Annotated in this window: 57 protein-coding genes and 1 pseudogene (1 of these 58 running past the window's edge); 30 read left to right on the top strand and 28 right to left on the bottom strand. The window is 58.3% G+C overall.

Going from position 1 to position 56807, the window contains the following annotated elements; genetic code table 11:
• On the bottom strand, positions 1-356 hold the 5' end (the start) of the coding sequence (gene rsmG, locus DXY29_RS01255) for a 16S rRNA (guanine(527)-N(7))-methyltransferase RsmG (RefSeq protein ID WP_115022217.1). It extends 376 nt beyond the left edge of the window; the window shows 356 of its 732 coding nt (coding positions 1-356); it begins with the start codon at positions 354-356; its stop codon lies beyond the left edge, outside the window.
• Between the two features lie 25 nt (positions 357-381).
• On the opposite strand from rsmG, the gene DXY29_RS01250 reads away from it, so the two are divergent.
• Together DXY29_RS01250 and DXY29_RS01245 are read left to right on the top strand one after the other, a co-directional pair.
• Positions 382-921, top strand: coding sequence for a J domain-containing protein (locus tag DXY29_RS01250; protein ID WP_115022215.1), 540 nt, complete (start codon positions 382-384; stop codon positions 919-921).
• Positions 863-1135, top strand: coding sequence for a DUF3143 domain-containing protein (locus tag DXY29_RS01245; protein WP_226409668.1), 273 nt, complete (start codon positions 863-865; stop codon positions 1133-1135). The genes DXY29_RS01250 and DXY29_RS01245 overlap by 59 nt, the downstream gene beginning before the upstream one ends.
• 12 nt (positions 1136-1147) lie before the next feature.
• Here the strand turns inward: DXY29_RS01245 and bioA are convergent, their stop codons facing one another.
• Positions 1148-2446 (bottom strand): adenosylmethionine--8-amino-7-oxononanoate transaminase, encoded by a 1299-nt coding sequence (bioA, locus tag DXY29_RS01240; RefSeq protein WP_115022213.1) that lies wholly within the window; start codon positions 2444-2446, stop codon positions 1148-1150.
• On the opposite strand from bioA, the gene DXY29_RS01235 reads away from it, so the two are divergent.
• Positions 2421-2753, top strand: coding sequence for a hypothetical protein (locus DXY29_RS01235; RefSeq protein ID WP_170952077.1), 333 nt, complete (start codon positions 2421-2423; stop codon positions 2751-2753). The two genes, bioA and DXY29_RS01235, sit on opposite strands and share 26 nt — an antisense overlap.
• 4 nt (positions 2754-2757) lie before the next feature.
• Here DXY29_RS01235 and DXY29_RS13265 read toward each other — a convergent pair whose 3' ends face one another.
• From DXY29_RS13265 to DXY29_RS01215, 5 genes are read right to left on the bottom strand one after another with little or no spacing between them, the layout of a single operon-like run.
• Positions 2758-2913, bottom strand: coding sequence for a hypothetical protein (locus DXY29_RS13265; RefSeq protein WP_170951106.1), 156 nt, complete (start codon positions 2911-2913; stop codon positions 2758-2760).
• The gene (bioD, locus tag DXY29_RS01230; protein WP_115022212.1) at positions 2910-3569 is read right to left on the bottom strand and encodes a dethiobiotin synthase; all 660 of its coding nucleotides are present in this window, start codon (positions 3567-3569) and stop codon (positions 2910-2912) included. Before bioD ends, DXY29_RS13265 begins: the two co-directional genes overlap by 4 nt.
• The gene (locus tag DXY29_RS01225; RefSeq protein WP_244279272.1) at positions 3566-4378 is read right to left on the bottom strand and encodes a methyltransferase domain-containing protein; all 813 of its coding nucleotides are present in this window, start codon (positions 4376-4378) and stop codon (positions 3566-3568) included. The genes bioD and DXY29_RS01225 overlap by 4 nt, the downstream gene beginning before the upstream one ends.
• Positions 4312-5028: a serine aminopeptidase domain-containing protein gene (locus DXY29_RS01220; RefSeq protein ID WP_244279271.1), complete on the bottom strand. Its 717-nt coding sequence runs from the start codon at positions 5026-5028 to the stop codon at positions 4312-4314. The genes DXY29_RS01225 and DXY29_RS01220 overlap by 67 nt, the downstream gene beginning before the upstream one ends.
• Positions 5028-6167 (bottom strand): 8-amino-7-oxononanoate synthase, encoded by a 1140-nt coding sequence (locus DXY29_RS01215; RefSeq protein ID WP_115022207.1) that lies wholly within the window; start codon positions 6165-6167, stop codon positions 5028-5030. Before DXY29_RS01215 ends, DXY29_RS01220 begins: the two co-directional genes overlap by 1 nt.
• Before the next feature lie 54 nt (positions 6168-6221).
• On the opposite strand from DXY29_RS01215, the gene DXY29_RS01210 reads away from it, so the two are divergent.
• Entirely contained in the window at positions 6222-7163 is a 942-nt protein-coding gene (locus DXY29_RS01210; protein ID WP_115022603.1) for a bile acid:sodium symporter family protein, read from the top strand.
• Here DXY29_RS01210 and DXY29_RS01205 read toward each other — a convergent pair.
• A complete protein-coding gene (locus tag DXY29_RS01205; protein WP_115022205.1) occupies positions 7160-7390 on the bottom strand; it encodes a hypothetical protein in 231 nt (76 codons plus the stop codon). The genes DXY29_RS01210 and DXY29_RS01205 overlap by 4 nt on opposite strands.
• Positions 7391-7635: 245 nt before the next feature.
• On the opposite strand from DXY29_RS01205, the gene DXY29_RS01200 reads away from it, so the two are divergent.
• Positions 7636-10410: an RNA helicase gene (locus tag DXY29_RS01200; protein WP_115022203.1), complete on the top strand. Its 2775-nt coding sequence runs from the start codon at positions 7636-7638 to the stop codon at positions 10408-10410.
• A gap of 2 nt (positions 10411-10412) precedes the next feature.
• Here DXY29_RS01200 and DXY29_RS01195 read toward each other — a convergent pair whose 3' ends face one another.
• On the bottom strand, positions 10413-11846 hold the full coding sequence (locus DXY29_RS01195; protein ID WP_115022201.1) for a class II fumarate hydratase: 1434 nt from the start codon (positions 11844-11846) through the stop codon (positions 10413-10415).
• 60 nt (positions 11847-11906) lie between these two features.
• Here DXY29_RS01195 and DXY29_RS01190 point away from each other — a divergent pair, with 60 nt between their 5' ends.
• The 4 genes from DXY29_RS01190 to DXY29_RS01175 all read left to right on the top strand — a co-directional run bounded on the left by DXY29_RS01190 (position 11907) and on the right by DXY29_RS01175 (position 15377).
• Positions 11907-12422, top strand: coding sequence for a DUF1997 domain-containing protein (locus DXY29_RS01190; RefSeq protein WP_115022199.1), 516 nt, complete (start codon positions 11907-11909; stop codon positions 12420-12422).
• Positions 12406-13275: a hypothetical protein gene (locus DXY29_RS01185; RefSeq protein ID WP_136987698.1), complete on the top strand. Its 870-nt coding sequence runs from the start codon at positions 12406-12408 to the stop codon at positions 13273-13275. The genes DXY29_RS01190 and DXY29_RS01185 overlap by 17 nt, the downstream gene beginning before the upstream one ends.
• A gap of 15 nt (positions 13276-13290) precedes the next feature.
• On the top strand, positions 13291-14124 hold the full coding sequence (locus DXY29_RS01180) for an ABC transporter permease (protein ID WP_115022195.1): 834 nt from the start codon (positions 13291-13293) through the stop codon (positions 14122-14124).
• Positions 14125-14441: 317 nt separating this feature from the next.
• Entirely contained in the window at positions 14442-15377 is a 936-nt protein-coding gene (locus DXY29_RS01175; protein ID WP_244279270.1) for a sugar ABC transporter, read from the top strand.
• Positions 15378-15404: 27 nt separating this feature from the next.
• On the opposite strand, the gene DXY29_RS01170 is transcribed toward DXY29_RS01175, so the two are convergent.
• From DXY29_RS01170 to dusB, 7 genes are read right to left on the bottom strand one after another with little or no spacing between them, the layout of a single operon-like run.
• Complete coding sequence (locus tag DXY29_RS01170; RefSeq protein WP_115022192.1) at positions 15405-18896, bottom strand: rhamnan synthesis F family protein; 3492 nt, start codon at positions 18894-18896, stop codon at positions 15405-15407.
• A 33-nt stretch (positions 18897-18929) separates the two neighbouring features.
• Entirely contained in the window at positions 18930-20066 is a 1137-nt protein-coding gene (gene rfbB / locus DXY29_RS01165) for a dTDP-glucose 4,6-dehydratase (protein ID WP_115022190.1), read from the bottom strand.
• Positions 20067-20125: 59 nt separating this feature from the next.
• Positions 20126-21010, bottom strand: a complete 885-nt coding sequence (gene rfbD, locus DXY29_RS01160; RefSeq protein WP_115022189.1) for a dTDP-4-dehydrorhamnose reductase — start codon at positions 21008-21010, stop codon at positions 20126-20128.
• The gene (rfbC, locus tag DXY29_RS01155; protein WP_115022187.1) at positions 21007-21597 is read right to left on the bottom strand and encodes a dTDP-4-dehydrorhamnose 3,5-epimerase; all 591 of its coding nucleotides are present in this window, start codon (positions 21595-21597) and stop codon (positions 21007-21009) included. The genes rfbD and rfbC overlap by 4 nt, the downstream gene beginning before the upstream one ends.
• A complete protein-coding gene (rfbA, locus tag DXY29_RS01150; RefSeq protein WP_115022601.1) occupies positions 21587-22525 on the bottom strand; it encodes a glucose-1-phosphate thymidylyltransferase RfbA in 939 nt (312 codons plus the stop codon). Before rfbA ends, rfbC begins: the two co-directional genes overlap by 11 nt.
• An 8-nt stretch (positions 22526-22533) precedes the next feature.
• Entirely contained in the window at positions 22534-25536 is a 3003-nt protein-coding gene (locus DXY29_RS01145; RefSeq protein ID WP_115022185.1) for a rhamnan synthesis F family protein, read from the bottom strand.
• Complete coding sequence (gene dusB / locus DXY29_RS01140; RefSeq protein WP_115022184.1) at positions 25533-26534, bottom strand: tRNA dihydrouridine synthase DusB; 1002 nt, start codon at positions 26532-26534, stop codon at positions 25533-25535. The genes DXY29_RS01145 and dusB overlap by 4 nt, the downstream gene beginning before the upstream one ends.
• A 6-nt stretch (positions 26535-26540) precedes the next feature.
• Between dusB and DXY29_RS01135 the strand changes: the two genes are divergently transcribed.
• Positions 26541-27008, top strand: a complete 468-nt coding sequence (locus DXY29_RS01135; RefSeq protein ID WP_115022182.1) for a DUF1823 family protein — start codon at positions 26541-26543, stop codon at positions 27006-27008.
• A 1-nt stretch (position 27009) separates the two neighbouring features.
• Here DXY29_RS01135 and DXY29_RS01130 read toward each other — a convergent pair whose 3' ends face one another.
• Positions 27010-27393 (bottom strand): L,D-transpeptidase, encoded by a 384-nt coding sequence (locus DXY29_RS01130; protein ID WP_115022181.1) that lies wholly within the window; start codon positions 27391-27393, stop codon positions 27010-27012.
• Between the two features lie 150 nt (positions 27394-27543).
• On the opposite strand from DXY29_RS01130, the gene der reads away from it, so the two are divergent.
• From der to proC, 6 genes are all read left to right on the top strand, one after another.
• Positions 27544-28911 (top strand): ribosome biogenesis GTPase Der, encoded by a 1368-nt coding sequence (gene der, locus DXY29_RS01125; protein ID WP_115022600.1) that lies wholly within the window; start codon positions 27544-27546, stop codon positions 28909-28911.
• A gap of 3 nt (positions 28912-28914) precedes the next feature.
• A complete protein-coding gene (locus DXY29_RS01120) occupies positions 28915-29823 on the top strand; it encodes an energy-coupling factor transporter transmembrane protein EcfT (protein WP_115022179.1) in 909 nt (302 codons plus the stop codon).
• A gap of 24 nt (positions 29824-29847) precedes the next feature.
• Positions 29848-30114: a PipX family protein gene (locus DXY29_RS01115; protein ID WP_115022177.1), complete on the top strand. Its 267-nt coding sequence runs from the start codon at positions 29848-29850 to the stop codon at positions 30112-30114.
• Between the two features lie 4 nt (positions 30115-30118).
• Positions 30119-30781, top strand: a complete 663-nt coding sequence (locus tag DXY29_RS01110) for a YggS family pyridoxal phosphate-dependent enzyme (RefSeq protein ID WP_115022175.1) — start codon at positions 30119-30121, stop codon at positions 30779-30781.
• A gap of 75 nt (positions 30782-30856) precedes the next feature.
• Positions 30857-31423 (top strand): cell division protein SepF, encoded by a 567-nt coding sequence (locus DXY29_RS01105; protein WP_115022174.1) that lies wholly within the window; start codon positions 30857-30859, stop codon positions 31421-31423.
• 44 nt (positions 31424-31467) lie between these two features.
• On the top strand, positions 31468-32244 hold the full coding sequence (proC, locus tag DXY29_RS01100) for a pyrroline-5-carboxylate reductase (RefSeq protein ID WP_371411060.1): 777 nt from the start codon (positions 31468-31470) through the stop codon (positions 32242-32244).
• Here the strand turns inward: proC and cobI are convergent.
• The gene (gene cobI / locus DXY29_RS01095; protein WP_244279269.1) at positions 32241-32972 is read right to left on the bottom strand and encodes a precorrin-2 C(20)-methyltransferase; all 732 of its coding nucleotides are present in this window, start codon (positions 32970-32972) and stop codon (positions 32241-32243) included. The two genes, proC and cobI, sit on opposite strands and share 4 nt — an antisense overlap.
• A gap of 47 nt (positions 32973-33019) precedes the next feature.
• On the opposite strand from cobI, the gene DXY29_RS01090 reads away from it, so the two are divergent.
• From DXY29_RS01090 to DXY29_RS01075, 4 genes are all read left to right on the top strand, one after another.
• Positions 33020-33580 (top strand): acireductone dioxygenase, encoded by a 561-nt coding sequence (locus DXY29_RS01090; protein ID WP_115022172.1) that lies wholly within the window; start codon positions 33020-33022, stop codon positions 33578-33580.
• A gap of 21 nt (positions 33581-33601) precedes the next feature.
• The gene (locus DXY29_RS01085) at positions 33602-34003 is read left to right on the top strand and encodes a hypothetical protein (RefSeq protein WP_115022171.1); all 402 of its coding nucleotides are present in this window, start codon (positions 33602-33604) and stop codon (positions 34001-34003) included.
• A gap of 106 nt (positions 34004-34109) precedes the next feature.
• Complete coding sequence (locus DXY29_RS01080) at positions 34110-34664, top strand: L,D-transpeptidase (protein WP_371411056.1); 555 nt, start codon at positions 34110-34112, stop codon at positions 34662-34664.
• Positions 34665-35183, top strand: coding sequence for an isoprenylcysteine carboxylmethyltransferase family protein (locus tag DXY29_RS01075; RefSeq protein WP_115022167.1), 519 nt, complete (start codon positions 34665-34667; stop codon positions 35181-35183).
• Between the two features lie 9 nt (positions 35184-35192).
• Here the strand turns inward: DXY29_RS01075 and DXY29_RS01070 are convergent, their stop codons facing one another.
• Genes DXY29_RS01070 through hpf form a run of 5 tightly spaced genes read right to left on the bottom strand, consistent with a single transcriptional unit; the run spans position 35193 to position 39858 of the window.
• Positions 35193-36362 (bottom strand): glycosyltransferase family 4 protein, encoded by a 1170-nt coding sequence (locus tag DXY29_RS01070; RefSeq protein ID WP_115022165.1) that lies wholly within the window; start codon positions 36360-36362, stop codon positions 35193-35195.
• Positions 36363-36393: 31 nt separating this feature from the next.
• Positions 36394-37773: an MFS transporter gene (locus tag DXY29_RS01065; protein ID WP_115022164.1), complete on the bottom strand. Its 1380-nt coding sequence runs from the start codon at positions 37771-37773 to the stop codon at positions 36394-36396.
• A gap of 28 nt (positions 37774-37801) precedes the next feature.
• Positions 37802-38575, bottom strand: coding sequence for a DNA repair protein RecO (gene recO, locus DXY29_RS01060; RefSeq protein WP_115022162.1), 774 nt, complete (start codon positions 38573-38575; stop codon positions 37802-37804).
• Positions 38576-39256, bottom strand: a complete 681-nt coding sequence (locus tag DXY29_RS01055; RefSeq protein WP_115022161.1) for a 2-deoxyribose-5-phosphate aldolase — start codon at positions 39254-39256, stop codon at positions 38576-38578.
• A 14-nt stretch (positions 39257-39270) separates the two neighbouring features.
• Positions 39271-39858 (bottom strand): ribosome hibernation-promoting factor, HPF/YfiA family, encoded by a 588-nt coding sequence (hpf, locus tag DXY29_RS01050; RefSeq protein ID WP_115022159.1) that lies wholly within the window; start codon positions 39856-39858, stop codon positions 39271-39273.
• 11 nt (positions 39859-39869) lie between these two features.
• On the opposite strand from hpf, the gene lipB reads away from it, so the two are divergent.
• From lipB to queA, 10 genes are all read left to right on the top strand, one after another.
• Positions 39870-40568, top strand: a complete 699-nt coding sequence (lipB, locus tag DXY29_RS01045) for a lipoyl(octanoyl) transferase LipB (protein ID WP_115022158.1) — start codon at positions 39870-39872, stop codon at positions 40566-40568.
• A gap of 28 nt (positions 40569-40596) precedes the next feature.
• A complete protein-coding gene (locus DXY29_RS01040) occupies positions 40597-42510 on the top strand; it encodes an AMP-binding protein (protein ID WP_115022156.1) in 1914 nt (637 codons plus the stop codon).
• A 92-nt stretch (positions 42511-42602) separates the two neighbouring features.
• Complete coding sequence (locus tag DXY29_RS01035; RefSeq protein ID WP_115022154.1) at positions 42603-43046, top strand: YlqD family protein; 444 nt, start codon at positions 42603-42605, stop codon at positions 43044-43046.
• A 205-nt stretch (positions 43047-43251) separates the two neighbouring features.
• Positions 43252-44709 (top strand): hypothetical protein, encoded by a 1458-nt coding sequence (locus tag DXY29_RS01030; RefSeq protein WP_115022152.1) that lies wholly within the window; start codon positions 43252-43254, stop codon positions 44707-44709.
• Between the two features lie 377 nt (positions 44710-45086).
• Positions 45087-45695 carry a recombinase family protein gene (locus tag DXY29_RS01025; RefSeq protein ID WP_115022151.1) on the top strand — a complete coding sequence of 203 codons (609 nt, stop codon included), beginning with the start codon at positions 45087-45089 and terminating at the stop codon, positions 45693-45695.
• A 787-nt stretch (positions 45696-46482) separates the two neighbouring features.
• Positions 46483-46680: a hypothetical protein gene (locus tag DXY29_RS01015; protein ID WP_115022148.1), complete on the top strand. Its 198-nt coding sequence runs from the start codon at positions 46483-46485 to the stop codon at positions 46678-46680.
• A gap of 572 nt (positions 46681-47252) precedes the next feature.
• Positions 47253-47987, top strand: a complete 735-nt coding sequence (locus tag DXY29_RS01010; RefSeq protein ID WP_371411055.1) for a Druantia anti-phage system protein DruA — start codon at positions 47253-47255, stop codon at positions 47985-47987.
• 111 nt (positions 47988-48098) lie between these two features.
• On the top strand, positions 48099-48863 hold the full coding sequence (locus tag DXY29_RS01005; protein ID WP_136987696.1) for a sulfotransferase family 2 domain-containing protein: 765 nt from the start codon (positions 48099-48101) through the stop codon (positions 48861-48863).
• A gap of 215 nt (positions 48864-49078) precedes the next feature.
• Entirely contained in the window at positions 49079-50404 is a 1326-nt protein-coding gene (locus DXY29_RS01000; RefSeq protein WP_115022142.1) for a dihydrolipoamide acetyltransferase family protein, read from the top strand.
• Positions 50405-50416: 12 nt separating this feature from the next.
• Positions 50417-51526 (top strand): tRNA preQ1(34) S-adenosylmethionine ribosyltransferase-isomerase QueA, encoded by a 1110-nt coding sequence (gene queA, locus DXY29_RS00995; RefSeq protein ID WP_115022141.1) that lies wholly within the window; start codon positions 50417-50419, stop codon positions 51524-51526.
• Between the two features lie 47 nt (positions 51527-51573).
• Here the strand turns inward: queA and cysK are convergent, their stop codons facing one another.
• The 5 genes and pseudogenes from cysK to DXY29_RS13910 all read right to left on the bottom strand — a co-directional run.
• Positions 51574-52560: a cysteine synthase A gene (cysK, locus tag DXY29_RS00990; RefSeq protein ID WP_115022595.1), complete on the bottom strand. Its 987-nt coding sequence runs from the start codon at positions 52558-52560 to the stop codon at positions 51574-51576.
• 100 nt (positions 52561-52660) lie between these two features.
• A complete protein-coding gene (locus DXY29_RS00985) occupies positions 52661-54115 on the bottom strand; it encodes a PLP-dependent transferase (protein WP_115022139.1) in 1455 nt (484 codons plus the stop codon).
• On the bottom strand, positions 54112-55254 hold the full coding sequence (locus DXY29_RS00980) for a PLP-dependent aspartate aminotransferase family protein (protein ID WP_115022138.1): 1143 nt from the start codon (positions 55252-55254) through the stop codon (positions 54112-54114). Before DXY29_RS00980 ends, DXY29_RS00985 begins: the two co-directional genes overlap by 4 nt.
• Positions 55255-55364: 110 nt before the next feature.
• Complete coding sequence (gene psbC / locus DXY29_RS00975) at positions 55365-56753, bottom strand: photosystem II reaction center protein CP43 (RefSeq protein ID WP_115022594.1); 1389 nt, start codon at positions 56751-56753, stop codon at positions 55365-55367.
• Positions 56737-56807, bottom strand: a pseudogene (locus DXY29_RS13910) (photosystem II protein D2); the annotation flags it as partial. The pseudogene DXY29_RS13910 and the gene psbC, both read right to left, overlap by 17 nt.

The raw sequence follows: 56807 nt of genomic DNA, 5'->3' as shown, positions 1-56807 counted from the left end.
AGGGTGTTGGCCATGGCTTCAACGGCGGCTGTCTTGCGCCCAACTGAATCCAGAAGGGTCACCCGTGCCTTGGGCAGGGCAATGGCGATGGCCAGCCCGGGGAATCCACCCCCGGTGCCCACATCAATCCAGTGCAACGGCTGTTCCGGTGATTGCAGTTCTCCCTTCAGCGGCCAGAGGCTGTCAAAGACCTGACCCACCCAGAAATCATCACCATCAACCAGGCGCGTGAGGTTGACCTTTTGATTCCAGCTCTGTAGCTGGCCCTGAAGGGCGACCAGCTGGTCGCGCTGCGCTTGCGATGGCTGCCATCCCAGTGCGTCCCAGTACGCCGGTTCAGGCGCGGTGGCGGCCATGGCTGGAGCAACAACTCTTCTTAGGATGAAGGACCGGCCGTCCCCTGTGTCCGAAGCCCGCCTCAGCCATCACGAACGGCTTGGCGTGCGCCCAGGGGTCGACGCTGAAACCCTGCGTCAGGCCTTTCGACGTCAATCCAAGGCCCTGCATCCCGACACGACGCAACTGCCGCCAGATCAGGCCAGCATTGCGTTCCAGCAGCTCAAGGAGTCCTACGACGCGTTGCTGCGCCAGAGTCAATCAACCCTCAACCTGGACTCATCAGCAGTGCCAACGGCACCGCCTCTGGAGAACCAACCCCGCCCCGATGCCTGGCAGGGCATCGGTCAACGTCGACCTCTGTCTGGCGGTGAATGGTTTTCCTTGTTGTTGTTGAGCATTGCGCTGTTGCTCAGCCTGGTGCTGGGGTTGGGGGTAGCTCTTGCACAGGGGCGCGACTGGCAGGTGTCACCCAGCTGGTTGGCGGATGAGCAGACTCAAAGAACAACCGTGCGTTCGCTGACTGATGGCCGCCCTGCCCCCGGAGAGCACCCCGCTGAATCAGCACTCTCTCCGGGCGCTTGAGGCCTGGCTTCAGCAGATGGGTGCGATTCGCATGGATGACAACCCCTGCCAGTGGATGCTTGAGCGTTCTGAATGGAGGGCCCTGCTGCTGCTTGAGCGGGAGGATCTCAAAGTGATTTGGCACCCCGGTTCGCTGGAAGCGATGGTGCAGTGTTCTCTGCCTTACGGCCTCTCCCGAGCCGATGTCGAAGCGGCGATTCAGGCGGGTCCTTGAGGCCAAAAGAGCTCAGAGCTGATCAAGGGCCATCGCGATGACCGCGTAGCACCGTTCCAGCTGGGCATCACTGATGCAGAGCGGTGGCAGCAGATAGACCACCTGGCCCAGGGGTCTCAGGAAGACTCCGTTTTCCATGGCCAGTCGCTTCAATTTCGGACCCGCCGGGTTGAGGTAGCCGGAGGTCCCATCCACGACAAGATCGAAGCCGGCGACAGTCCCCGTCAATCGAGGGCGCTGCACCCGCGGATGCCGTGCCAGCTGCTCTAGGTGCGGTCGATGCCGTTCTTCGAACTGTTGAAATGCAGCGGGGTTGCGCTCCAGCAGGTCGAGGCTGGCGTTGGCCGCGGCGCATCCCAGTGGATTGGCGGTGAAGCTGTGGCCGTGCCAGAGGGTCAAGCAGGGGTCTTCACCGACGAAGGCTTCGAACACCTCTTCACTGGCCATGGTGACGCCCATCGGCAGGCATCCACCCGTCAACCCTTTGGAAAGGGCCATCAGATCTGGCCGGATGCCCGCCCGCCGGCTTGCGAACCAGTCGCCACAGCGTCCGAAGCCGGTCAGCACTTCGTCGGCAATCAGCAGCGATCCTGCCTGGCGGGTTCGTGCTTCCACCTGCCGCAGAAATTCAGGCCGCACCATGGCCATTCCGCCGGCTCCCTGAAGCAGAGGCTCGAGAATCACTGCCGCTGTCGGCGTCTCCAGCACGCGTTCGAGCACCTCCAGCGCCGCCGATTCCTTGGCCTCCACGTCGTCGTCGTCCCACCAGGTGGCTGGCCAGGGAACACGGGCGACGGGAAAGAGCTTGTCTTCGAAGGGCGCGCTGAACAGGTTGCGTTCACCAACGGCCATCGCTCCGAAGGTGTCTCCGTGGTATGCCCCGTCGAAGGCGACGATTTGATGGCGAGGTTGTCCTCGGTTGGCCCACCACTGGCAAGCGATCTTGAGGGCCACTTCCACCGCGGTTGACCCGTTGTCGGAAAAAAACAGGCGTTGCAGACCGCAGATTCCGCTCAGTCGCACCGCTAGTTGCTCCGCGGGCTTGTGGGTGAAGTCGGCAAAGATCACCTGCTCGAGGCAGGCGGCCTGATCGGCGATCGCTTTGGCCAACACCGGATGGGCATGGCCATGCAGGGTGACCCACCAGCTGCTGATGGCATCGATCAGGGGCTCTCCTTCCTCGCGGATCAGCAGGGCACCGTCCCCAGAGACCACCCGTTGAGAGCTGGCTGCTTTAGCCATCTGCGTGAAGGGGGGCCAAAGATTTGGATGTCGTATTTGCCCCATGGCAGCAACTGCAGCTTTTGCCATATTGGATCTGGAGCTGTTACTGATGCCCTGGATGGCTGCCACTCGCACCCGTCGTCAGTCCAAGCGTTTTGCCGTCCCAAGCAGGCCTGAGGGGTCTGCAGTGCGTCCCCCTATGACGCGACGCCTTGTCCTTCCGGAGGGCGACTGGCAATCGATCCGCAGTGATCTTGAGCTGCGGGGCTGGTCGTCTTCCCAGCTGGAGGTCATTCAGGCGGAACTCCGTCAGGGCTGGCCCCTGCGGATCGCAGTACGCCATGCAGCGATGCGGTTAGGTACCTGCCCCACGGGTTCAAAATCCCTGGGCTGATCCCTCAACGGCAAACGTCACTGTTCTTTTCTGCCTCTGTGGCGATGGCGCTGCAGTTCACCCAGCGCACGAGCTGCACTTCGATATCGGTGAACAGCACCAGAATGCCCACGCAGAGTGCTGAAACAGCCAGAGTCGCCAGGGTTTGACGTGAAGTCACAGGGAAGTTTGGTTCAGCACCTGTTGAAATTTAGTGCTGAGATCCTGCTCATGCCAAAGCCGCTCCAGAACTGTTGCTGAGAGTGAGGCTTGCGGTGGGAGTTGCGCTAGCACCGGAACATCACCGAACTGTTCGAGGGTGCCGGGGTTGTCCTGATGCAGAGGGCCGTTCAGGATCAGTCCCAGCACCTTGAGATTGCGTTTTCGCAATGCTTCCAGGCTGAGCAGGGTGTGATTAAGGGTTCCAAGCCCACTCCGGGCGACCAGCACGATCGGCAACTGCCACTGCACCAGTTGATCGATCTGGAGCCAGCTGCGGGTGAGGGGGACCATCAGACCTCCAGCGGTCTCTACCACCAGGGCCCCCCGATGGTTAGGAATCTGGAGTTGGGCCGGGTCGAGAACAGTTGCGTCCAGTTCGGCGGCCCAGTGGGGGGAGACCGGCTCCTGGAAGGCATAGGCCTCGGGCAGCATCCGTTCCGGAGGGAGGTCCAAGAGCTGGCGCACCCGTTCCCGGTCACCACCGCCTTCAAGACCGCTCTGTACCGGTTTCCAGTAGCTGGCTTCAAGTCCCTGTACCAGCCATGCACTCACCACGGTTTTGCCCACGTCCGTGTCCGTTCCGCAAACCACCAGTCGACTGAAGCTGCTGTTCATCGCTTCACCATCAGGATCAACATCTTCCAGGTCAGGGCGAACCGTGGCGACTGATCGGATTGGGGCCAAGCCCGGAAGACGGCCTTCCACTGACCTGGGGACAGTTGACCAGCGTTGGTTACCGAAGCGCCAACGTTGCTCATGGGTCGCAGCAGTTTCAGCGGATTGGCGGCGTGCTGGGTGAAGCTCAGGCACTGTTCCAGTTGCACCACGCCATCGGGGAGGGCCGCCATCAGTTGATCCCGCACTGGCATGGTCAAGGCGGTGCAGTTCTGACTGGCCTTTTGGGCGGCCTGCTGCCATTGCGGAAAACTGCCATCAATTGGCACCGCTAGGGCCAGCCAGCCTTCGTCCGCTAGCGCATCCACCCAGGTCCGAAGTTGCTGCGCCGGATCCGGCAACCAATGAAGAACAAAGCTGGAGGCCAGCAGTTGAGGTGGCACTGGCAAGTCCGGCAGTCCGCTGCTCAGGTCATGCCGCAGGATCTGCACCCCGCTGGGATGGCTTCTCAGCATGGCGGCACTCCCATCGATTCGCATCACCTCCTGCCCGGGGTGAGAGGCCTCCAGGGCCGCGGCGAGATGACCGGTACCGCTGCCTAGATCAGCCCAAAGGCCGCGCGGGATCGCGCAGCGTCGGCTGAGTTGGGCGAGACGCCAGGCCATTGCCCGTTGCAGCAGGGCATCGGTTGCGTAGGTCGGTGCTGCGCGACTGAACCGCTCCAGAACTTGGTCGGAGCGAATCACAGGCCCTCCAGCCATCGCTGTACCACCACGAAGACCCTTGGTGTGATCAGCGCGTGACCCCATGTCGGGTCGCGATGGAGGGTCAGCGGTTGATGCCCCAGTGCATCGATGAGCTGTTGCGCTGACTCTGCAGGCACGACTGCATCCCGTTCGCCCTGCACCACCAGAACAGGAACGGTGTCTGGCCACCCCGTCGGCAGAGTCCGGCAGTCCGCCAGCAGGTCCAGATCCTGCTGGAGACGCTGGCGCCCCAGGGTCGTCAGGCCCTGCAGCAGGGGGTTGGGGGGCAGGGCGCTGAGGGCATGAGGTGAAGCTGCTTTGTCGAGGAAGCGTTCCAGCATCGGCAGTTCCTGGTCAGTGCCCAGGGCTGCCTGCATTCCCTGTAGAGCGGCCCCGATAGAGCGCCCTGCTCGCCCATCCGGTACAAATCTGGTGAAGCTGCCAAGCAGCACCACTGCCGATGCCTTCTCCAGGACGGATGCTGGCAGCAGATGGAGCCCCAGGGAGTGGGCGATCAGCACGTTTCGTTCCGGGCCGTTTCGTTTTGGGCCGTTTCGTTTTGGGGAGGTGGTCCATGCCGGTGGAATGGGCTTCTTAATGCCATAGCCCCGTTCGGCGACGTTCCAGGTGGCCCCCCCCTGCTCGAAGTGCTTTCGCCAGTGGGACCAAGCGCCGGCGTGGCCTGCCCAACCATGCATTGCCAGGATCTGCATCATCGTGCGCAGAGGGCTGCGAGCAGTTGCTCCAATGTGCCCTCCGGCAGGTCCCGCCGCAGCACCAGGCGCAACCGGGAGGTGCCCTCAGGCACTGTGGGTGGTCGGATCGCGACCGAAAGCAGACCGGCCTGCTCCAGCTCTTGCTGAAGGTCGAGAGCGTCTTGGTCCCCACCGACCAGCAAGGGGAGAACTGGTCCGCTCCCTGGGGGGCGCGGCCAGCCCTGGTTCATGAGTGCTGTTCTCCAGAATTCAGAGCGTTGGCACAGCTCGGATCCCCAGGTCGGGTTGGACTGGATCAAGTTCAGGGCGGCTTGGGCCCCAGCCACCAGCGGTGGCGCCAGGGCCGTGGTGTAACGGAAGGCGCCACTGGTCTGAAGCAGCCGTTCCATCGTGGTGTGATCCCCTGCGAGAAAGGCGCCTCCGCTGCCGAAAGCTTTCCCAAAGGTGCCGCTGACCAAAGCCACTGGCTGTCGGAGTCCATGGCAAAGCCCGCGGCCTTCTGGACCCAGCACGCCTAGGCCATGGGCTTCGTCGACCAGCAGATGTGCACCGTGGTGGGCACACAGGTCGGCCATGCCTTTCAGGTCGGGACTGGTGCCTTCCATGCTGAAGAGGCTTTCGGTCACCACCAGAGGTGTTGTCGTTGCGTGCTTCAGCCGCTGCAGACGCTGGTCGAGATCCTGAAGATCGTTGTGGGCAAATCGTTGCAGCCGTGCCCCACTCGTGCGGATGCCTGCCAGCAGCGAGTGGTGAATCAGCCGGTCCACCAACACGGTGGTGTGCCGTTCACTCAGGGCTGTTACGGCGGCGATATTGGCTTGAAATCCACTGGGGAATAGCAGCACCCGCTTCCGATCCAACCAAGTAGCGAGAGCCGACTCCAGCTCCAGATGACGTGGTCGGGTGCCTGTGATGAGTCGAGAGCCACCGGCCCCGACCCCATCGGAGGCCATGGCTTCCATCGCCGCCGCGACGACAGTGGGATGCCGGCTGAGGCCGAGGTAGTCGTTGCTGGCCAGATCGAGAAGTTGGCGCGTTCCAGACGGATCTCGCAGTTGCCAGGGTTCCTGGCCGGAGTCCCAGCTCCGCAGGCGACGGCGGCGCGCCGGGTGAATGGGAGAAGCCTGGTCCCGCATCACAACAGTTTGGAACCCGCCCTGATCAAGGATGGCCGCAGTCCTCTGATCGTCATGACCTGGGAGCGTTTTACTCTGCTTTTTCCGCTTTGGACGTTGCTGGGAGCTGTTCTGGCCCTGGTGCATCCACCCCTCTTTGTCTGGTTCAGGGGGCCACTGATTGCCCTTGGACTGGGCGTGATCATGTTGGGCATGGGCGTGGGGCTGACGCCGGCAGACTTCCTGCGCGTTGGTCGCAGGCCGCGCGCCATGCTGCTCGGGGTGCTGGCGCAGTTCCTGGTGATGCCGGCCCTCGCAGCAGCCATTGCGGCGGCCCTGCACCTGCCCGCACCTCTGGCAGTGGGTTTGATTCTTGTCGGCTGTTGCCCGGGGGGGACCGCCAGCAATGTGGTGGCACTGATCGGCCGCGGTGATGTGGCGCTTTCAGTGGTCATGACAACCATCAGCACCCTGGCTGCTGTTGTGCTGACTCCACGTCTCACGCAGGTTCTCGCCAGTCAGTACGTGCCGGTCGACGGTTGGGCTCTGTTCTTGACTGTGCTTCAGGTGGTGCTGCTGCCCGTCACCGTCGGGGTCGTGCTCAAGCGTGGTCTTCCTGGTGTGGCCCAGCGGATTGAGCCGGTGATGCCCCCTCTGGCAGTGATGTCCATCGTGATGATCGTCTCCAGCATCGTCGGCAGTCAGACAGCGGTGCTGCGTCAACAGGGCCCCGTGTTGATCCTGGCTTGCCTCCTATTGCATGGCGGCGGGTTTTTGCTGGGTTGGCTGATTCCGCGGCTGATGGGCCAAACCGTGCAGGCCCAGCGCACCATCAGCATTGAGGTGGGGATGCAGAACTCGGGATTGGCAGTCGTGCTCGCTCGAAGTGGAGGGTTCGCTAGTCCCCTCACGGCGTTACCGGGCGCCATTTCCGCTGTCATTCACTGTTTGATCGGCAGCGCTCTTGCCGCCCTCTGGAGGCGGCGGCCAACTCCTTCGCTTCGTCAGTCGTCTTAAGTCAAGCCCCCACCGTGGAGTTCGAACAGCAGACGGGCGGCGAGCCCGCGGGAGATGCGTCGTGCCACGAGCAGATCACAGATCCAGGTGAACAGCGGTGGGGCATCGGTGCTGGAGGCCAGGCGCTGTTCGAGGGCCTTCAGCTCCTTGACGTCGCGGCAGCCCCGCAGTGCATCAATCAGGGTGTCTTCAGCCGGACGCGGCTTGGTGAGCTGGGTGGTGGTCACAGCAGGGTGCGTTTCATTCCCTCTGTCATGGCACCGGCGGTGTGCCTCTGTCACCCTTTTGAAGCTGGGTTTCATGGCACAAAAAAAGCCCCGGTGGGCTCACCAAGGCTCGAAGCATTCTCCCTATCATTTTCACGGTCAAGGTCTCTTCCGTCAAAGGATGTCGGCACATCTAATTGATGGCATTGGCCTGGCTTATCGCTTAGTTGAAGGGAAGGCTCAGCAGGCCTCCTTAGGATTGTTCGATGAACCAATCGACACCGGCCACGCCTTCATCAGAGCCCGATGTCGATCGCAGTGCAGCACTGAATCCCTCCGAAATCTTTCCATTCCCGCTGGATGATTTCCAGCTTGAGGCCATGGATGCCCTCAATCAGGGGCACTCGGTTGTGGTGAGTGCCCCCACAGGATCTGGCAAGACGCTGATCGGGGAATACGCCATCCATCGCGCCCTGGCCCACGGCCAGAAGGTCTTTTACACCACACCACTGAAGGCCCTGTCCAATCAGAAATTGAGAGATTTCCGTGCTCAGTTCGGCGTTGAGAACGTGGGGCTGATGACCGGTGACCTCAGCATGAATCGCGAGGCATCCATCGTGGTGATGACCACGGAGATCTTCCGCAACATGCTCTACGCCGAGGCGGATGAGCACGATGATCCCCTGGCTGATGTGGAAGCTGTGGTGCTGGATGAGTGCCACTACATGAATGACTCCCAGCGCGGCACGGTCTGGGAGGAGTCGATCATTCACTGCCCCCCGCCGGTGCAACTCGTGGCGCTCTCCGCCACTGTGGCGAATGCAGGCCAGCTGACCGACTGGATCGACAAGGTTCATGGTCCGACCACCTTGGTGATGAGTGATCACCGACCGGTGCCTCTTCAGTTCAGTTTCTGCAGCGCCAAGGGTTTGCACCCATTGCTGAATGATGCTGGAACCGGACTGCATCCCAACTGCAAGGTCTGGCGCGCGCCCAAGGGGCAAAAGCGCAAGGGACGCTCCCAGAGACCGCCTCAACCGGAACCACCACCAATCAGTTTTGTTGTGGCCCAGATGGCCGAGCGGCAGATGCTCCCGGCGATCTATTTCATCTTCAGTCGACGTGGATGTGACAAGGCGGTTCGGGATCTTGGTGCGCAGTGTCTGGTCACCAAGGAGGAGCAGGCGCGGATCAAGGCTCGCTTGACGGCCTACAGCGACGACAACCCTGAGGCTGTCCGAGATGGAATCCATGCCGATGCCCTGTTACGGGGCATCGCGGCACACCACGCCGGTGTTCTTCCCGCCTGGAAGGAGTTGATTGAGGAGCTGTTTCAGCAAGGGCTGGTGAAAGTGGTCTTCGCGACGGAGACCTTGGCCGCCGGCATCAACATGCCCGCCCGCAGCACGGTGATCGCTGCGATGTCCAAGCGAACCGAACGGGGGCATCGCCCACTGATGGGCAGTGAGTTTCTGCAGATGGCCGGTCGTGCCGGACGGCGTGGTCTCGATTCCCAGGGTTACGTCGTAACGGTTCAGAGCCGCTTTGAGGGCGTGCGTGAGGCCGGACAACTCGCGACGAGTCCTGCCGACCCTTTGGTGAGCCAGTTCACCCCCAGCTACGGGATGGTTCTCAACCTGCTGCAGCGCCATGACCTGGCCAAGGCCAGGGAGCTGGTGGAACGCAGTTTTGGCCGCTACCTGGCGGGGCTCGACCTCGTGGAGGACGAAGACAATCTCTCGCAACTGCGGCTGCAACTCAGCCAGCTTGAGGGAGTTGCCGGCGATATCCCCTGGGAAGACTTCGAGGACTACGAGAAAATGCGTGGGCGGCTCCGAGAAGAGCGGCGCTTGCTTCGCATTCTCCAGCAACAGGCTGAGGAAACGCTGGCCAACGAGCTGACGATGGCCCTTCAGTTCGCCAGCACCGGCACCTTGGTCAGCTTGAAGTCGCCACAGCTACGAGGGCGCGTCGCACCAGCGGTGATTGTCGAGAAGGTGAAGGGTCCCGGTCAGTTTCCGCTGCTGCTCTGTCTGACCGACGACAACGTTTGGATCCTGCTTCCCTGTCAGGCCGTGGTGAGCATCCATGCAGAGCTCAGTTGTCTTCAGGTGGATGGGCTGGCGTTACCAGAGTTGACCCGCTCGGGAGAGTTGCGTCATGGCGATCAGGCCAGTGGTGGTTTGGCCTTGGCGGTAGCCCATATGGCCCGGCGTCACGACATGACCACCCCGCAATACGACTTGGCCGGGGAAGTGTTGACCCAAGCCCGGCTGGTCCGAGATCTCGAACAGGAGCAGGAGCAGCATCCGGCCCATCGCTGGGGGGATCGCAAGCAGCTCAAGAAGCACCGCCGCCGCATGGAGGATCTGGAATTCGAGATCGCTGAACGTCAGCGGGTGCTGCATCAACGGGCCAACCGTCACTGGGAGACCTTCCTGGCCTTGATGGACATCCTTCAACAGTTTGGATGTCTCGACGAGCTGGATCCCACGGAGATTGGCCGCACCGTTGCCGCGTTGCGGGGCGACAACGAGCTGTGGCTGGGGCTGGCTCTGATGAGTGGTCATCTCGATGACCTCTCACCCCCTGACCTGGCGGCGGTGTTTGAGGCGATCAGCACGGAGGTCAATCGCCCTGACCTTTGGAGTGGCTTTCCGCCGCCTGCTGCGGCAGAGGAGGCCCTTCAGGATTTATCTGGCTTACGTCGCGAGCTGCTGAGGGCCCAGGAACGCGCAGGAGTGGTGGTGCCAGCTTGGTGGGAGCCCGAGTTGATGGGCTTGGTGGATGCCTGGGCCAGGGGAACAACCTGGAGCGATTTGATTGCCAATACGTCGTTAGACGAGGGCGATGTGGTGCGCATCATGCGCCGCACCGTGGATCTGCTTGCCCAGGTTCCCTATTGCGAGGCCATCAGCGAGCAGCTACGCAGCCATGCCCGGCAGGCTCTGAAAGCCATCAATCGCTTCCCGGTGGCCGAGGCTGAGGATCTGGTGCCATCCTCCGCTGCTCTCAACCCGGCAACAGAGCGGGCGGCCTGAGCTCAGGCGTCAGGAGCGGCCATGGCGCTGGGATCCACCTGTTGATCGAAGTCCGCTTCCGTGATGTGACCGAGCTCCAGTGCCGCCTGTTTCAGCGTCAGCCCTTGATGGTGGGCATGTTGAGCGATAGCGCTTGCCTTCTCATAACCGATGCTGGGGGTCAAAGCGGTGACCAGCATCAAGGAGCGATCGACGAACCTTTGAATCTGCTCCAGATCCGGCTCCAATCCCTCCACCAGGTTCTGGCGGAAGCTGGTGATGGCGTCTTTGAGCATCCGAATCGACTGCAATAGGTTGAAGCCGATCAAGGGTTTGTAGACATTCATCTGCAGATGGCCACCTGCGCCGGCGGCCGCTACGGCGCCGTCGAGTCCGATCACCTGGGTGCAGACCATCGCCATGGCCTCGCATTGGGTGGGATTGATTTTTCCCGGCATGATTGAACTGCCCGGTTCATTGGCGGGGAGCTGCAGCTCGCCCAGACCGGCCCTGGGGCCGCATCCGAGCAGACGGATGTCGTTGGCGATGCGCAGTAGGGCCACGGATAGAAGGCGAAGCTGCCCCATCGCATGGACGAGGGCGTCATGGCCGGCCATGACCGCGAACAGATTTTCCGCAGGACGGACATCAACTCCAGCGACCCTGTTTAGCTCGTCCGCGACGGCATGGCGGAAGCCCGGGGGGGTGTTTAACCCCGTGCCAACCGCGGTGCCCCCAAGGGGGAGGTCGCCAAGGCTGACCAGGCAGTCCTCAATCCAGCCCTGGGATTGTTTGAGTTGATCCCGCCATGCGGCGACTTCATCGCCAAGGCGCAAGGGCACCGCATCCTGCAGGTGGGTTCGGCCGATCTTGACGATCGGCATCCAGGCCTGGGCTTTGGCATCGAAGGCATGCACCAGGGCATCGAGTGCTGGCAGCAGCCCATCTTTCAGCTGCTTGGCCGCGGCGACATGGATGGCAGCGGGAAACACGTCATTGGTGGATTGCGATCGATTGACGTGGTCATTGGGATGCACCGGACAGTGACTGCCGAGGGCGGTGCCTGACGCCTTGGACGCCAGATTGCTGATTACCTCGTTGATGTTCATGTTCGTCTGGGTCCCACTTCCGGTCTGCCAGACCCGAAGTGGGAACTGATCGTTGTGCTGGCCGGCGGCAATGGCATCCGCTGCCGTGCAGATCAGCTCTACCTGTTGAAGGCTCAGAAGCTCATGCTGGCCGTTCACCGTGGCGCAGGAGCGCTTGATCCAGGCCAGGGCCTGGATGATTTCGAGGGGGATCCGTTCATTGCTGATGGCGAAGTTCTGAAGCGACCGCTGGGTCTGGGCCCCCCAGAGCGCCTCAGATTCCACCTCAATGCCACCCAGGCTGTCGGTTTCAATCCTGAACGGCTGCGTCATCGGGGCCTCGGCGCGATCGAGCGTTGAATCGATCATCCGTGATCACCTTCCGTCAGACGTGCCATCGTTCCGCATCAACCGTTTCCTTGTTGTCCGGTGCAGGTTCACCGTTCCCATGGCATCGCTCTTCAGCTGCCCGATGCATCCCTGGCCCAGCTGCAGGGATACCTCTCGCAGCCTGGCCGTCCGATGAAGGCACTGTTGAACCGCAAAAGAGTGGAGCGGCTGCAGAACGGCCGTTTCCTCTATGCGTCTCGGCCCTATCAGCTGCTGAATTTCCAGCTGCAGCCCGAGGTGATGTTTCGCTCTAGTTGGGATGGTGATCGACTCTCGATCGTCTTTGAATATTGCACGATTCATGGGCTCGGCCGGTTGCAGGATCTGGTTCAGTTCCAGTGCCAGGCATGGATCCGTCCAGAGCCGGAACGCCTGATGGCAAAGGCTGATCTCAGTCTTGATCTCTCACCGAGTGGAGCCGCGGCACTTTTGCCGCAGCCGCTGATGAGACGCACTGGGTATCTCGCTCTGGATTTGGTGACGGATCGCTTGGAGAAGCGTTGTCGTACCGGACTGATCAAAGGTGCTCTTGATTGGGTTGCAAGCCACTCCTGAATTTGCTTCATTTCACGGTGGTATCGTCACGGTCTTGGGACGTTCTTCGGCTGTTGTGGTGGTGGATGCGACGGGTTCAGCCACGCCGGTGTTGACGTTCCGGAACCTCTCACTTCGCTGCGATAAATCGAACCCTCAAATTACGTTTCAGACTCCTTGGAATTGGGAGCTTCTGCAGGCAAAGAGAGTTGCTGTGATTACAAACAGTTCATTTTTGCGATACCAGTTGACTGCCGCTCTTGCTGGTCTCGTTCCTCCAGTATCCGGTGAAATCGTTAGTGATGGGGTAATTGGCTGGCCTGTTGGCGCGGAAGGCGGGTTGGATAGCAAGTTGCGGATCTCCCACGCGCTCTGCTTTCTCTCTACTGTCTATAGCGACTGTCTTGAAAAATCTCGCGTTGGTTTGGATGAGTTTTGGGGCCTGTTGTCAGGGAAGGAGATATACCCCAGCTTAATCATCAAAGAGCTTTCGAAAGACCAAAAAGACTTCTTCTTTTTGGCGTTATCTGTTCTCTTCTCGTTTGACTGCTATTTAATATCAAATACAAGGTTTTTAATGACTAGGCCTGCGAAGCCGCTACGATCACTTTTGTTAAAGCAGCTTGAGGGAAAGACCCTTTTTGCCACTGCGAACAACAATCGCTTTCGAAGCGAATTTTGTACCGAGGGCCTTGTTCTGGGCTCCTCAGGCCAGATTCTTTTTTCAGGTGGGCTTTCAGAGTCGATTGAATGGGCTGATCAATATCTTGATGCATCTGATGTGTCAGAATCAGATGACGATCATCTTGTGACGGGTCAAAATCTTCTTAATTTGGAATCTACTGATGATGGATTTGATGATGGTTTTGAGTGAGGAGGCCTTGATTTCATGAATTCTTTGCGAAGGCTTTTTAACGCAATTTGGCGTCAGATTGCAATTGTTCTTGCGATCGCTACTTACGATAACAACAGAAAATCGACGGGGACTTCAATTGGCGCCTGGGAGAGCATTGTTACGCCTCTTCAGATTATGCTGTTCTTTATCGCCATGCGTGTGGGATTTAGTTATTTAAGGGGTAGTAATAGGTTTGCGGCAGGTGGCTCAACGGACATGTACTTCAATATTGTTGTTTTTATTGCTACTGGATTTTCGATTGCATTTCTGTTTAGGCAAGGCGCAATAAAGGCTCTTGCCGGCTTGAAGTTGAGGGCTCCTCTTTATTATAAAAGAATTCAGCCATTGGATATTCTTTTGGCTACATTGGTCAATGATATGAGGGCTATATCTACTATCTCTCTGGGAATCCTGGGACTCGTTTGGTACTTCACTTGGAGTTTTCAGCTTGATAGTCCTGGATTAGCTATCAGTGTCTACTTGTTGACGGTATTCATGGCGCTTGGTTTTGGTATTTGTCTTGTATTTCTTGGCAGATTGAATAAGTGGGTTACGAGAATTCTTAAGCGACTTTTACAGCGAGTGATTATTTTTACTTCTGGAATATTCTTCGCGACTTTTGAGCTCCCTTCGTACACGCGGCCATTTGTGACTTGGAATCCAATCCTCCATGCTGTTGAGTTGTTCAGGTACTCGATGAATAACGAATATCCGATACCTGATATTTCTTTATCGTATCTGATTTGGTGCTCTATGATTCTTCTAGGCTTCTCTTTGATTCTTTACCGAACAAACGAGTCAGTGCTCCTGGAGGCTAATGATGATTAGCACCTGATCCTTGTCCAGTCGCTTGCCTTGGGTTAATTTTAGTTATGCCTGAATCAATCCCTCATTCCAGCTCCTCCACTCCTCTCCAAAAGGAGATTACATCATCGTTTCGGGTTTCTAATTCCCTGGTCCCCGATCAGCCAACATCGGTCTGGCGAGAGCGTTTGGACAGGATTGTAAAGCCCAGAGTTCTGATCTCGGTCTTTCTGGCAACCTCGGCTTTCTATTGCTTTGTAATCGGGCGGGATCGCTATACGGCCGTTTCCGAGTTTGTGATTCAACAGGCCTTGCCTCTCGAGACATCATCAGCTTCAGTGTTGTCGGGAGCAGCCTCTGCGCCTCAGGTATTGACTTCTCTTGTAGACGGGCAGTACCTCCAAGTCTATCTCGCATCGGCTGATGTCAAGACCCGTTTGTTCCCTGACGGGAAAAAACTTGAGCAGGATTACCGCATCAAGCTTCCGGATCTTCGGACTGGATTGCCCGCTAATAGTACTGCTCCAGCACAGCTTAACTTCTATAGAAAGCAATTGACTGTGGCCCCTCAGCCCTTGAGTGGCTCAGTTATTCTCACGACATCTGGATTTTCACCCCAGCAGGCTTTAAATCTCAACAACGAGTTGCTGAAGCAGTCTCGTCGCTTTGTGAATGAGGTAAATCAATCCATTAATGCTGACCAGAATCAATTTGCGAGAAAGGAGGTAGAACTAGCCGAGACTAATCTCAAGGGAGCAAAGAGAAGTCTTGAGCTCTTCCAGGAAAAGCATGGAAACCTAAGTGTGCTGACTGAACAATCAGCAGCCAGTTCGTATATCTCTGGGCTTGAATCTCAACTGGTTGATTTGAAAGTTCAAGAAGCCGCGTTGCGTCGCCAATACAGAGACCCCAATGCACCGGAAGTCGCATTTATTGCAGACCAGGTGAGTGAACTTGAGTTTCAGATTCGTGAGGAGAGAGATCGTGCTGTAAGTAAAAATGGACGAGATTTGAATACTCTTGCACTTGAAGAAGCTGGTTTGATTTCTGATGTTGAGTTTGCGACTCAAACCTTGCAATCAGCTCGCCTTGCTTCAGATAATAGTCGTCGCGAGAGTCAACGTCAGCTGAAATTTGTGGTTGTTCTCAGTCAACCTCAATTGCCTGTTAAACCGAATCACAACTGGCGGTGGCAGGCGTTTCTTGCATCTGTCGGGATTATTATTGTGGCTTGGGGCGTTGGTGGCTTCCTGCTCAACGCGATGCGGAAGAGCTGATATCTAGTTCACAGACGATTAATTCATTCAAGGCCGTATTGCACCGTGTCCTTTGCCAGCTAAATAGTAGCCACAGGCCCTGGCAAAATGAAGCCGTCGGCGTCGTACAAGTTCGTTTTCGCTGATGTTTGGGTACAACTTCTGGGCTGCGCGATCGTTTGTACAAGATCGTTCAACCATTTGTAGAACCTGTTGTTTGGTCGCAGGCAATCTTTCTCCAAGCATTTGGTCATAGAAATGCCATTCCGTGTTGGCGCGTACGACTGTTTCCCGGAAGCCATATTCGTGGGAATGGCGAACCACTGCTGTTGAGGCATAGGCTTTTTTATAACCCTTTCTAAGAATTTCGCGTGCCCACAATTGATCTTCGCCATATACGACATCGGGAAGTGGAACTGTTTTCCAAATAGATTTCCTTAAGCAGGAATTGTTATCGGAGTAAAAGCGTTCATGGGTTGAGACAACGCCGTTGGAGGTCTGTCGATCAGCATCGAGCTCGATCGGTTGGCGATGGCTTCTAAATATCCAACGATTGAAGTGTTGGTCAAGGTCATGGGCGGTGAGTTCTCCATGATCGGTATGGGCGATATGGCAGCCGAAGACCCCGGCCACACTTGGATCGCTTTGCAGTGGGGCGATCAGGTTCATGAGCCACATGCGATTCGCTGGTATGGCGTCCTGCGTGATGAAAGCGACGTACTCTCCTCGGGCAAGCTCCACTCCCAGGTTGCGGGTGCGCCCATGGCCGAAATCCTCCTTGCGAATCCTGTGGAGTCGGAGTCGTTCGTCCTGTGGCAGTGTCTCCAGGCACCCATCGCTGGACGCACTATCGATCAACAACACTTCAAATGCCTGATCGAGATCCTGCGCAAGACAGGACTCAACGACGGCTTTGAGCATCGTGCCCCCGTTGTAAACGGGGATTACCACCGTCACCAAAGGAGACGATGCCTGAGCATGTTGCGAGGTTGATGACTCCCATGGAAGAAGCGACTCCTGAATGAAAGCCTCAATTAGTTTGTTGGAGTTATCCCAGTTGAGGTGTTCGGTGGCGGCGAGTCCATCTTTGGCGATGCTTTCCCTGAACAACGCATCATTCAACAAGCGGCTTAATGCTGAGGCCAGGCCCACTGGCGTCGCTTCGGCCAAGACCGCTGTTTCCGGTTGATAGGAGACTCGCGTGTGTTCTGCATCAATATCAACCACAGGCAGCCCACAGGCCATCATTTCATTGGGAACCAAGGAGTAATTGGTTCCCGAAAGCACGAATCCAACCGTGCATTGGCGATACAGGTTCGCTAAGTCATGGGCCTCAAGAATCCCTGCGTGCCTCACTTTCACAGGAATTCCAAGATCGGGTAGATCTTTTTCGCCGAAGGTGATGATCTCGAAGTCGTCGCCCAGATCAAACAAAGCTCTTAAAGCAAGCAGCCCCAGTTCATAGAGCCGTCTTGGCGTGCTGCGTCTCACATAGAAGGCAATGGCATGACTGCTGCGTTTCTGATCGTTGTTGGGGTGGTAAACAATATGGTCGACTGCTAGTGGGAAAGAGATGGCTGAATTGCCAAAGCTTTCCATCTTCTGCTTAAGCCAAGGGCTGGCACAAATGCAGGAAAAGTTATTTTCAGATGCATACGATTGTTCGGTGAGGATGCTGGAGCTTCCGCGCGCGAAAAAATAGGGCTCATAATCCTGAACAAAATAAAATCTTTTCTGAAATTTTTTCATACCAAGCACGGGATAGGTGCTCATGCGATCTGTGGCGATGACAATGTCGCCGCTCACGCGATCAAGGTCTTCCTGGTTGTTGCCCAGCATGTAGACCTGATCTGTCTGCAGTGAAATGAAGGATTGATCGATGACACGTTTATGCAGACTGCTGATTCGACTTGGCTTGTCATTCCCTTTGAGTTCGGAATGAACCCAGATTGTGCATTGGTGACCACATCGCTCTAGGTAATCAATGGTTCTGAAAATGGTCATGTGGCCACCGAGGCCAGGTGTGAAATTCGGGATAACCCAATGGATTTGTAGAGATTTGGAGTTGATATTGTTTTTTAGTGACCAGTTCGGATCGAGTTGCTGGGGTTTGAATTGAATCACCTTTTCAAAGCCCTGTATTTTTAGCTTATTTCTGCCTTCAATGATGCACTTGTCTGTTTGATATTGCTTCGAAAGGAAGTATCCGCAGTACGTTGTTTGCAGTGTCTGATTGAATATTTCAGTGGTCGAAAGACCGATGAGGCGTTCGATGCTGTGGGCGATGGTCCCGTCGATCTGCCCACCTTCCTCATCAAAGTCATTCCAGCCGAGATCCCAGTCAAGGATAGGTTTGAGGAGCTCAGGCTTGCACCAGAACATTGTCCCAGTGGGGAAGCGGAACTGGCTGTCTCGTGTGATGTGGTCGAGATTGAAGCGTTTTAGGAATGGATTGGCCTTTGTGTAGTTGCCATCTTCATGGCCCCAGCAGGAATCGTGTTTGATTCCGAGGCTGAGAGCGTAGTTCTCAACCGGATAGACAATGCCTGTATCTGGTGATTGAAGAGCTTTGAGATTGGTGGCTGTAATCACTTCGCTGCCAATCAGATTGTCCAGGCAGTGAAGGAACCAGCCGCTGAGTGCATTGCTGTGAGGGCTTTTTTTGGAGTGGAGCTTAAGGATGAGGTCGTAGTTGAGGATTTGATCCTTGAAGCCAACGATGAACGGAGCGACGTCTCGTCCGATATTGCTGAAATGTCTGACTTCTACTTTCTGGGCATTGTCGATTTGGCCAAAAATATTTTGCAGCGACTGGACAGAATCTTCCTTTGTGGAAATGAAGATGTCGATGCTGCACGGGATGTTCTTTAGGCGGGTGGCAATTTCTTCGCCTAGTTCGGGGTAAAAGATATGTAGGAAAACGCCAACTTTTTTAGTCTTTAGATCTTCTATGGCCGTGTTTAGAGCGCTTGGTTCAGGCTTTTTGATATCAGCCATCTTCCGCATGAAATGGATGTTATCCATCGAATAGCGGCGTTCGTTCATCCCAAACTTGAAGCAGTGAACCATCGGGTTGAGTCCACTCTCTTTGACGTCGGGATATTTGCTGAAATAATTTTCTGTGTCGAATAAATTGCTCGGGTCAATGCCCTTCAGGCTGCCTGATCTGCAGTAATGAAGAATGACGTCGCCAATATTTTGGAGCCCTTCTGCTTCTTCAATATCTAATTGAGATTTATAGTGTTCAATGTCAAAGACATAGGCATAATGGGCTAATTCGCGAAAGTCGCGAATTATGTTTTCGCTTGTTTCTTTGCTTTGTAGGTCTTTGATGTACTCCTGCAGTTCAGGCGTAATTTTTTTGCGCCTGTTGTTGGGCGGGCTTGGCCGTCTGGCTCCCCCCAGGCGACTGAGCTGCTGTCGTAGTGCCTTGGGAAGCATTTTCTGCCTTCCCGCCGCAAAAGCAGATCGCTTCAACAGTTGTCGGGCCGTTTGCGAAATAGCAGAAAGCGGATGACGTTTTTTAGGCATGCCGCTCATCTGTCATGTTTAAAAAAAGCAGGTCGCAACTTATCATTCGCTTGCTTTTTTTTGAATTGGTTTCATTCCTAATCTGCTGCCGTCATATCCGGCTCGCTCTCGCACTTCGTTGCACCAATCCTGATGAGACAAGTACCAATTCACTGTCTCCACTAACCCTTGCTCAACATTATGGCGTGCGCTCCAGCCAAGTTCCGAACTGATGCGGCCTGGGTCAATCGCGTAGCGGCGGTCGTGGCCAGGTCGGTCCGTCACCGGCGTAATTAAATCTGCATGGGGAGCTGATGCTGGGCAGCTCTGATCCAACTGCTGGCAGATGGCGTGAACGACTTCTTTGTTGGTGCGTTCACCGTGACCACCCACGCAGTAACTGCGGCCAGATTCACCCTTGCAGGCGGCCAGAAGTAGCGCGTCCACGTGGTCTTCCACGTACAACCAATCCCGCACATTCAGTCCATCTCCATAGAGAGGAATCGACTCTCCTCCGGCCGCCTTCAAGGTGACCACAGGAATGAGCTTTTCTGGGAACTGCCAGGGCCCGTAGTTGTTCGAGCAGTTGGTCAGTACCACGGGCAGGCCGAACGTGTGGTACCAGGCCTGAACCAGGTGATCGCTCGCAGCCTTGCTGGCGGAGTAGGGGCTGCGGGGGTCGTAGGGCGTTGTTTCTGAGAAGCGTCCCTCAGCGCCAAGTGAGCCGAAGACCTCGTCTGTGCTGATGTGGTGCATCCGGAAGGCCTCCCGTCGCTCTCCACTCAATCCTTCGTAGTGCTCCCTCACTGCCTGCAGCAGGTTGTAGGTCCCGGTGACATTGCTCTCAATGAACACGCCAGGTCCGGAGATCGAGCGATCCACGTGGCTTTCGGCTGCCAGGTGCATCACCAAATCCGGGTCCGCCTCGCGCACCGCAGCCTCAACGGCTGCTGCATCGGTCAGATCCACCTGTTGAAGTCTGTGCCGATCTTTCGCAGCGTCGCCCAGCTCGCTGAGCACCTCCTCAATGGATGCCAGGTCGCTGGCGTAGCCCATCTTGTCCAGATTGAAGACGGTGACCGTGCTCTCCCTCAGGAGCCTGCGGACCACGGCGCCTCCAATGAAGCCGGCACCTCCCGTCACCAGAACTCTGCGGCGATTTCCCAGCAGGTCAGCGGCGGAAGGCATGGACGAAACCATTGGTCAGGGAGGGGGCGGGGCGTTGTGAGGAGGTGGGGGACGTTGAACTCAGTGCAGCTTCATGGGGTTTTGGCCTGCTGCAATACATCCTTGAGGGCGTGCTGCCAGTGCTGTCCGCTGAGTTGAAGGGCTGTTCTGGTGCTCGTGCTGTCCAGAAGCGAATAGGCCGGACGCTCTGCTGGGGTGGGATAGTCCGCTGTTGTGATCGGTTGAACCTCTGCGGGCATGTCGATCAGCCCTAACTCAGCCCCGATCCGGCCCACCGCCACCGCAACGTCGTACCAGCTGGCAGCACCGGCATCACTCCAGTGCATGACAGCTGGTAACTCACTCCCTCCAGCGATCTGGAGGGTTCTCCAACAGGCCTGAGCCAGGGTCAGGGTGCTGGTGGGACAGCCCACCTGATCGGCCACGACGCCCAGTTGATCCCGCTCGCGGTGAAGGCGCAGCATGGTGAGGGCGAAGTTCTTGCCAACGGGCCCGATCACCCAGCTGGTGCGCAGGATCAAGCCCCGTCCGCTCGTTCCGAAAACGCTTTGCACCGCTGCTTCTCCGGCTGCTTTGCTGGCGCCGTAAACCCCGAGAGGGTCGCGGGCCTGCATGGGTTGATAGGGCCTTCCTTGGGTTCCATTGAAGACAAAGTCGGTGCTGATCTGAAGCAGGCGGCCCCCCTGTTGATCCAGAGCGCGGGCGAAGGCTTCCGGTGCCCCGGCATTCACGGCATGGGCCAGGGCGGATTCCGATTCGGCTTTGTCCACGGCCGTGTATGCACCTGCATTAAGGACCCAGTCAGGCTGATGCTGCTCAACGGCCGTACGGCAGGCTTCAGGGTCAGCCAGGTCGAGATCCTGACGGCTGGTGGCCACCAGCTCGAGTCCATCGGGCACGGAGGCGATCAGGGCCTGGCCAAGCTGTCCGCCAGCTCCGGTGAGCAGAACCTTCATGGGAAAACGTCTCCCGCGGCTTCAGCGGCTTTGAACCCCGGCGCTTCGGCATCTTTGCCAGAGAGGCTCACCTCTCCGCCCTCCAGCCGATCGATCGGCCAGGCAATGGCCAGATCCGCGTCGTTCCAAACGATTGCCCGTTCACAAGCTTTGTTCCAGAACCCGCGTGCCTTGTACTGCACTTCAGTAACGCTGCTGAGGGTGAGAAAGCCGTGGGCGAAGCCTTCGGGAATCCAAAGTTGGCATTTGTTTTCGGCACTCAGTTCGGCGCCGACCCAATCGCCGTAGGTGGGCGAGCCTCGCCGGATGTCGACGGCGACGTCGTAAATCGATCCGACCGTGGCACGCACCAGCTTGGCCTGGGGTTCTGGTGCGAGCTGATAGTGCAGTCCCCGAAGCACACCCCGGACCGAGCGGGAGTGGTTGTCTTGCGAGAACAGCACCGATTCGCCGACGGCTTCATCAAACTTGCGCTGGTTCCAGCTTTCGTAGAACCAGCCACGGTCATCGCCGAAGGCCTGGGGTGTGATCAGCAGGGGCCCCTGCATCAACGCGCCGGAAGGAGTTGTGAGTTGTTCAAGCTGCATGGCTTACCTCCAGGCTGGTTTGAAGGGCCGCGTGATCGCTCACGCTCTCCTCAAGCATCTGCAGGAGATAAGAGCCATAGCCACTCTTCTTCAAGGGCTGCGCCAGCTGATTCAGCTGTTCTGCTGTGATCCAGCCCTGGCGCCAAGCCACCTCCTCTGGGCACCCCACCTTGAGCCCCTGACGGTGTTCCAGGGTGCGGATGTAGCTGCCTGCATCGTTGAGGGAGTCGCAGGTGCCGGTGTCGAGCCAGGCCATGCCACGGCCCATCAGCTCCACCCGAAGCAGCCCTTCGTCCAGATACATCTGATTGAGATCGGTGATCTCCAGCTCGCCGCGCGCCGAAGGCTTCACCTGGCGGGCTCGTTCCACGACGCTGTCGTCGTAGAAGTACAACCCCGTGACGGCGTAGCGGCTCTTGGGCTGTTGAGGTTTTTCCTCCAGGCTCAGCACGCGGCCATCGGCATCGAACTCGGCCACGCCATAACGCTCGGGATCACTGACGGGGTAGGCAAAGACCGTCGCCCCTTGGGCTTGAGCGTTGCTGTTCACCAGCTGGGGCACCAGATCGTGCCCATGGAAGAGGTTGTCCCCCAACACCAGAGCAGCGGGGTGGCCCGCCAGGAAGTCGGCACCAATCAGAAACGCCTGGGCCAATCCGTCCGGGCTTGGTTGCACGGCGTACTCGATCGTCATGCCCCAGCGGCTGCCATCGCCGAGCAAGCGCTGGAAAGACTCCCTGTCGTGGGGGGTGGTGATGATCAGCACATCGCGAATCCCCGCCAGCATCAAGGTGCTGAGCGGGTAATAAATCATCGGCTTGTCGTAAACCGGCAATAGCTGTTTGCTGACGGCCTGGGTGATCGGATGCAGCCGCGTGCCACTTCCACCAGCCAGGATGATTCCCCGTCGCTTGGATGCGGTGCTCATCAGCTGGCTCACCGGCGTGAAGTCGGCGCTATTACAGCACGAGACCCCTTGCGATCACTTCCGTTCCCTCGAAGGCGAAGCCGTTCCAACAGCCGCTGCAATCCTGGTTTGGGCCGCAGTTGTCGTTGGATGCTGGCCGCCAGCTGAGGGTTGCGTTGGCCGATCACTTCGGGCCAGGTGTCGACGGGTTGTCGCGTCGGGTTGTCCCGCAGAAGGCTCACCTTGAGGAAGGGGAAGGCGCGTTGCTCAATCAAGGGCTTCCAGTCGTAGTGCAGAACATTGCCGTTGGCGTTGTGGGTGTAGAGGCTCTCGAGCCTCAGCCCCGCTGCCTGTAGCTGCACCGGCAGGCCGACTTCGCAATGTTTGACCAGGTCACGTTTGCGGGGCCAGATCTGCAACGTCTCCCAGAAACGGCCAAAGGCTGGGCACTGCAGTGCCTTGGGTTTGTAAGCCGTGAAGGCTGACGACAGATGGGGTTCGTACATCAGATCGTCCGTCAGCCCAATCACGTCCGCTGAACTGGCATGCAGGCGTTGGAACAGGTCGTCGAGGGGAGTAACCGGTCCCCAGAAGCTGTCGTTGGTGAGCACCAGGAATGCTGACTGCTCAATGTCCTGCCGATGCAGGTTCAGTGCTGTTTTCCAGCTGCCGAAGTCATACCCCTGGTTGCGTCGAATAACGATGGCTGCACAGCGTTGGCGCAGCCGATGCAGCGTTCTCGGGTGCCACCGCAACCCGCTGGCCGACGACACAACGATCACATCGGCGAAGCGTCGGTACTCGTCAATCAGTGGGAAGAGGTCGTCCCGAAACCGGTTGTTGCCTGAAAAATGCGCCAGCAGAACGATTGGTCGTTGGCGGCTGGGCTGGAAGTTTGAATTCCTCCAGTGCATCAGCACGGCATCAGCAACCGGCCCTTTCGATCGCGGCGCTGTCTCCCTGGGTTGGTAGCGATTGCTGTGGGGGTGAATGCCCTGACTGGTGAGGGGATCACCTTCGGCGAACAACCTGGCGTGCTTGGCCCTCAGGTGACCGGACTCCCTTTGATGCCGGGCCAGAGCGTTGCCTTCGCGGTCTTTGCCGCGACTGATCGATTCGTGATGAACGATCTCCACAAAGGGGGTCACGGCGACCGAACCACCGCTCTGCCTGAGGCGCAGGCAGAGATCCACATCGTTAAACACCACGGCGAGATCTTCATCGAACCCTTGGATGCGATCGAAATCGCTGCAGCGGAGCATCAGGCAGGCCCCTGTCGCTGCGGTGAACTCCTCCTGCACCAGCAAGGGGGTAAGCGTGGCCAGCACAGGGGCACTGTGCAGGTGTTTTCCGGGCTCAACCACACAGCGCCGTTCCCCCTTCACCACGGCGACCCCTTGATGCTGGATGCTCCCGTCGGGGTAGTGCAGCCTCGCCCCCACGGCAGTGGTGCCGCGGTACGCGAACGGGTCCAGCAGGGCCTGAAGCACCTCAGCTGATCGGAATTCGATGTCGTTGTTCAGCAGCAACAAATGGCTGCCACGGGCATGGCGTCGGCCGATGTTGTTGAGACGCGAATAGTTGAACGGTTCGTCCACTCGCACCACGTACACGTCGTCGAGCTGCGCCTGTTCGTCCAGCCAGGCCTGGGTGGCGGATTCCTCACTGCCGTTGTCGATCAGGATCAGCTCATAGGCCACAGCTCCGGCGCAGCGGCGCAGGGAGGCGACGCAGCTTTGGGTGAGGTCGACCCGGTCGCGAAACGGGATCAGAACCGACACCAGAACGGTGGGTTCGGTGCGGAGTTGCAGCTGATGGCAGGCGCTCAGCGAATCAACGGGAGTGAGCTGCCCACCGGGCACCAGAAAGCTTGGGCTGTGTCGCTGGGTGATCGCCAGGATCTCAGCGCTGAGCTCAGGGGGCCAGCAATGGCGGTCGGCCGGCGAGGCCACGTCGGGCACGGTCGGGTTCGCCCGAATCGATCGCTGCAGCAACACCTCGGAACAGTGGGCGACGGCGTCTCCGCGTTCGCAAACCTGCAGCGCCAGATCCAGGAGCAGGGCGTGCTGCGAGCCGGTGGACGCCGGCAGCGTCAGTTGTTGCAGCGTTGACCAGCGGATCGTCACCAGGCCGCCTAGGCATCCCCTGCAGAGCAGACGAAACGGTGTAATTGCGGTTCTGTTCTGGCGGTTCCCCGCCGGAATGCCTGGGTCGTCGCTCCAGCGCAGCGTTTCATCACTGGTCAGCAAGACCGCTGCAGGGTGTTTCATCGCACACTGCGCCATGCGTAGGGCCGCCTGGGGATCCAGCTGATCACTGGCATGGCAGAAGCTGACCAGGGTTTCGCCATCGAGGGTTGGCTCGCTCATCCAACCGGAAGGATCCTCCAGAGAGGCGTGGCGGATCTGGCCCCACCCCTGCCCTGGCTGGAGGTGGTCGGCCTCGACCTCCACTTGTGTTTGGTGGAGAACCACCAGCATCGAGGCCGCTGAGGGAATGAACTCGCTTGGTGCTGGGTCTGGAGCGGGGGGCTGGTACCGATCGAGATCCTTGCCAAGGGGCAGTCCTCGCTGGAAGCGTTGACGGCCGATGCCGCCCAGGTGCTCCAGGGCGCTGAGGCCGTCCTGACATGCCACTGGTCTCAGCCCATCCCGGTAGGCCTGGAGGTGAACCGGCGGCAGATCAGTGAACAGGCTGCGGTGGCCGAGGGCGATTTCGCGCAGGCGGCCGCTGGAAAGCAGTTGGTTGGCGTGCGTGAGATCCCTGTGGGATGCCAATAGATCGACCGGATCCAGCCCGCTGTCTTTGGGGGACCAATGGATCGGGTCGCGCAACAGGGCGATGGGCAGCAGAGACGGATCCAGCAGCTCTTGCGGGAGCTGGGGCAGCTGCTGGTGGAGCTGTTGCTGCCAACGCTCGATCTCTTCGGCGTTGGCGAGGCCAGACCGCCAGCGCTGCCAGGCATTGGCATCAAGCGTGTTGTCCTTGCCGCTTGAAGGCGCCACGCCCTGACCGTCGGAGCGTCCAGTCAAGCGGACGCGGCAAGGGCGTCGATCTGCTGATTGAGCAGGTCCCTGGCCTGGGCGGGTGTGGGGGCCCGCATCAGGTCATGACGCAGTCGCGATGCCCCGGGGAAGCCCGTGCAGGTCCAGCCCATATGTTTTCTCGCGATCAACAGCCCATGGTCGCCGCGATCCTTCACAAGATCGTCCAATTGATCCCGAGCCAGCGCAAGCCGTGCCGTCGGGTTGGGCGTAGAGGGGATGGCACGACCGGTCAGCGCGGCATCGATCTGTCCCACCAGCCAGGGGGACCCCATGGTCCCTCGGCCCACCATCACGCCGGCTGCGCCGGTTTGATTCAGGCAGCGCAGAGCATCCTCGGGAGTGTTGATGTCGCCATTCGCGATCAGGGGGATCGTGAGGGCCTCACGGACCTGGGTGATGGCGCTCCAGTCGGCAGGGCCTTTGAAGCCCTGTTCGCGGGTGCGTCCATGCAGCGTGAGCAGTTGAGCTCCTGCACGTTCCAGTTGCTGGCACCACCGCACGGGATCAGCATCACCTCCGCACCATCCCAGGCGCGTCTTCACGGTGACGGGCAATGCCACGGCATCCGCCACCGCTTCCACGATCCGGATCGCCAGTTCGGGATCACGGATCAATCCGGAACCACCCCCCTTGCGAGCGATCTTCCGAACGGGACATCCCATGTTGATGTCGATCAGGAAGGCTCCACTGGCTTCGGCCCGCCGTGCCGCATCGGCCATGGCCTGGGGGCGATGGTCGAACAGTTGCACGCCGATGGGTCCGGACTCGTCGGCCAGTGACTCCACCTTGCAGCGCCCATGCCCCATTTCGAGGCTGGTGGCATTCACCATTTCGGTGAAGAGCAGGGCGTCAGGAGCCCATCGTCGAACCAGGCCACGAAACACCCGGTCGCTCACCCCCGCAAGCGGCGATTGCAGAACACGGCACCGCAGCTGACGTGCGATTCCATTGCCGGGAAGCTGCAGGGGGGATGAAGCAATCATGGGTCCATGCTGCACAACGCAATCGACATGCCCTGGCCGCTGAGTCGTTCGTTGCTCTTGCAGATCCTGGAGGACCGCTGCAGTGATCGCTTTGTCTGCGAAAGGGTTTGGGAACGCTTGGGATACCGGCCCAATGAACTCCAATGGTGCGCCGGTCCAGACACGCCAACGGATTGGGCGGATGCCTTCCCCTTGGCTCCCGAGTTGATCGCCGAGCGGCCGGCATCGGTTCGTTTGACCCGATCGATTCCCAAGGAATACAAGCAGCTGCTGAAGCAGCAGCTCAACTTTGCGGGCTACCGGATCGGTGAGCTTTTCCCCCGACGGACCCGTCGTGCCACGGCGGTGAACTGGCTTTTGGCCTGGCTGGCACAGCAAGGGGAGCCCCTGCCGGAACAGGGGCCTTTAGGGCCAGAGCTTCCGGCTCCAGCCGATCCGGTGCAGGGGCACCCCGGCGATCTGCCGGTGGGGTGATTCAGGCCTGAATGGTGATCGGCGTGCCCTTCGGCGTGTTGTGGAACAACCAGCGGGCGTGGGTCATGGGCATGCGCACACAGCCATGGCTGCGGGGGACGCCGAAGGGTTGCCCGGCGTTCTCCTGCCAGGGCGCTGCATGGAGGCAGATGGCCTCGTTGGCACTGACGCACATCGTGTAAGGCACGCCCGGAACGGTGTAGGTGCGTCCGTACATCGTGGTGGAGCGGTACTTCGTGAAGACTTTGCTGTTGAAGGTCGGTGTTGGCGTTGAGGCCTTGCCGGTGCTGACGGGGATCACGCGGACGACTTCCTGTTGGCTGTTGTAAACCGTCAGGCGCTGGTCGGAGAGGTCGACCACAAGGCTGGCGACGAGCTCGAGCATGGCGAGGGAACACACTTCACCCGCCCTAGCTGTCTCAACTGAGACTCATTTGTCTCGCCCGGAAAGAATTTCGGTTCTGCTCGCGATGGGCACCAGGCTCATCGGCACTAAGGCGTCTCTGTAGGGTGAATGATTGGCCTGAACAGACCCTTGGCGCGTCCCGTCGTCGCAATCATCGGACGCCCCAATGTCGGTAAGTCGACCCTTGTCAACCGGTTGTGCCGCAGCCGAGAAGCCATCGTTCACGATGAGCCCGGCGTGACGCGTGATCGCACCTATCAGGACGGCTATTGGGGTGATCGGGAATTCAAGGTCGTCGACACCGGCGGACTGGTGTTTGATGACGACAGTGAATTTCTGCCTGAGATCCGGGAGCAGGCGGCTCTTGCTCTCGAGGAAGCCAGTGTGGCCTTGGTGATCGTGGACGGTCAGCAGGGACTGACGGCCGCTGACGAATCCATCGCTGAATTTCTGCGCAGTCATCGCTGTCCCACGCTTCTCGCGGTGAACAAGTGTGAGTCGCCTGAACAGGGCCTGGCCATGGCCGGCGAATTTTGGAGTCTTGGGCTTGGTGAGCCCCATCCGATTTCGGCCATCCACGGGGCCGGAACCGGTGAACTCCTTGATCAGGTGCTCACGTTTCTCCCGCCAAAGGATCAAGAGGGGGAGGAGGAGGAACCGATTCAGATGGCCATCATCGGCCGGCCGAATGTCGGGAAATCCAGTCTTCTCAATGCCATCTGTGGAGAACAGAGGGCCATCGTCAGTCCGATTCGCGGCACAACGCGCGACACGATCGACACCAGCATCATCCGGGAGCAACGCCCCTGGCGTCTGGTGGACACAGCTGGCATCCGCCGGCGGCGCAGCGTCAACTATGGCCCGGAATTTTTCGGGATCAACCGAAGTTTCAAGGCGATCGAACGCAGCGATGTCTGCGTTCTGGTGATTGATGCCCTGGATGGCGTGACCGAGCAGGATCAGCGCCTGGCGGGCCGCATTGAAGAGGACGGACGAGCCTGTGTGGTGGTTGTCAACAAATGGGACGCCGTCGAGAAGGACAGCCACACCATGACGGCGATGGAAAAAGAGCTGCGCTCCAAGCTGTACTTCCTCGATTGGGCCCCGATGTTGTTCACATCGGCACTCACCGGCCAACGGGTGGACAGCATCTTCGCTCTGGCCGCCTTGGCGGTTGAACAGCATCGTCGCCGTGTTAGCACCTCCGTTGTGAATGAGGTGCTGAAGGAAGCACTCAGCTGGCGTAGTCCGCCCACCACCCGAGGGGGGCGTCAGGGCAAGTTGTATTACGGCACGCAGGTCGCAAGTCGACCCCCCAGCTTCACCCTGTTCGTCAACGACCCCAAACTTTTCGGGGAGACCTATCGGCGCTATGTCGAGCGCCAGATCCGCGAGGGCCTCGGCTTCGATGGAAGTCCGTTGCGTCTGTTCTGGCGCGGCAAGCAACAGCGCGACGCTGAACGCGATCTGGCCCGTCAACAGAGCCGTAAAGGCTGAGTCATGGACTGGTTACGTCAGGTCCCGATGGGCCAATACGTCGATGGCTCCAGTGGTTGGCTCAGGCGGTTGGACCCTCGACTGAAGCTGGCCTGGTCCCTCGTCTTTCTGCTCACACCTGTTTTGGCCGGCCCCTTGTGGCGCGTCGCTCTTGTGGTTGCTCTGGTGGTGATCACCCTGGCCAGTGGTCTGGCCCGGTCGCTGTGGTGGCGGTCCGTTCTTCTGCTGACGGCGTTGGCGCTTGTGGTGGGCCTGTTGTCGATGCTGTTGCCGGCTGTTGATCCCCCTGCGGCTTTTCCCCTTCGTAATCCGGCCGAGCTTCCTGGGCTCGAGACGGAAGGACCCTCCTGGGATCTGCTGCGCCTAGGCCCCCTGCAGTTGGGTGGTCTCAAGCTGGGTCCTCTGGTGGTGGACCGCGCCTCTGCAGTGCTGGGGCTGCGGACGTCGACCTTGATCTTCACGGTGATTCACAGCGTCAATTTGATGTTGATCACAACCCCTCCGGAGGATCTGGTCTGGGCTCTCAGTTGGTGTCTGACTCCTTTGAAGTGGCTGGGGTGTCCTGTGGAGCGGCTGGGGTTTCAACTGTTGTTGGCCCTTCGTTTTCTGCCTCTCGTTCAGGAAGAGCTCCAGAATCTGCTGCGATCTCTTGCCAGTCGTGCCGTCAATATGCGCCAGCTGGGTTTCAAGGCCGGCTTCGGCTTGGTGCTGGCCGTGGGAGAGAGGCTGTTGGCCAACATCCTTCTAAGAGCTGAGCAGGGAGCGGATGCACTGGTGGCCCGTGGGGGTCGGATTCTTGGCCCTTCGTATTTCCGCATGCCTCCTGAACGTCCTGCTCACCTGCTGAATGGCCTGGCGATGACATTGCTCTTGTTGGTGATCGGGCTCCGGGGTCAGTACGGTGCTCTATGACCTCTGATCAAGGCTGATCACGGCATGGCGTCCGAGCGATATCTGAATCACCCCACCTTCGGGATGCTCTATCGGGTAGCTCCGGCTGGTGAGGGGCGTGACGTTTACGCCACGTTGTATGCCCAGAGAATGTTCTTCCTGGTCACCTTGCAGCCCCGTGGCGCCCAGTTCGAAGTGATCCCCTACGGCGACGCACGTCACCACGCTGAGGTGCATCTGGGCCGGTGCCGGCGGGACCGGTCAGAGGACCTGAACTCCTGGACTCAGCTGTTCGATCAGACGTTCATCTGAACTCTTGACGGATTCATTCGCTGCGCGTTGGCAGGCGCTCCAAGTTGACCGCCCCTCCTCCGCCAGGCTTCTGGCGGTTAGCAAGGGCCACCCGGCATCGGCCGTCCGTTCCGTGGCAGAGCTCGGTCAGTTTGATTTCGGGGAAAGTCGTGTTCAGGAGGCGCTGCCTAAGCAGAAGGAGCTGATCGATCTGCAGCTGCGCTGGCATTTCATCGGCCGCCTCCAGAGCAACAAAGTGCGGCCCGTGGTGAAGGCCTTCGATTTCATCCACTCCGTCGATTCTTTGCTGCTCGCTGAACGGGTGTCGCGCATTGCTGTGGAGGAGGCCCGGCAGCCCGATGTGATGCTTCAGGTCAAACTGCGCCCAGATCCCAGTAAAGGGGGGCTGTCTGCCGATGAACTCTGCGCTATCTGGTCAGATCTGCAAGCTCTGCCGGGGTTGCGGATCTCGGGCCTGATGACCATGGCGCCATTCGACATGGCCGCGAAGCAGCGCAAAGAGTTGTTTTCCGACTGCCGTTCCCTGGCGGATCGGTTCGACTTGGCGGAGTGTTCGATGGGGATGAGCAGCGACTGGAAAGAGGCTGCGGAGGCGGGCAGTACCTGGCTCAGGGTTGGCTCGGCACTGTTCGGCCCGAGATTGGTGTCAACAGACTCTGCGAATTGACTTGCCCCGCACCGGCGAAAACGGTATCCAGGGACATGGTTTTCAAACCACATTCAGACCGAGAGGAATCCCAAGGTGTCGCTGATCTCCCGTCTCCGTGCTGTCGTCGCTGGCGATGACTATCTCGATGGCGAATTGGATGATTTCGCTTACGAAGACGAGCAAGACGACCAGGACCAGCGCGCCATGCAGGCTGATGGTGGTGCACTGGCAACCATTGGTGATACCAACCCATTTGATCTTGGTAGTGACCTGCCTGGATCCAATGTGATCGGGATGCCGGGCATCAGCACTGCGTCTGCTGAGGTGAATGTGATGGAACCTCGCAGCTTCGATGAAATGCCTCGGGCCATCCAGGCCCTGCGAGAACGCAAGACGGTCATTCTCAACCTCACGATGATGGAGCCCGACCAGGCGCAGCGTGCCGTTGACTTCGTTGCTGGTGGCACCTTCGCGATTGATGGTCATCAGGAGCGCGTCGGAGAGAGCATCTTCCTGTTCGCCCCAAGTTGCGTCACCGTCACCAACACGGGCCAGGACGAGGCCTCGGCCCCCACGGTGGTGAGCCGTGAGGCCGATGTGGCAGATGCTGGGGAATCCTCCAGCGCTCCTTCGCCCGCTTGGGGAGCCGCCGCTCTCTGAATTCTCCTGTGCAGCCAGCTTTCGGTGTAATCGGTCTGGGCCGCATGGCTCAGGCCCTTGTGCTTCCACTTCTGGAGAGTGGTCGGATTCCGGCTCACCAGCTGTTGGCCGTTGTTGGGGGGAGCGGCTCCTTGGAGAAACGCCGCTTGGAGTTGCCCGCTGGCATCGGACTGGTTGCTGCTGACGATCCTTCAGCTCCCAAGGTTTGGACCGCACCGGTCCAGTTGCTTGCGGTGAAGCCGCAGCAATTGGATTCCGTTGCAGCAGCAGCTCCACCCGTCACGGATCGGCCGCTGCTCATTTCTGTTTTGGCGGGAGTGTCTCTGGCTCGCTTGCAGCATCTGTTTCCTGGCCACTGCTGTGTGAGGGCGGTGCCCAATACCCCTGCGCTGGTGGGAGCCGGTTTGACGGCTTTGGCCTGGGGTGAAGGGATCGCTCCAGCGCAACGGGATCAGGTGCAGCAGCTATTCGCCGATGTGGGCGAAGTGCTTGAGCTGGCTGAAGCCAAGCTTGATGCCTTCTTGGCGTTGACTTCCTCGGGTCCAGCCTTTGTGGCTTTGGTGGCTGAGGCCATGGCTGATGGAGCGGTGGCTGCTGGTCTGCCAAGGGATCTGGCGTTGCGGCTGAGCCACCGAACCCTGGCTGGAACGGCTGAACTGCTGGATCGTCGCGATTTGCACCCTGCCCAGCTCAAGGACATGGTCACTTCACCGGCGGGAACGACGATTGCTGGCGTTCGTGCCTTGGAACGTATCGGTCTGCGCTCCGCCTTGATCGAAGCTGTCATCGCAGCCGCGGAACGCAGTCGGGAGCTGGCTTAGGGCAACACATCAGGCCATCCCTGACGAATGAGCAGTAGTGAGAAGTAGGGGCGCGGTTCGGCATCAACGGCATCCGCTGAACAGATGCGTTGTTCCGGCCAACCGACTCGCTCGGCGAACAGTGCTTGATCCAGCAGCGAGCGTTGCCTCAGCAGGGGTTGCACCCAACTCCAGCGTCGCCCCAGTTTCAGCAGGGCGAGCACCTGCCCTGTGGTGGCGGCGGTGTCCAGAACCACCCCCAGCTCTTCAGGGGTGTCGGGGCAGGGGCGCACCAGCAATTGATCCTGCTGCAGGGCGAGGGGCCAGAGGCCGGCAGCGGCCGCGGCGGAGCACGAGGTGATACCGGGAATCACCGTGACGGGACAGTCGGGCCACTCCTGGAGAATGGCCAGCAGGACATAGCTGCAGCTCGCAAACAGAGACGCATCGCCTTCACACAGCAGCGCAACTCGCTGGCCAGAACGGACGATGTTTTGCAGCTGTTGCGCCGCCGTCTCCCACGCGGCTCGACGTGGCTCGGCGGCCTCCACCATCGGGAATAACAGCGGCAGGCACTGATGGTCGCTGCGGATCCAATCGGTGGCGATGCGGGCGGCCATGCTGTCGGCTCCCGGTCGTCCGACCGGGTAGGCCACCACCTGCGCTTGGCGGATGGCCTCAACGGCGGCGAGGGTCAGCAGAGATGGATCGCCCGGGCCGACTCCCACCAGCGTGAGACCCCCAGTCATGGTGGGATCGATGATGGTCAGCAGTCGATGCGCCCGGGGTCCAGACGATGAGTCGTCTCAGCATCTTTCCAGACGAAACAGCGCAAGATGCCCCGAATGGGCTTCTACCCGAGCTGGAGAGCGGTGATCCAGCGGTGATTCAGGCGGAACTTCAGCGCCGGGGCATCGGTTTTGAGCAATGGCCCGCCGATCAGCCCCTTCCTGAGGGTGCTGATCAAGCCTCCATCCTTGAGGTTTATGCCGCAGCCATTGCCCGGGTTCAGCGCGATGGCGGCTACGCCACGGTCGATGCGATTCGGATGACCCCAGATCACCCCGATCGCGAAACCCTGCGTTGCAAGTTTCTTGAGGAGCACACCCATGCTGAAGACGAGGTGCGCTTTTTTGTGGAAGGGTGCGGCTTGTTTGTGTTGCACATCGGTTCTGAGGTGCTCAGCGTGCTCTGTGAACAGGGCGATTTGATTCGTGTTCCGGCAGGGACCCGTCATTGGTTTGATATGGGCCAGCGCCCCCGGTTCTGTGCCGTGCGTTGGTTCAATAATCCTGAGGGATGGGTGGCTCAGTACAGCGGCAGCACCATCGCCCAGCGTTTTCCCAGGCTTGACTGAGTGAGCTTTCCAGGCAGGTTGATGCACTTCCCCCGATCTCTCGCTGGGCTGCTCTTGGTTCTGCCCCTGGCGTCAGGGATGGCTGTTGCCGGAGTGATGGCTGTTGCCGCAGAGGATGCTCCCCTGGCACCCGAGGTTCAACGGCGGGTCGCCGTGGTGGTGCTGGCCCGCAGAATTCGAAGTTATGCCGCCATGGCCAAGGCCAGCAGCGACTGCCTCGTGGAGAAGGGACGTCTTCGGCGCAGCCAAGCCAACCAAGCGCTGGTCAACACGCTGGAGGAGCTGGGCATCAGCCGGGTTGTGCTGACCAACCCTCTGGTGGAGGCCGTGAGCCCACGTCTTCAGCTCTTGCTGGATGACAGCTGTGCCTTGGATCCAAAGAGGGAGGCTGAAGCGCTGCAGCTCGCTGGAAACGAACTCTGAGCCCTTCTCGCGGCGGGTCTCAGAAAGGGACGGTGAGACGGCTGGCTTTTATTTCCTCAGCGAATAAAAACCGCCCATAGGGTTCCGGCCTCCTTGCCTGGTTGCTGTGGTCGTTCGGTCTTGTCTCGCCTTGAATCTGCTGGCGCTGTTATCGGTGCCCTGTTCTGCGGCTGAGATGGATCTGGCCTCTGCATCCACTTCCCCATCCACTCCCCCATCCACTGGTGAGTCGGTTCTGGTGCTGAACCGCACCATGCGATCGCTCACACACACTCGAGATCCCATCTGGAGTCTTCGTCTGGAAACTCCTGGCGAGCCTGTGCAGCACTTTGATGCCGTCAGCGGTCGAGCCCACCGTCAGAACGCCGATCGTCATCGGTCCGGCACCCGTGCGCCGCTTCCTGCTGGTCGTTACAGCCTCGGGCCGGTGGAAGCCCTGGGTCCCGCTGATCCGAGCGAGCTCGGGCCGATCTGGATCGGGATTGAACCGGAGTTTCCAACAGGGCGAGGACATTTGGGCATTCATCTCGATCCCAGCGCCAACCGCAATGCCAACAGCGGCACGCTCGGCTGTGTGGGGTTGATTCGCTGGGAGGACATGCAGGCCCTGGCGGGCCTTGTGCAGCGCCGTAACGTCCGAACATTGGTGGTGAATGAGTAAATGTTCTCGGATTGGGGCTTCAGTTGGGGTGGCTGGTTGGACAACCGCCGCGGTGAGTGGTGGCTTCTGGCTCAGCTGCTGCTGATCACGGCCCATCTGCTCCCTGTCTGGCCTTCCCCGGCCAGCTTCGGTCTGTTGATCTGGCCCTTGCCCTTGTTTGGGCTTGGCTTGCTGTTGCTGGCTTTGGGTCTGTTTCGGGCCATCGGGGCCCTGCGCTCGCTTGGGGCCAGCCTCTCGCCGCTGCCGGCGCCCAAGCTGTCGAATCAACTGATCGCTACTGGGGCTTACACCATCTGTCGGCATCCTCTGTACCGGGCCCTGTTGCTTTGTTCAGCAGGTGTTGTGCTGGCCACCGGCAGCTTGCTGCATCTGTTGCTCTTGTTCAGTCTGGCGGTGGTGCTGCGGGGGAAAGCCCGCTTTGAGGAGGAGGGGTTAAGGGCGGTGCATCCGAATTACACCCAATACGCCGCGGTTACTCCGGCGATTGTCGGCTGGATGCCTGGTCTCGACTGGCGCTAATCGACAAGTTCAGGCGGCGACCCTGCTGCGCAGCATCAGATCTGAATAAAGCTGTTCGAGGGCGTCGATGTTGCGTGAAATCGTGTACCTCTCCAGCGCGCGGATGCGGGCTTGCCGGCCCAGTTCTGCTGTCAGCACCGGCTGGTCTCTGATCACTGGGAGCAGGGTGCGCAACTGGGTGGTGACTCCTTGCGTGCTCAACACGATCCCCGCTCCTTGCTCCAAGACCTCGCCATCGGCACCCGCATCGGTGGCAACGCAGGCTGTTCCGGTGGCCATCGCCTCTAGCAGGGCCAGCGACAGGCCTTCGACAAGGCTCGGGAGGATGAAGACCTCAGCGCACTGGAGCAGGGCAACCCGGGTGTCCTGGTCCGGCTCATGGCCCCACCAGAGAATCCGGTCGTCGTTGAACTGGTTCATCAAGCTGTTGCGAAGCGGTCCGTCGCCCACGATCACCAGTCGACACCCCTCTGGGGAGACAAGACGCCAGGCACGCAGCAGGGCCTCGACGTTCTTCTCCGTCGCCAATCGCCCCATATAAAGCACGATTCGTTCTCGGCCCAGCCGCTGCCGAACCTGTTGATGCATCAGCGAAAGGGTCCCTGGGGCTGTTGGACACCAGCGGTCGGTGTCAACACCATTCGGGATCACTGTCAGACGATCTGCAGGAACGCCGAGGCGCTCCAGGAAATCCGCCTGAAGCTGCGAGAACACGATGACCCTGTCGTAGCGGGCCAGAGCCGGTGCATACAGCTGGTAGGTGAGCTGTTGGGTTCCCGCCGTCAGATTGCGTAGGCCCGCATCAAAGGGGGGATGAAAGGTGGCGACGAGGGGGACGCCTAGCTGCTGACAGAGCTCCGGCAGACGGAAATCCAGAGGCGAAAGGGTGAGGCTGGCGTGAACCAGGTCAGGCTGCAGCCGTTCGAGTGATTCCCTCAGCTCCCTTTGTGCTCCAGGAGAGGGAATCGTATAAACCTGCGATTTGACCAGATAGGGCAGGCTGACGTCAGGGTCGTTGGCCAGCAGTGACGTGTTGTCGCGCTCAGGGCTGCGCGGGTTGTCGAAATGGATGAAGTGCACCTGATGCCCGCGACGCCGCAGCGCGTCGGTGGTGCTGATCCCGTAGGACACATTCCCGCAGAAGGGAGACTTCTTGCCGAGCCAGGCAATCTGCGCCAAGCGGGTTAGGCCTCTTCATGCGAACGGCAAGTTAGCAGCGTTGCCACGGTCGTTCGATCAAAGCCGCAACCAGTGCCAATCCAGCCAGCATCCACAGCACTGGTTGCAGGCCAATGCTGCTCACCAGGGTCCCTGCCAGAACGAGCGGCAGACTCAGGGCAATGTTGATCAAGTTGTTCTGGAGTCCGAACACTCTTCCCCGCTCTGTTTCGGGGGTTTCCTCCTGAATGGTGGTCTGAGCGGGAATCGCTACTAGAGCTGCTCCAATTCCGAGAATGCCGCAAAGGCTCAGGGTGAAGATCAGGGAGCCCTGAAGTTGGCTGAGCAGCACCAACGTCCAGGTGATGGTTCCCAGGCCTGTCGCTGTGAGTCGACGTCGGCTGAACCGATGTCCCAGTTGGGCGATCACGACGGCTCCGATCGCCATTCCCAGCCCACTCATGGCCAGGAGTGCGCCAAACCCCGAGGGGCCCAGGTTGTCGATCAGGGCAGCGAGCTGAAGCGCGAGCACGTAGAGCGCCGCCAACAGGCTGTAGAGCAGCACCAGATGAATCATGGCGCCCCGTACGGAGGGAACCCGTCGCAGCACCTGCAGCCCTTCACCGATCTCTGTCCACACCGAGGTATTGGAGGCGGGCTTGGGGGCTTCTTGAAGTTTCAGGCGCGACAGGCTGAGGGCGGCGAGGCCGTAACAAAGAGGAAGCAACAGAAACTCGCCGCCATCGATGCCAAGGGACGCCAAGCTGCTGTGCAGCGTTCGAAGGATTGGTTCCCCCAGGGCGAAGCCCAGGATCGTGGCTCCCATGCTGGTGGCTTGATAGAGGGAGTTGGCGGCCAAGAGGTGTTCCCCAGGCACCACAACGGGAATGGTGGCCTGTTCAGAGGGGGCGAAAAACTGGGTCAGGATCGACTCAAGGAAGGTCATTCCCACCAGCCCCCAGTAGCCCCAGGGAAGCCCGAGCCAAATCGGGCCTGAGAGGAGACAAATCGGTGCGAACACCACGAGAAGGGCTCTCAGGGCATTGCTGGCCACCATGACCCGACGCTTGGGCCAGCGGTCAGCCCAGACCCCAGCCACCGTCCCAAGCACCATGGCGGGGATGGTGTTGGCAACAAAGATGCCTGTTGCAAGCAGGGTGATCACCTGAGTGCGTGTGCTGATGTCCAGGCCGTAATCCGACGCCATCTCCACCAGCACGCCATTGCCCTGCCCCTTCAGCAGCAGGTGTTGATCGATCAGAAAGACCATCAACACGATGTAGAACTTGTCCGCAAGTTGGGAAAAGATCTGGCCCAGCCACAGCTTGCGGAAATCGTTCAGTCGAAGCACGGCTTCCAACCCGCGTTTCCCTTCGGGATTGCTGCCGGTGGGCAGAGCGGGTTCAGGCGTGGACAGGCTGGGTCCGCTCAAGGGGTAACTGCATCGCGGCCATGATGGCTCACGCACCTGCCAGCAGCGTCTCCCGCAGCATGGCCAGGGCTTTGCTCGGGCGGTTGAGATGCGTCCGGCTCCAGATGTCGACCACGCTCAGCAGGCGACGCCACACGGCCGGGGGACCCATCAGGTTGCCGTCACGGCGTCGGGGCAGATCGGCACGGGTCAGCCGCTGCAGCAGCGCTAGTTCGGAGGGATTCAGCTGGATAGCCGCCCCAGGCTGCTCGTCGATGGCAAAGCCGTCCTGCGGCAGCAGGCTGCAGCGCCAGTCCCACTGACCCAGTGGAGGTGCCAGGGGATTGCCCGTTATGCAGCACGTTTGCAGTGGCAATCCATAACCGCCGAGGGTGAGCAGATGGATGCAGGCCTGGACCGTGCCGGCCAGCACCAGCTCAGGCTCGGCTCGGTGGCTCTCGAGACGTTCCAGGTGCAGTTGCATCGTGGCGAGCAAGCCTTCCACGGGGTCCTGCGCCGCCAGCTGAAGGCACAAATCACACAGAGCCTGCGCCGCAGCCAGGGTTTCAAGCTTTTGTCCGAGACCGGAGAAACTCCGCAGAACCCGCAGTTGACGCACTCGTGCCAGGCCACTGCGTCCTCCTACTTGGAGTTCCAAAAGGGTGAGGGGTGCCGCGGCAGCGAGACTGCTCTTTGGCCGGCGCGCTCCGGGAACGGCGAAGCGGCTGACACCTTCCGCATCACTGAGCAGGCTCAGCAGGCGGTCGTGCTCGCCCAGGGGCCCCACCTTGAGGGCGAGTCCTGTGAGGCGTCGTTCTGCCATTCAGGCAGCGGGGCGGCGTTGGGCCTGAAGCAGAGCAGGGGCGCTACTGGTGCCCAGTAGATCGGCCCCCGCCAACAACAGTTCACTCACATGGCTGAGGCTGTGGATACCACCGGCTGCTTTGATCGCGCAGCGTTTGCGGCTCAGCTGCTTCAACTGACGGATCTGATCGGGATGACACGCCGGACCAAAGCCGTTTCCGGTCTGCAGACCAGCAGCGCCTGCATCAATGGCGGCCTCCACGGCCAGCTCCAGTTGTTCCGTTTCAAGACGTGCCATGTCGAGGATGGTCCGCACAGGAAGCCCCAGGTCGCAGAGAGCAGAGAGCTCTTCGGCAAATGCTCCTGAATCGCCGTTTGCCAAGGCAAGGAAGTCTGGAACGACATCGAGCTCCTGGGCTCCATGGGCGGCACACCACTCCGCTTCCGCCAGCTTGAGATTGGCGGGAATAGCACCGAACGGGAAGCCAATGGCAGCCACCAGGCGAGGGCCCGAGTCGGTGCCACCGAGTCGCTCACGCAGCAGCGGCAACTGCCGCGGAGTGGTGCAGATGGCACGCACGCCCTCCTGCACCCCGGAGTCAGAAAGGGTTTGGAGTTGGTCTCGGGTCAGCAACGGGTCCAGGATCGCCTGATCAAGCCTTGGCGGTAGGTCGGGGAGCTCTTGGGCTGGATCAGCCATGGCGGGCCAAGCGGTCAGTCACGAGCCTGAATCACGCCATATCCCCCATGGTTGCGTCGATAGATCACCTGCAGTTGGTCACTGTCCTTCTCGCGGAAAAGATAGAAGTCGTGGTCGATGAGATCCAACTGGCGACGAGCGTCGTCCAGGCTCATCGGTGGCATGGCGAAATATTTCCGTCGGACACCCGGATCCGGCAGTTCCGGCTGTCGCCCCTGCAACAGGGAGTCCTCAACCGGGATGTCGTCGTTGACGACATCCGTGCTGGGGGTGTGGCTGGCGCTGTGGCCATGGCTGTGGTGGTGATCGCTGTGGCGTTCCTTCCAGCGGCGCAGCTGGCGGGCGAGTTTGCCAGCGGCCAGATCGATGCTGGCGTAGAGGTTTTCACTCCGTTCCTGGGCTCGGATCACGGTTCCGTTGGCGAAGACCGTCACTTCGGCAGTCTGCTGCGGGACGCGGGGGTTGCGGGCTACCGAGAGATGGACGTCCGCTTCCCGCACAGCACCATCGAAGTGCGCTGTGGCCCGCTCCAGTTTGGTTTGGGTGTAGTCCCGCAATGCAGGCGTGATCTCGAGGTTGCGACCATGGATCAGCAACTTCATGCCTCGCTCCTGTGCCGGTTGTCATCGGCAAGCTAGATACGGCGCACGATTCGGCCCACCCCCAGCGTGCATTTCTTTTCGAGCCCGATCATCCGGTTCGGTTCGATGCGGCTTGGTCAGCGCAACAGCGCTGGCAGAGCAGTCTTTTGGCTGACTCGTTGGCGCCCGAGGCGGTCTGGATTCTTCAGCATGAGCCCTGCTACACCCTCGGCCGCGGCGCGAGTGAGGAGCACCTGCATTTTGACCCTGTCGATCCACCCGCACCCCTTTACCGGATTGATCGGGGCGGTGAGGTCACCCATCACCTCCCCGGTCAGTTGGTGGCTTATCCGGTATTGGACCTTCGGCGGCGCACTCCCGACTTGCACTGGTATTTGCGTCAGCTGGAGCAGGTCGTGCTGGATGTTCTGTTGGAGTTGGGCTTGGAGGGTCAGCGTTTGCCGGGATTGACAGGCCTCTGGTTAGACAACCGCAAAGTCGCCGCCATCGGTGTTGGCTGTCGCCGCTGGATCACCCAGCACGGCCTGGCCCTAAACGTGGATTGCGCGATGCAGGGGTTTGAGCAGGTCACCCCCTGTGGTCTCACCGGTCGTGCTGTGGGAAGGCTGGCGGACTGGTTGCCGGGACTAACGATGGCTGAGGTGCAGCCGCTGCTGCGGCAGGCCCTGGCCCATCGCTTCGGTCTGGTCTGGGAGGACGAAGCGAGATAGACCTGAGCTGTTTGAACCCCTGCATCGGATGACGGCCAGCTGGAGCCCGATAGCCCGCGAGACGGATGCTCTGCAACGTCACGCCCATGTTCAGACGTTGCCAAGGGTTGATGCGGTTTGGCCCTGGCTCGCTGACCGCTTTGGGGGCATTGCTGCCGTGGATGCGCCCCATGCGGCTCATCCCGAAAGCTTTAATTTCGGCGAACTGGCTGCGCGCATCGCCACCGCTGCCGCTGCATTTCGGCGCCATGGCGTGAACGATGGCGATGTGGTGGCTCTTTTTGCTGAGAACAGCCCCCGCTGGCTTGTGGCCGATCAAGGCTTGATGCGTGCCGGCGCCGCTGATGCTGTGCGCGGGGCCTCTGCCCCAGTGGAGGAGCTGCGTTACATCCTTCTGGATTGCCAGGCGACAGCCCTGGTTGTTCAAAACGCAGACGTGTGGGGTCGTCTGGACCTTCCCCCAGACCAACGGGCTCTGTTGCGCTTTGTGCTTCAGCTGGAAGGGGAGCCAGCCGAGGGGACTATCGGCTGGGAAATGTTCCTGTCGTCGGGTGCTGGATGTGATCCCGTTCGCCCGGCTGGGGGGCGAGAGGCCGTCGCAACTGTTTTGTACACCTCCGGGACGACCGGGCAGCCCAAGGGGGTCCCATTGACCCACGCCAACCTGCTGCATCAGATGAGCTCACTGGCTTGCGTGGCCTATCCCGAGCCCGGTGCTCCGGTGCTGAGTGTGCTGCCCATCTGGCATGCCTACGAGCGCAGCGCCAGCTACTACTTTCTCTCCTGCGGTTGTACGCAGACCTACACAACCATCAAGCAACTGAAGAAGGATCTGCCGCGGGTCCGGCCGATTGCGATGGCCACCGTCCCCCGGCTGTGGGAGGCAGTTCAAGCCGGATTTGAGGATGTGCTCAAGACCTTCCCTCCGTCTCGACAGCGCTTGCTTCGGGCGGCGTTGGCCAACAGTGCTGCCCAGCGCAACGCCATGCGAACGGCTCGCAACCTCCTGCTCGATCCGGTTTCAGCCTCCGGACGGTTGCGTGCCTTCGGTTCTGCTGCGCTGCGCTGGCCCATGCATGCTCTGGCTTCGGCCCTGATCTGGCCCAAGCTGCGGCGCCAGCTCAGTGGTGGTCAGCTTGCCTATCCGATCAGCGGTGGCGGTGCCATCGCTCCTCACATCGATGCGTTCTTTGAAGCCGTGGGGATTGAACTGTTGGTGGGTTACGGCCTTACGGAAACCAGCCCTGTGGTGAGTTGTAGGAGGCCTTGGCGCAACATTCGTGGCAGTTCGGGGCTACCCATGCCACAGACCGAATTCCGAATTGTGGATCCCGACAACGGTCAGCCTTTGGGCTTCCGGCAACGGGGTCGGGTGATGGTGCGGGGTCCCCAGGTGATGGCGGGTTATCTCGGGAAGCCTGAGGCCAGTGCCAAAGTTCTTGATGCAGAGGGTTGGTTCGACACCGGTGATCTGGGCATGCTCCTGCCGGATGGTTCCGTAGCACTCACCGGTAGGGCCAAGGACACCATCGTGTTGAGCAGTGGCGAGAACATCGAGCCAGGCCCGTTGGAAGAGGCCTTGATGGCCAGCCCCCTCATCGAGCAGGTGATGTTGGTGGGTCAGGACGAACGCCAGCTCGGTGCTTTGATCGTGCCTCGTGAGGAGGCGATCCTTGCCTGGGCGGCAGAAGCCGGAGTGACCGTTGCTCAAGATCTGGGCGGCCAGCCTGGAGAACCGGCCCTGCTCAAACTCTTGATGCGCGAATGCAACAGGTTGCTGAAGCAGAGGGCTGGATCTCGGGGAGATGAGCGCTTGACCGGGGTGGTGCTGGTGAGTCTCTTCAGCATCGAGAACGGACTTTTGACCCAGACCCTGAAGCAGCGTCGTGATCGCATCACCAGCCGCGATCAGCACTTGATCGATGCTCTCTACGGACGTTGAACGCGGCTTAAGACGCTTGTGAGGCGGTCGGTTTACCGGTGATTGACCACACGCGGAAGTGCTGACACGCTTTGGCCGTCTCCCAAGAATCCATGTCCGACGGCACCTCCTTGACGATCAAGCGTCCGATCACCGTCCGAGCCGTGGTGACGCCCACCTGGAAAGAGGAAGCAGAGCGCGAGCTCAGCAGCGGTATTGCGACTGCCGACCAGCAGCTGGCGCAGCTGGAACAGGAGGGTCAGGACGTCGTGGATCAGGTGCGTCGTCAGAGCGCCAATCCGCTGGATCCCCGTGTGCAGGACCAGGTTGCGCAGATTCAACAGCAGGTGGCGGCCAAGCGTGCCGAACTGGAGGAGCAGAAGCGCAACTTGCTTCAGCAGCAGGCCCAGGTCCGTGAACTGGACATGGATCAGATCGTTGAGCAGGGGCAGCTGGAGAGCACGTGTGAGCTCAAGGTCGGCGACAACCTGGTTCAGAAGATGCAGGTGGCCATCGTTGTGAAGGACGGCGTTGTTCAGTCGATCGAGGAGGCCTGATCGGCTTCCTTCTGCTGACTCGTAAACTCCCCTGATCTGCCCCTTCGGAGACGGTTTTGGCAACCACAGACATTTCCTAGTGTCAGTGTTCGCAAGGGTTTATGCAGTTGGACAGTGGTTGGACATTGAAACGCACCGTGGGTACACTTAGTGCCTGCGGTGCTTTCTGCTGAGTGGTTTGGCAGGAAGTTGGACACTTCCCCTGATGCCCAAGATCCAGTTCAAAGAGGAAACGTTGAACGGACGGGCACACATCGTCGCTTATGCCGATCGTGAGTATTTGACGCTTCGCATTCCAAGAGGGAACAAGAAGTACAGCAACATTTCATTAGGTACAACAGATCTCAAGATTGCTCACGACAAAGCACTTGATGTTTATGCAACGACAATCAATCAACCACTTCGTTCCAAAAATAAAAAGTATCGTTTCGCCACTGTCTGTGAAGAGTTTTTGAAATGGAAACTGGAACAAGCGGATATCGGTGAGATTAAAGAGAGTGCTGTTAAATCATATTCTCAACGTATTCGCCAAAGGATAATTCCTTACGCCACAAAGGTTGGTGTTTTGAATATTGGCGATATTAAACGTGAAAGTTTTGAAGAGTATGGTCTTTACTACAGAAAAGTTGAGACAAAGGGGAAATGGAATTCTGCTACAGCAGGTTTATCTGTCTCCACGATTAATTCCGATCTCTCGACATTGAATGAACTCTTGGGTTGGATGGTCAAGAAGAGTATTCTTGATGCTAATGAATTCTCCTTCATTAAAAAACTTCGGAATAGAAAAGAGTTCCGTGAGGATGCCAATCCTGCTTTCATGCCAGAAGAGTGGGAAGCACTGAAGTCTGCTCTTAATGAATGGGTGAAAATTAAAGAGGGTGATGATGAACTGAAGAAGTGGAGGAGACGTTGGATCTACAACTGGATATTTTTTATGTATCACTTTGGTGGTCGTCCTCACGAAGCGATGACGTTGCGTTTGGGTGATCTCGAAACTAGAAAGATGCCTGACGGCAAGTTAAAGGGTTTAGTCCGCGTAAGTCCTCTGACGAAAAGAGGTAAGAGAACTGTTGTGATGAATGGTCATTGGTTGAACTCTGTGAAATCGCATTTGAATAAAGGCATCAAATTGAGAAACAAACAAATCGAAGAACATAACTTGATTGTTGCTAGCGGAGAGATCACAAATTATCGTTGGAGATTTCAAGGGGAAATTCCATTACTACCACAATCGAATAAAGACACATGTCTATTCTTGAATCCCCTTTTCCATACCATGAATAAGGAAGACAAGAGAAGCATCAAGAAGTTCGAGGTAGAAGGAAAGTTGGATGAAGTCCGATGGGAAGTCGGAGTTTATAGTTCAGAGACGATCAGAAAAAAGTACGAGGAACTTGTTCGTACTGCTTTGACGGATTTCTACAAAGGACAAACAAAACCTACTGATCACAGTCGATTCACTTTGTACTCATTGCGTTCAACACATATCACACACAATCTTTTGAATGACACTCGCATAAGAGTTATTGCTGACAATTGTGGTACTTCCGAGTCGGAAATTGAGAGTACCTACTATCGGATCAATAATTTATTGAATATTGATGAACTTGGAATGCACAAGAAGACTTTGAAACCAGAAGACCAACTACAAACTGAAGAATAGTCTTTGTTCTTCCTGATCCTCTTTTCAGGGAGTGTTTCTCTGACACAGATCAATGAGGTCATCACTCCATCGATCAGTAGGGGGATATCGCCTCAGGAGGAGACAGAGGAGGGACAGAGAAGGCAGTAGGAGGACAAAACCCATAGGTCTTGGACGCGGCTGGAATTCCTATCTGGAATTCCTATCTGGGGGTCTTCTAGTCGCCTCTCTGGTGTGGACAAAAGAGTGGTCATCCGAGTCGTCTTGAAACCGACTCATATGAGTCGGTTGGGAACGTTCAAACCATTGGGATCCTGTATCGATTTTTTTGATTTCCAATACACCACCTTGTTAACCGTGCCAACAGAGAAGTGACTGTATCGGAATGCAGTATTAAAATGTCCGATACAGACACCCATGCAATGACTGTTTTTGGAGTGTGGAGGTGTAGCACCGACCTACAAGATCAGGAGAGACAGGTGCTCGCCTTAGAACGTGCAGGTTGCGAACGGATCTATGGAGACAAGATCACAGGGACTAGTGACTGGAACACCCGTCCTGAACTACGTCGTTGCTTAGACGAGATGGTCGAGGGAGACACACTGGTGATCTCTGAACTCTCCCGTTTATCTCGTTCTTTCCTGGGGATGGTGAACGAGGTAAGCAACCTGTTAGAACGTGGGATCCATATCAGGACTCTCGACAAACGTCTTGATACCACTGCGATGCCAAAGGAAATCACGATGCTCATCGTGTCGGTCCTGGGGTATGCGGCATCTCAGGAACTGGATCAGATCAAATCCAGAACCGCTGAAGGCAGGGAAGTCGCTAAGTCCCGTGGGGTGAAATTCGGTCGGAAAAAGACCTATACCGAACATCAAGCAGCAGAGGTGATGAAAAAACGTACTGCTGGTGAGGGATATGGAACGATCGCTAGATCAATGGGTATGAGTCGATCGATGGTGCAACGCATCGTTCAAACACATGAACCTGTCTCTGTTTCTTGATCACCCTCTGGCACTGACCTCTTTCTGTTCCTGATCGGTAACCAGTCTCCTGAATACGTTGGAGTCCATCTCGCACGTCTCCAGTCCTCCTGGAGGGTCGGAAAGTAACTCTTGATTGCCTTGTGCAACGTCATTGTTCGGAGACCACAGACCTGAACAGGACACGCCATCATCCAGGTGTTTGTTCGAGGTGAGAATTCCAACACTGCTGTCTTCCTTTTGCAGACTGGACACTCACCTTTTTGGTAAACGACTCTGCCATTGAATTTCCTGGGATTCTCTATGGCATTCATGAAACGACCAACATCATGAACAAAGGGTTCTTCTATTGATTCATTCGTGTAAAAGTTCCAACTCATTTCAATCCCTTTTGTGATTGTTCTCTGACGTATTTATATCTGGAAGATAGAATTATTATAGATAGTATTGTTCAGAAATTTATTAAGAGTCCTGCTTAGAGTTACCGCCAAAACGTTGAAGTCACTTCAATCGTATAACTAGTAGACAACAAAAGGGTGATTTTAATATGACTCCTCTTGTTGTCTTAGGTGATTTGTTATCGCCACTTATGTTTTTCCTAAAAACTTATCTACATCAATCATCTAGAAAGAATCAACATGACACCAACAAAGCAGCAACCCAATAAAAAAATGGTTTCTTATCAGGAACAGGAGATTGAAAGACTGTCATTGATGGAAGGTTCCCTGATGGATCATTACGGGTACAACTATTCTCAACTGCACAAGAATCTAGTCAGAGAGAAGTATTACGCATTGAAAGCGGCACTGTGAAAGACGAAACTACCGCTACAAGAAAAAAGATTGATTACCTCTACAACAAACTAGATGAAATCTGTCATGGTGATTTTGAAGAGAAGAATAATCAAGTGTCGTTTCTGATGAAAGAGATCGACAAACAAAGAATGAAACTACTTGAAGCAGAACTAAAACAGGTTTACAGGGAGATCGAAGATGAAAACAGTTAGACTTTCAGATAAATCAGAAGTGCTAGCGAGAGAACTGATTAAAAAGATGAGTTTGCCTAGTCAGAACTACGAAAGACTCATTGAACAACTGATCAAAGATAAGTTCGATAAGACGTAACAGGTAAAACTAAAATCAAAGATACTGTCAACCTACAAAGTGTTACGGACGATCGGAACAACTCAATACATCATTTTCAAAAAAATTCCTGGTATCAATCCAGTCTCTAGTGTTCAAAGCACATTGTTCTCTTGAATCCTTACAGATTTATTATATTCAGGTTAATGATATTTGTCAAGTATAAGTGTCAAGATTGTTGCTTCAATAGATAACTGATGATGGCACCTGGAGTACTTGGACGATAGGTTTGGATACCGACTGGTATGAGTCCGTAACGTGCCACTCTCGAAGGACCATCAGAACCGTGGCAAAGGCGGGAAGTTTGTTGAGAGTTCACATCCACCTGCAAGACAAATTCAAGTCTCTCTGCCTGAACCGTTCATAGAGGCACTCGATGCGTATGGACGAGAACACGGCACAGGACGCGGCAGAAGCATCGTGAAATTGCTTGAGGGTGTTACTGACACCTAGTTCGCCTCCAGACCCCCTTCCCGTCGCCCAGAGAGACCTTGTGAGGTTGGAACTAGTCAAGAGCAGTAACCCCCTCTATCAAAAGTTCCGTCGCAGCCACTACATCCCTGACAGAGGGACGATGGGACAACAACTCCAGTACCTGATCTTCTACGGATCTGAGGTCGTTGGAATCATTGGTGGTGCTTCCGCAGTCTTTGCCAATCAGGCACGGGACGAGTTCTTTGGTCTTGCGGAGGAGACGGAAGTCAAAACACAACAACTCAATAGCATCGTCAACAACAATGTTTTTCGTCTTGAGTATCCCGCACCAAATCTAGCAACGATTGTTCTTTCTATCTGGAGAAAACGGATAATGGAGGACTGGGAAACACTATATGGAGTTCCGATAGCAGGGTTCGAGACCTTTGTCGTCGAAGAACGTTTATGGAATGGAAAGACCAGAAATGGTGTTTGTTATCGCGCTGATAACTGGGAAATGGTTGGTATCACCCGTGGATATGGAAAAACCAATGCTCGTGGTCGTGAGATCAAAGACAAAACTCTTCGGTCCAAAAAGTTGGTCTACTGCCTTCGGATCAAAGGGAGAGAACTCTGTGATTCCTATGCAGCTGCGTGGAACGATCTTGATCTCAAAAGAGATTTATGCAAGAGACGAGATCAGATGTTGAGTGATCCGTTGGACATCGTGCTTGATGTCATACGAGGAGGTTCTTGACAGATGATTATTGCGATAAAATAATTAGTCAATCATTTTATCGAAAGCGGAATAGTATTATTAAGGAAATATTTTGTCGATTCTTGTGAGTTTTTCCTCGGAATCTGGTGTGTGATACAATTGCAATTATTTAGAGATATGTTTGTAAACCCATCTCTGCAAACCATCTTTCTTGCTAATCCTAAATGCGGAAGCAGTTCTCTTGAAAGTTTTCTGCGCCAATGCGAACCAATAATGAGTCCCAAGAATTTCCCTTCGCCACCTTTTGGTCTTCCGAAACATATCGATGCAAAGTTCTTGAAGGAGGGGGTAATGCCTATTGTAAATTCAACTTACCCAGATCTTGACTTTACTGTTTTCTGCATAGTTAGAGACCCTTTTGATCGTCTTTATTCGCACTGGAAGTATAAACAGGGTGAGAAAGCAAAGGGAACACCACAAAGTACTATAGGTATCTCTTTTGAAAATTACGTTCAAGATGTTATTGAACTCCGTGAGGGTTTGTCTATGAAGCCTCATGCATTTGTCAGATCTCAAGTTGGTTACATATATAACGACCGAGAGTTAATTTGCGAAAAAGTGTTTGCAATAGAAAAAATCAATGAGGCGGAGGAGTTTCTGTCGGAAAGATGTGGCAAGCAAATTTGTTTGGAAACGCTAAACAAATCAATCCCTTTGAGTGGTGACCCTAAAAAAATAAGCGATGAATTAATGCAAAGACTCAAAATTTGCCTTAAACGTGAATTTGAAATTCATCAACTTGCTTCTGTTTCTCCTGATGAAGTAAGGGATAAATACTATGAAGAGAATCGACAATCACCTTTTGAAAAGTTGAGGAGGAAAGTCTTGCGTTTCGTGCGAAATTCTGCGGAGTAATCTTGTTTTCTATCAAAAGATCTCTGCCAGAGAAGAAACTTGGTGTTGATCAATCCACTTTGCATCGTGTTTGAGGTCATACGAGGAAAGACCTGAATCCGCCTGTCATTACTGCAGGATGGGGGTCTTTCGCGCCTTAGAGTCGTCGAATGAGTTGGACAACTGTTGGACAAACAGTTGGACAGCACCCCCAGATCCCCTGCAATTAGGACTGAATGGCAACCACAGACATCTTCATGCCTGCCCTCAGCTCCACCATGACGGAGGGGAAGATCGTGGAATGGCTGAAACAGCCCGGCGACAAGGTGGCTCGGGGTGAGTCCGTCCTTGTCGTTGAGTCCGACAAAGCAGATATGGACGTTGAGTCGTTTCAGGACGGTTATCTCGCCGCCGTCTTGATGCCGGCCGGCAGCACGGCACCGGTAGGCGAAACCATCGGTCTGATTGTCGAAACCGAAGCAGAGATTGCTGAAGCGCAGGCCAAGGCTCCCAGCGCCCCTGCGGCTGCACCAGCCCCTGCACCGGCACCGGCTCCCACACCAGCTGCGGTTCAGGCTTCAGCTCCGACTCCTGCTCCAGCTCCAGCACCTATCGCCGCCCCTGCTCCGTCGGCGCCGGTTGTGAACGATGGCCGCATCGTGGCGAGCCCCCGGGCCAAAAAGCTCGCGTCCCAGATGGGTGTGGATTTGGCCACGGTGCGTGGCAGCGGGCCCCATGGCCGGATTCAGGCCGAAGACGTCGAACAAGCCTCTGGACAGCCCATCTCTGTCCCGCGTGTGGCGGAGGGTTCCGCTCCTGCGGCTACGGGTCAGCCTGCGGCTGCACCCTCGGCCCCTGCTGCGTCCGCTGGAAACAGCTTTGGTCGGCCCGGCGAGACCGTGGCCTTCAACACCCTGCAGGGTGCGGTGAACAAAAACATGGAGGCGAGCCTGGCGGTTCCCTGCTTCCGCGTCGGCTACGCCATCACCACCGACAAGCTGGATGCCTTTTACAAACAGGTGAAGCCGAAGGGCGTCACGATGACGGCGTTGCTTGCCAAGGCGGTGGCCGTCACCTTGGCGCGTCACCCTCAGGTGAATGCCGCCACGACCGCGGCTGGAATGGCCTATCCCGCTGAGGTCAACGTCGCCGTGGCTGTCGCGATGGAAGATGGTGGCTTGATCACACCTGTGCTGCGCAACGCTGATCGCACCGACCTCTATGAGATGTCGCGTCAGTGGGGCGATCTGGTCAAGCGCTCACGCAGTAAGCAGTTGCAGCCCGAGGAATATTCCACGGGAACCTTCACCCTCTCCAATCTCGGCATGTTCGGGGTTGATCGCTTCGACGCGATCCTTCCCCCAGGCACGGGAGCCATCCTTGCTGTTGCAGCCTCACGGCCCACGGTGGTGGCGGGCAAAGACGGGTCCATCGCCGTCAAGCGTCAGATGCAGGTCAACCTGACGGCGGATCACCGGGTGATTTACGGCGCCGATGGCGCTGCATTCCTGAAGGATCTCGCTGAACTGATCGAGACCCGCCCGGAGAGCTTGGCGCTCTGATCGGTCGTTCGCGTGCCTGACCCCAGGGACCATCAACTCAGCAGCTACGACTACCCGCTACCGCCAGAGCGCATCGCCCAGGCACCGGTCGAGCCCCGTCACAGCGCTCGGTTGTTGATGGTTCCCCCCCAGGGTGAGCCATCAACGGAAGCAACTCACGGCACGGTGTGGGATCTGCTCGAGCAGCTGCGGCCCGGAGATCTGCTGGTGGTGAATGACACCCGGGTGCTGAAGGCGCGACTGGCGGTGCGTCGTTCAGGGGGTGGGCTGTCTGAATTGCTGGTGCTTGAGCCGCGTGGGGAGGGACGCTGGCTGTGTCTGGCGCGCCCCGCCAAGCGCATGCGGCCAGGCGACAGCCTCACGATTGAGGGAACCTCGATCTGTCTGAAGGTGCTCGCTGAAGATCCAGCGAGCGGTGGACGGGTGGTTCAGTTCCCAAGTGATTGCAGGGATGCCGAAACGATTGAGGGTTTGCTGAATGAAGTGGGCGAAGTGCCTCTACCGCCTTATATCGAATGGCAGGATCCCAGTGACAGCCAGCGTTATCAGACTCGCTATGCCGATCGTCCCGGGGCTGTGGCTGCGCCGACGGCTGGACTGCACTTCAGCGATGAGCTCTTGGAGGCCTTGCAGCAGAAAGGGGTTGACCTGGCCCGGATCACCCTTCATGTGGGCCTTGGCACCTTTCGTCCCGTCGAAACGGAAGATCTCACCGCGTTGGAGCTTCACAGCGAATGGGTCGATGTCAGCCCCGCTGTGGTGAAAGCGGTGCAGGCTTGTCGAGGTCGCGTGATTGCCGTGGGCACCACGAGTGTTCGTGCTCTGGAGGGAGCCGCTCAGGCCCATGGCGGCGTTCTGATGCCGTATACGGGGCCGGTTGATCTGGTGATTCAGCCCGGCTATCAGTTCAAGGTGATTCAAGCCTTGCTCACCAACTTTCATCTGCCCAAAAGCTCTTTGCTTCTGTTGGTGAGTGCCCTCATCGGCCGGGAAACCTTGTTGAAGCTGTATGCGGAAGCGATTGAGAGGAACTATCGCTTTTTCTCCTATGGCGATGCCATGTGGATTGATGCTGCAGCGGTGCAGCCCCATGCAGCGCCCACTGGCTTGGCAACCCAATAAAAAAGCCCCGTCCTTGACGGGGCTGGTGCTTGTGTTGCGGAGTGAACTCAGACAGACACCGGTTGCTCGATGATGCCGGTCGGCACCTCAGCGAACATCACAGACGAGAGGTAACGCTCAGCCAGGTCAGGCAGCACCACCACGATGGTTTTGCCGGCATACTCATCTTTCTCGGCCAGACGAATCGCTGCAGCGGCGGCAGCACCGCAGGAGATGCCGACCAGCAGCCCTTCCTCTTGGGCTAAGCGCAGGGCCATCGCGACGGATTCCTCGTTGGTCACCTGCTCCACCTTGTCGACCACGGAAAGATCGAGGTTTTTGGGGATGAAGCCGGCGCCGATGCCTTGAATCTTGTGGGGACCGGGCTTGACGTCCTCACCGTTCATGGTCTGGGTGATCACCGGACTGTTGGTCGGTTCGACGGCCACAGATTCGATGGCTTTTCCGGCTTCATTTTTGATGTAGCGGGAGACGCCGGTGATTGTGCCGCCCGTGCCGACACCTGCCACCAGAACATCGATGGCGCCATCGCAATCGTTCCAGATCTCCGGACCAGTGGTCTTGAAGTGGATTTCAGGGTTGGCGGGATTGTCGAATTGACCAGGCATGAAGTATTTGGCCGGGTCGCTATCGGCGATTTCTTTGGCCTTGGCGATGGCGCCAGGCATGCCCTTGGCGGCTTCCGTGAGGATCAGTTCGGCACCGAGAACCGCCATGACCCGACGACGCTCGATCGACATCGATTCAGGCATCGTCAGGATCAGCTTGTAACCCCGGGCAGCCGCAGTGAAGGCCAGAGCGATGCCGGTGTTGCCGGAGGTGGGTTCAACAATCACCTTGCCTTTGGTGAGCTTTCCGCTTTTTTCAGCGTCCCAGATCATGTTGGCGCCGATCCGGCACTTGACGCTGTACGCGGGGTTGCGCCCCTCGATTTTGGCCAGCACGGTGGCCTTGCAATTCTTGGTGACGTTGTTCAGCTTCACCAGCGGGGTGTTGCCGATGGCCTGGCTGTTGTCGTCGTAAATGCGGGACATTGAGCTGCTGCTGTAGGAGGGGCCCGAAGAAAACAAACTAATGATGTTGAGCGGCTCCCCCCTCCGTTGTTAAGGGCTTTTTCAGAGTCTCACCGGACTCTTAGCTATCCAAGGCTCGCTGAAAGCGCATCCAAAGTTCGTCAGGGTCTTCTAAACCCACCGACACCCTGAGTAAATCAGCGGCGACGCCACAGCGCTCGGCCCAGGCCAGTTCGTCGTAGTGGGCAAGCTGGGTGTAGGGGCAAGCCAAGGTGAAATTGGTGCCAAGACTGGGCCCTTTACTGACGCTTAGAGCGTCGTACACCACCTGCGCTTGCTGACGACCTTGCTTCAGTTCGAACGAGAGCAGGCAGCCATAGCCCGCTCCGCTGCGCATCAGAGCTCGAAAATTGGGGCAGTCTTTGGGATGAAGCACCCGTTCGACGGCTGGATGGGTTTCCAGCCGTTCGGCGAGAAGGAGCGCGTGGGCATCCAGCTTTGGTGCCCGTTCCTTTACGTCTCGGCTGGCTTCCTCCAAGGCAATGGCATCGGCATCGCCGAGACCAGCCACCGTCGTGCAGGCGCTGAGCAATGTTCTGGCCCAGGGTGACTGGGGACTCACCAACAAGCTGCCAGCCATCACATCACCACGCCCAGCAAAGCTTTTGGTTAAGGAGGTGAAGATCAGATCCGCATAGGGCAAGGCATTGAGGTTGATTCCGGTGCCAATCGTGTCGTCGGCGATCACAGGGATGCCGCGGACGCGGGCCAAGGCCGATATGGCACGCAGATCAACACAGCGCAGGAGCGGGTTGCTGGGAAGCTCCACAATCACGGCGGCAGGCTCCAGTTGATCCAGCGCTGCTTCAACGTCCGCCAGGTCTTGCGGTTGAAGCAGGTCTCCGCCGTGGAAGACCACCCGCGGTTGCTTCAACACATCCACGTAAGGAAAGCCCAGTTGCAGTGTGCTGCGTCCTGGCCGCAGGTTTTGCACCGCAGTGAGGGCTGCATGGAGCCCCGCCATGCCGGAGGGATGAAGGCTGATGTGGTCAGGCCCTACGTCGTGGATGTCGGCTAGGCGTTGTCGAATGGCACGCCGTGCCGCTTCGCCGTCTTCGCTTGTGGGAGGCGCTTCCTGATCCAGGGCGATCGCGGCCTGGCGGGACGACAGCCCAAGGCCGGTGTGCTGCCAGAACGCTTTGGCGTGGGGAGTGGCCGATGCATCGCTGCGCAGGCAGGAGACGCTCGCGATAGCAATCAGCTCCGAATGGCTGTCTGGTGCCTTGCGGCGGCAGTGGGCCAGGGCCGCCTGGGCTGCTGCCGCCGTGGGGTAGGGCCAGATCGTGCTGCCCGCAATCTCGGACGGTTGAGTGAGTTGTCGGATCAGTGGATGCAGCCCGAAGCGGGGATAGACGGTCTTCAGTGCATCGCGGCAGGCCGGATCGTTCTCTTCGTAGGCAACCACATCACGCCAGCGCGGCAGCGCGACGGACACCGCATGGGGTGAGTCCGGCAGAGGATGGCCAAGATCGCAGCCCTGCCAGGCCGGATCGCTGAGCAGGTTGCGGGCACTCACGCCAGCAGCTCCAGGGCCTGTTGCAGGTCAGCCTGCAGATCGGCGAGGTCTTCACAGCCCACCGAGAAGCGCACCAGGCCATCGTCAATGCCCAGCTTTGCTTTCATCTCAGCCGACACGGCGGCGTGGGTCATGGTGGCAGGGTGGCAAATCAGGCTTTCGATGCCGCCCAGACTTTCTGCCATCGTGAACCAGCGCAGCTGCTTGCAGAGGGCATAGGTCTGCTCCTGGCTGGCATTGAAGCTCGCGGTGACGATTGCGCCGCCGGCTGTCATCTGACGGGTCGCCACCTGATGTTGAGGGTGATCACTGCGGTGGGGGTAGCGCACCCAGTTCACCGCTGGGTGCTGGGCCAGTTGATCGGCGAGAGCAGCGGCATTGGCCATCTGCTGCTTGAGCCGCAGCGGCAGGGTCTTGATGCCGCGGGTGATCAGCCAGCAGTCGAAGGGGGAGGGTTGCAGGCCCAGAGCCTTCTGGGAGAACACCATCTTCTGGTGCCAGTCGGGGTCGTTGGTGCACACGGCTCCGCCGAGGGCATCGGAGTGGCCGTTGATGTATTTGGTGGTGCTGGTGAGCGAGAGGGTGGCGCCCAGATCCAGCGGGCGCTGAACGAGGGCGGTGGCAAAGGTGTTGTCCACCACCACGGGGATCCCAAGGGTTTGGGTGATGGCGCAGACCGCCTCCAGGTCGATCACCTTGAGCAGCGGGTTGGTGGGACTCTCTAGCCACACCATTGCGGGCTTGCGGGATTGGATCTCCTCCAGCGCTTCCGGCTGGGTGAAGTCCACCCATGCGGTTTTCAGCCCGAACTTGGCGAAGACCTGTTCGAACAGACGCACGGTGCAGCCGTAGAGGTTCTCTTCGCACAGCACCAGATCGCCCTGTTTCAGCTGGGAGACCACAGCGGTAATAGCGCTGACGCCGGAAGCGAAGACGGTGGCGTGGGCGCAGCCCTCGACCGAGGCGAGCACGCCATCGAGGATGCGGAAGTTGGGGTTGCCGGAACGGGTGTAATCAAACCCACCGGGGTTGCCATGGGCGAAGGTGCTGGTGGGAAAGATTGGCGGCATCACCGTGCCGGTGTCGTCCGCGTAGCTGTCGCCGTGGTGGATCACGCGGGTGTTCAGACCTGTGTTCACGGACGATCCGTCGATCCGAACAGGCTAAGAAATCGCCTCGCCCCGCCCAATAAAAAACCCCCACCGTGAGGCGGGGGTTATTTGACGATCGTTTGGATTGAACCGGTGGATCAGTCGAGATCGGGCATGCCCAGGACAGGCTCAGCCTTGCGGTCGATACCTTTCTCGAAGCCAGCAGCAGCAGCGCGAGCGCGGCCTGCGTGCCAGAGGTGACCAACCAGGAAGAAGAAGGCGAGCACGAACTGCGCTGCACCCAGCCACTGGCGGAGGTTCACGTAGTTCACCGAGTTGGGCTCGGTGATGATGCCGCCCACGGAGTTCAGGGAGGCGTTGGGGGCGTGCGTCATGTATTCAGCGGCACGGCGCACCTGCCAGGGCTGAATGTCGTTCTGCAGCTTGTCGAGGCTGAGACCGTTGGGGCCACGCAGGGGCTCCAGCCAGGGACCACGGAAGTCCCAGAAGCGCATGGTTTCACCACCGAAGATGATTTCACCCGTTGGTGAGCGCATCAGGTACTTACCAAGGCCGGTGGGGCCCATGGCGGAACCGATGTTGGCGCCGAGGCGCTGGTCACGCACCAGGAAGGTGAAACTCTGAGCTTGGGAAGCCTCAGCGTTTGTGGGGCCCCAGAACTCGGAGGGATAGGCGGTGTTGTTGAACCAGATGTAAGCCGAGGCGATGAAGCTCATGAAGCTCAAAGCGCCGAGGCTGTAGCTCAGGTAGGCCTCACCGTTCCAGATGAAGGCACGACGCACCCAACCGAAGGGCTTGGTGATGGCGTGCCAGATACCACCGAAGATCAGAGTCAGGCCCAGCCAGATGTGTCCACCGATGATGTCCTCCATGGAGTTCACACCGATGATCCAGCCTTCGCCTCCGAAGGGGGCACGGAACAGGTAGCCGAAGATCACACCCGGATCGAGAGTCGGGTTGGTGATCAGGCGCACATCACCACCGCCGGGGGCCCAGGTGTCGTAGACGCCACCGAAGAACATGGCCTTGAAGACCAGCAGCAGGCAGCCGACGCCCAGAAGGATCAGGTGATAACCAATGATGTTGGTCATCTGGTTCTTGTCACGCCAGTCCTGGGAGAAGAAGGAGGAGTAGTTCTCCAGAATCTCCGGACCGCGCAGGGCGTGATAGAGGCCGCCGAGACCGAGCACGGCGGAGCTGATCAGGTGCAGAACACCGACCACGAAGAAGGGGAAGAGATCAGTGACCTCACCGCCTGGTCCCACGCCATAGCCAAGGGTGGCGACGTGGGGCATGCAGATGAAGCCCTGCTCGTACATGGGCTTGTCGAAGGTGAAGTGACTCACCTCGAACAGCATCATTGCGCCGGCCCAGAACACCATCAGACCAGCGTGGGCCACGTGGGCACCAAGCAGACGGCCTGACAGGTTGATCAGACGGGCGTTTCCAGACCACCAGGCATACCCGGTGGAGGAGAGGTCTTTGCCGCCAGTGGCGCCAAGACCGGGATTAGAGAGCGTTACCACGGGGCAGAACCTCTTCAGGGAAGACGAAGTTTTCGTGCGGCTGGTCAGCCGGTG

The organism is Synechococcus sp. UW69, assembly GCF_900474185.1.
Classification (GTDB): Bacteria; Cyanobacteriota; Cyanobacteriia; order PCC-6307; family Cyanobiaceae; genus Parasynechococcus.
Note: the sequence above shows the minus strand (reverse complement) of the source record. Positions and strands in the feature narration are given on the sequence as shown.

Excerpts from the sequence above, each read along its gene's own strand:
- DXY29_RS01040 (WP_115022156.1), top strand. The coding sequence starts at position 40,597 with ATGACGGCCAGCTGGAGCCCGATAGCCCGCGAGACGGATGCTCTGCAA.
- hpf (WP_115022159.1), bottom strand. The coding sequence starts at position 39,858 with ATGAAGTTGCTGATCCATGGTCGCAACCTCGAGATCACGCCTGCATTG.
- DXY29_RS01075 (WP_115022167.1), top strand. The coding sequence starts at position 34,665 with ATGTTCTCGGATTGGGGCTTCAGTTGGGGTGGCTGGTTGGACAACCGC.
- rfbB (WP_115022190.1), bottom strand. The coding sequence starts at position 20,066 with ATGGTTTCGTCCATGCCTTCCGCCGCTGACCTGCTGGGAAATCGCCGC.
- rfbD (WP_115022189.1), bottom strand. The coding sequence starts at position 21,010 with ATGAAGGTTCTGCTCACCGGAGCTGGCGGACAGCTTGGCCAGGCCCTG.
- DXY29_RS01250 (WP_115022215.1), top strand. The coding sequence starts at position 382 with ATGAAGGACCGGCCGTCCCCTGTGTCCGAAGCCCGCCTCAGCCATCAC.
- DXY29_RS01210 (WP_115022603.1), top strand. The coding sequence starts at position 6,222 with ATGACCTGGGAGCGTTTTACTCTGCTTTTTCCGCTTTGGACGTTGCTG.
- DXY29_RS01055 (WP_115022161.1), bottom strand. The coding sequence starts at position 39,256 with ATGGCTGATCCAGCCCAAGAGCTCCCCGACCTACCGCCAAGGCTTGAT.
- DXY29_RS01180 (WP_115022195.1), top strand. The coding sequence starts at position 13,291 with ATGAATTCTTTGCGAAGGCTTTTTAACGCAATTTGGCGTCAGATTGCA.
- DXY29_RS01090 (WP_115022172.1), top strand. The coding sequence starts at position 33,020 with ATGAGTCGTCTCAGCATCTTTCCAGACGAAACAGCGCAAGATGCCCCG.
- rfbA (WP_115022601.1), bottom strand. The coding sequence starts at position 22,525 with ATGAGCACCGCATCCAAGCGACGGGGAATCATCCTGGCTGGTGGAAGT.
- rfbC (WP_115022187.1), bottom strand. The coding sequence starts at position 21,597 with ATGCAGCTTGAACAACTCACAACTCCTTCCGGCGCGTTGATGCAGGGG.
- DXY29_RS01130 (WP_115022181.1), bottom strand. The coding sequence starts at position 27,393 with ATGCTCGAGCTCGTCGCCAGCCTTGTGGTCGACCTCTCCGACCAGCGC.
- DXY29_RS01170 (WP_115022192.1), bottom strand. The coding sequence starts at position 18,896 with ATGAGCGGCATGCCTAAAAAACGTCATCCGCTTTCTGCTATTTCGCAA.
- DXY29_RS01035 (WP_115022154.1), top strand. The coding sequence starts at position 42,603 with ATGTCCGACGGCACCTCCTTGACGATCAAGCGTCCGATCACCGTCCGA.
- DXY29_RS01030 (WP_115022152.1), top strand. The coding sequence starts at position 43,252 with ATGCCCAAGATCCAGTTCAAAGAGGAAACGTTGAACGGACGGGCACAC.
- dusB (WP_115022184.1), bottom strand. The coding sequence starts at position 26,534 with ATGATTGCTTCATCCCCCCTGCAGCTTCCCGGCAATGGAATCGCACGT.
- DXY29_RS01025 (WP_115022151.1), top strand. The coding sequence starts at position 45,087 with ATGTCCGATACAGACACCCATGCAATGACTGTTTTTGGAGTGTGGAGG.
- cobI (WP_244279269.1), bottom strand. The coding sequence starts at position 32,972 with ATGACTGGGGGTCTCACGCTGGTGGGAGTCGGCCCGGGCGATCCATCT.
- DXY29_RS01245 (WP_226409668.1), top strand. The coding sequence starts at position 863 with ATGGCCGCCCTGCCCCCGGAGAGCACCCCGCTGAATCAGCACTCTCTC.
- DXY29_RS01195 (WP_115022201.1), bottom strand. The coding sequence starts at position 11,846 with ATGATCGATTCAACGCTCGATCGCGCCGAGGCCCCGATGACGCAGCCG.
- DXY29_RS01200 (WP_115022203.1), top strand. The coding sequence starts at position 7,636 with ATGAACCAATCGACACCGGCCACGCCTTCATCAGAGCCCGATGTCGAT.
- DXY29_RS01120 (WP_115022179.1), top strand. The coding sequence starts at position 28,915 with ATGGACTGGTTACGTCAGGTCCCGATGGGCCAATACGTCGATGGCTCC.
- DXY29_RS01225 (WP_244279272.1), bottom strand. The coding sequence starts at position 4,378 with ATGGGGTCACGCGCTGATCACACCAAGGGTCTTCGTGGTGGTACAGCG.
- DXY29_RS01215 (WP_115022207.1), bottom strand. The coding sequence starts at position 6,167 with ATGCGGGACCAGGCTTCTCCCATTCACCCGGCGCGCCGCCGTCGCCTG.
- DXY29_RS01135 (WP_115022182.1), top strand. The coding sequence starts at position 26,541 with ATGCTGCACAACGCAATCGACATGCCCTGGCCGCTGAGTCGTTCGTTG.
- DXY29_RS01235 (WP_170952077.1), top strand. The coding sequence starts at position 2,421 with ATGGCAGCAACTGCAGCTTTTGCCATATTGGATCTGGAGCTGTTACTG.
- cysK (WP_115022595.1), bottom strand. The coding sequence starts at position 52,560 with ATGTCCCGCATTTACGACGACAACAGCCAGGCCATCGGCAACACCCCG.
- bioA (WP_115022213.1), bottom strand. The coding sequence starts at position 2,446 with ATGGCAAAAGCTGCAGTTGCTGCCATGGGGCAAATACGACATCCAAAT.
- DXY29_RS01085 (WP_115022171.1), top strand. The coding sequence starts at position 33,602 with ATGCACTTCCCCCGATCTCTCGCTGGGCTGCTCTTGGTTCTGCCCCTG.
- DXY29_RS01000 (WP_115022142.1), top strand. The coding sequence starts at position 49,079 with ATGGCAACCACAGACATCTTCATGCCTGCCCTCAGCTCCACCATGACG.
- DXY29_RS01115 (WP_115022177.1), top strand. The coding sequence starts at position 29,848 with ATGGCGTCCGAGCGATATCTGAATCACCCCACCTTCGGGATGCTCTAT.
- recO (WP_115022162.1), bottom strand. The coding sequence starts at position 38,575 with ATGGCAGAACGACGCCTCACAGGACTCGCCCTCAAGGTGGGGCCCCTG.
- bioD (WP_115022212.1), bottom strand. The coding sequence starts at position 3,569 with ATGAACAGCAGCTTCAGTCGACTGGTGGTTTGCGGAACGGACACGGAC.
- proC (WP_371411060.1), top strand. The coding sequence starts at position 31,468 with ATGGCTCAGGCCCTTGTGCTTCCACTTCTGGAGAGTGGTCGGATTCCG.
- DXY29_RS01220 (WP_244279271.1), bottom strand. The coding sequence starts at position 5,028 with ATGCAGATCCTGGCAATGCATGGTTGGGCAGGCCACGCCGGCGCTTGG.